Annotated in this window: 58 protein-coding genes (2 of these 58 running past the window's edge); 24 read left to right on the forward strand and 34 right to left on the reverse strand. The window is 64.0% G+C overall.

The window, feature by feature from the left end:
• The 6 genes from AC6CIG_RS17880 to AC6CIG_RS17905 form a co-directional block, all read right to left on the reverse strand.
• Positions 1–874, reverse strand: partial view of an NAD(P)/FAD-dependent oxidoreductase gene (locus AC6CIG_RS17880; protein WP_498323191.1) — the 5' portion only. Its footprint begins 368 nt before the window's first position; 874 of the gene's 1,242 nt are visible here — the first part of the coding sequence; it begins with the start codon at positions 872–874; the stop codon falls past the left edge of the window.
• Positions 875–1,597 carry an amino acid ABC transporter ATP-binding protein gene (locus AC6CIG_RS17885; protein ID WP_498323192.1) on the reverse strand — a complete coding sequence of 241 codons (723 nt, stop codon included), beginning with the start codon at positions 1,595–1,597 and terminating at the stop codon, positions 875–877.
• Positions 1,590–2,243 (reverse strand): amino acid ABC transporter permease, encoded by a 654-nt coding sequence (locus AC6CIG_RS17890; RefSeq protein WP_018097995.1) that lies wholly within the window; start codon positions 2,241–2,243, stop codon positions 1,590–1,592. Before AC6CIG_RS17890 ends, AC6CIG_RS17885 begins: the two co-directional genes overlap by 8 nt.
• Positions 2,244–2,255: 12 nt before the next feature.
• Entirely contained in the window at positions 2,256–2,921 is a 666-nt protein-coding gene (locus tag AC6CIG_RS17895; RefSeq protein WP_010975155.1) for an amino acid ABC transporter permease, read from the reverse strand.
• A gap of 66 nt (positions 2,922–2,987) precedes the next feature.
• A complete protein-coding gene (locus AC6CIG_RS17900) occupies positions 2,988–3,794 on the reverse strand; it encodes an ABC transporter substrate-binding protein (protein WP_018097996.1) in 807 nt (268 codons plus the stop codon).
• A gap of 186 nt (positions 3,795–3,980) precedes the next feature.
• Positions 3,981–5,498: an aldehyde dehydrogenase (NADP(+)) gene (locus AC6CIG_RS17905; protein ID WP_498323195.1), complete on the reverse strand. Its 1,518-nt coding sequence runs from the start codon at positions 5,496–5,498 to the stop codon at positions 3,981–3,983.
• 243 nt (positions 5,499–5,741) lie between these two features.
• On the opposite strand from AC6CIG_RS17905, the gene AC6CIG_RS17910 reads away from it, so the two are divergent.
• Together AC6CIG_RS17910 and AC6CIG_RS17915 are read left to right on the forward strand one after the other, a co-directional pair.
• Positions 5,742–6,779 (forward strand): Ldh family oxidoreductase, encoded by a 1,038-nt coding sequence (locus AC6CIG_RS17910; RefSeq protein ID WP_498323196.1) that lies wholly within the window; start codon positions 5,742–5,744, stop codon positions 6,777–6,779.
• An 80-nt stretch (positions 6,780–6,859) separates the two neighbouring features.
• On the forward strand, positions 6,860–7,252 hold the full coding sequence (locus AC6CIG_RS17915) for a YkvA family protein (protein WP_498323198.1): 393 nt from the start codon (positions 6,860–6,862) through the stop codon (positions 7,250–7,252).
• A gap of 47 nt (positions 7,253–7,299) precedes the next feature.
• Here AC6CIG_RS17915 and AC6CIG_RS17920 read toward each other — a convergent pair whose 3' ends face one another.
• The 3 genes from AC6CIG_RS17920 to AC6CIG_RS17930 form a co-directional block, all read right to left on the reverse strand.
• A complete protein-coding gene (locus tag AC6CIG_RS17920) occupies positions 7,300–8,262 on the reverse strand; it encodes a dihydrodipicolinate synthase family protein (RefSeq protein WP_018098000.1) in 963 nt (320 codons plus the stop codon).
• 116 nt (positions 8,263–8,378) lie between these two features.
• The gene (locus AC6CIG_RS17925) at positions 8,379–9,089 is read right to left on the reverse strand and encodes a GntR family transcriptional regulator (protein WP_498323200.1); all 711 of its coding nucleotides are present in this window, start codon (positions 9,087–9,089) and stop codon (positions 8,379–8,381) included.
• Positions 9,090–9,193: 104 nt separating this feature from the next.
• On the reverse strand, positions 9,194–10,252 hold the full coding sequence (locus AC6CIG_RS17930) for an adenylate/guanylate cyclase domain-containing protein (protein ID WP_498323201.1): 1,059 nt from the start codon (positions 10,250–10,252) through the stop codon (positions 9,194–9,196).
• Positions 10,253–10,439: 187 nt separating this feature from the next.
• On the opposite strand from AC6CIG_RS17930, the gene AC6CIG_RS17935 reads away from it, so the two are divergent.
• From AC6CIG_RS17935 to AC6CIG_RS17955, 5 genes are all read left to right on the forward strand, one after another.
• Positions 10,440–10,889, forward strand: a complete 450-nt coding sequence (locus tag AC6CIG_RS17935) for an SRPBCC family protein (RefSeq protein WP_003528608.1) — start codon at positions 10,440–10,442, stop codon at positions 10,887–10,889.
• Between the two features lie 126 nt (positions 10,890–11,015).
• Positions 11,016–11,567: a DUF1003 domain-containing protein gene (locus AC6CIG_RS17940; protein ID WP_411926363.1), complete on the forward strand. Its 552-nt coding sequence runs from the start codon at positions 11,016–11,018 to the stop codon at positions 11,565–11,567.
• Positions 11,568–11,640: 73 nt separating this feature from the next.
• On the forward strand, positions 11,641–11,916 hold the full coding sequence (locus tag AC6CIG_RS17945; protein WP_102762863.1) for a hypothetical protein: 276 nt from the start codon (positions 11,641–11,643) through the stop codon (positions 11,914–11,916).
• Positions 11,917–11,965: 49 nt separating this feature from the next.
• Positions 11,966–13,030 (forward strand): polysaccharide pyruvyl transferase family protein, encoded by a 1,065-nt coding sequence (locus AC6CIG_RS17950; protein WP_498323203.1) that lies wholly within the window; start codon positions 11,966–11,968, stop codon positions 13,028–13,030.
• Positions 13,017–14,441: a Coenzyme F420 hydrogenase/dehydrogenase, beta subunit C-terminal domain gene (locus AC6CIG_RS17955; protein WP_498323204.1), complete on the forward strand. Its 1,425-nt coding sequence runs from the start codon at positions 13,017–13,019 to the stop codon at positions 14,439–14,441. Before AC6CIG_RS17950 ends, AC6CIG_RS17955 begins: the two co-directional genes overlap by 14 nt.
• Here AC6CIG_RS17955 and AC6CIG_RS17960 read toward each other — a convergent pair.
• The 3 genes from AC6CIG_RS17960 to AC6CIG_RS17970 form a co-directional block, all read right to left on the reverse strand.
• The gene (locus AC6CIG_RS17960) at positions 14,354–15,316 is read right to left on the reverse strand and encodes a glycoside hydrolase 5 family protein (RefSeq protein ID WP_498323205.1); all 963 of its coding nucleotides are present in this window, start codon (positions 15,314–15,316) and stop codon (positions 14,354–14,356) included. The genes AC6CIG_RS17955 and AC6CIG_RS17960 overlap by 88 nt on opposite strands.
• Before the next feature lie 72 nt (positions 15,317–15,388).
• Positions 15,389–15,988 carry a histidine phosphatase family protein gene (locus AC6CIG_RS17965; protein ID WP_498323207.1) on the reverse strand — a complete coding sequence of 200 codons (600 nt, stop codon included), beginning with the start codon at positions 15,986–15,988 and terminating at the stop codon, positions 15,389–15,391.
• Positions 15,985–17,088, reverse strand: coding sequence for an inositol-3-phosphate synthase (locus AC6CIG_RS17970; RefSeq protein WP_498323208.1), 1,104 nt, complete (start codon positions 17,086–17,088; stop codon positions 15,985–15,987). Before AC6CIG_RS17970 ends, AC6CIG_RS17965 begins: the two co-directional genes overlap by 4 nt.
• Positions 17,089–17,239: 151 nt before the next feature.
• On the opposite strand from AC6CIG_RS17970, the gene AC6CIG_RS17975 reads away from it, so the two are divergent.
• A complete protein-coding gene (locus tag AC6CIG_RS17975) occupies positions 17,240–18,985 on the forward strand; it encodes a hypothetical protein (RefSeq protein ID WP_498323210.1) in 1,746 nt (581 codons plus the stop codon).
• Between the two features lie 30 nt (positions 18,986–19,015).
• Here the strand turns inward: AC6CIG_RS17975 and AC6CIG_RS17980 are convergent, their stop codons facing one another.
• Positions 19,016–20,041 carry a Gfo/Idh/MocA family protein gene (locus AC6CIG_RS17980; protein WP_498323211.1) on the reverse strand — a complete coding sequence of 342 codons (1,026 nt, stop codon included), beginning with the start codon at positions 20,039–20,041 and terminating at the stop codon, positions 19,016–19,018.
• A complete protein-coding gene (locus tag AC6CIG_RS17985) occupies positions 20,034–21,026 on the reverse strand; it encodes an MDR/zinc-dependent alcohol dehydrogenase-like family protein (protein WP_498323213.1) in 993 nt (330 codons plus the stop codon). The genes AC6CIG_RS17980 and AC6CIG_RS17985 overlap by 8 nt, the downstream gene beginning before the upstream one ends.
• A gap of 334 nt (positions 21,027–21,360) precedes the next feature.
• Between AC6CIG_RS17985 and AC6CIG_RS17990 the strand changes: the two genes are divergently transcribed.
• From AC6CIG_RS17990 to AC6CIG_RS18025, 8 genes are read left to right on the forward strand one after another with little or no spacing between them, the layout of a single operon-like run.
• Positions 21,361–22,467, forward strand: a complete 1,107-nt coding sequence (locus AC6CIG_RS17990; protein ID WP_013850095.1) for an NAD-dependent epimerase/dehydratase family protein — start codon at positions 21,361–21,363, stop codon at positions 22,465–22,467.
• Complete coding sequence (locus AC6CIG_RS17995; protein ID WP_498323215.1) at positions 22,464–23,585, forward strand: NAD-dependent epimerase/dehydratase family protein; 1,122 nt, start codon at positions 22,464–22,466, stop codon at positions 23,583–23,585. The genes AC6CIG_RS17990 and AC6CIG_RS17995 overlap by 4 nt, the downstream gene beginning before the upstream one ends.
• Positions 23,582–24,733, forward strand: coding sequence for a glycosyltransferase family 4 protein (locus AC6CIG_RS18000; protein ID WP_498323216.1), 1,152 nt, complete (start codon positions 23,582–23,584; stop codon positions 24,731–24,733). The genes AC6CIG_RS17995 and AC6CIG_RS18000 overlap by 4 nt, the downstream gene beginning before the upstream one ends.
• Before the next feature lie 4 nt (positions 24,734–24,737).
• A complete protein-coding gene (locus tag AC6CIG_RS18005) occupies positions 24,738–25,868 on the forward strand; it encodes a CgeB family protein (protein WP_498323217.1) in 1,131 nt (376 codons plus the stop codon).
• Entirely contained in the window at positions 25,865–26,950 is a 1,086-nt protein-coding gene (locus AC6CIG_RS18010; protein ID WP_498323219.1) for a CgeB family protein, read from the forward strand. The genes AC6CIG_RS18005 and AC6CIG_RS18010 overlap by 4 nt, the downstream gene beginning before the upstream one ends.
• The gene (locus tag AC6CIG_RS18015; RefSeq protein WP_498323221.1) at positions 26,947–28,065 is read left to right on the forward strand and encodes a CgeB family protein; all 1,119 of its coding nucleotides are present in this window, start codon (positions 26,947–26,949) and stop codon (positions 28,063–28,065) included. Before AC6CIG_RS18010 ends, AC6CIG_RS18015 begins: the two co-directional genes overlap by 4 nt.
• 19 nt (positions 28,066–28,084) lie before the next feature.
• Entirely contained in the window at positions 28,085–29,125 is a 1,041-nt protein-coding gene (locus AC6CIG_RS18020) for a UDP-glucuronic acid decarboxylase family protein (RefSeq protein WP_498323222.1), read from the forward strand.
• A 2-nt stretch (positions 29,126–29,127) separates the two neighbouring features.
• Positions 29,128–29,907, forward strand: coding sequence for a TIGR04290 family methyltransferase (locus tag AC6CIG_RS18025; RefSeq protein ID WP_026168915.1), 780 nt, complete (start codon positions 29,128–29,130; stop codon positions 29,905–29,907).
• An 82-nt stretch (positions 29,908–29,989) separates the two neighbouring features.
• Here AC6CIG_RS18025 and AC6CIG_RS18030 read toward each other — a convergent pair whose 3' ends face one another.
• From AC6CIG_RS18030 to AC6CIG_RS18085, 12 genes are all read right to left on the reverse strand, one after another.
• Positions 29,990–30,181 (reverse strand): hypothetical protein, encoded by a 192-nt coding sequence (locus AC6CIG_RS18030; protein ID WP_033046178.1) that lies wholly within the window; start codon positions 30,179–30,181, stop codon positions 29,990–29,992.
• A gap of 39 nt (positions 30,182–30,220) precedes the next feature.
• Entirely contained in the window at positions 30,221–30,565 is a 345-nt protein-coding gene (locus tag AC6CIG_RS18035) for a hypothetical protein (protein ID WP_498323223.1), read from the reverse strand.
• 119 nt (positions 30,566–30,684) lie between these two features.
• Positions 30,685–31,776 (reverse strand): ABC transporter ATP-binding protein, encoded by a 1,092-nt coding sequence (locus tag AC6CIG_RS18040; RefSeq protein ID WP_498323225.1) that lies wholly within the window; start codon positions 31,774–31,776, stop codon positions 30,685–30,687.
• Between the two features lies 1 nt (position 31,777).
• Entirely contained in the window at positions 31,778–32,974 is a 1,197-nt protein-coding gene (locus AC6CIG_RS18045; RefSeq protein ID WP_498323227.1) for a glycoside hydrolase family 172 protein, read from the reverse strand.
• Between the two features lie 30 nt (positions 32,975–33,004).
• Complete coding sequence (locus AC6CIG_RS18050) at positions 33,005–33,853, reverse strand: carbohydrate ABC transporter permease (RefSeq protein ID WP_275599673.1); 849 nt, start codon at positions 33,851–33,853, stop codon at positions 33,005–33,007.
• Positions 33,843–34,787: a carbohydrate ABC transporter permease gene (locus AC6CIG_RS18055; RefSeq protein WP_498323229.1), complete on the reverse strand. Its 945-nt coding sequence runs from the start codon at positions 34,785–34,787 to the stop codon at positions 33,843–33,845. Before AC6CIG_RS18055 ends, AC6CIG_RS18050 begins: the two co-directional genes overlap by 11 nt.
• A gap of 60 nt (positions 34,788–34,847) precedes the next feature.
• The gene (locus AC6CIG_RS18060; protein WP_498323230.1) at positions 34,848–36,203 is read right to left on the reverse strand and encodes an ABC transporter substrate-binding protein; all 1,356 of its coding nucleotides are present in this window, start codon (positions 36,201–36,203) and stop codon (positions 34,848–34,850) included.
• Between the two features lie 59 nt (positions 36,204–36,262).
• Entirely contained in the window at positions 36,263–37,267 is a 1,005-nt protein-coding gene (locus AC6CIG_RS18065; RefSeq protein WP_440853930.1) for a LacI family DNA-binding transcriptional regulator, read from the reverse strand.
• A gap of 217 nt (positions 37,268–37,484) precedes the next feature.
• Positions 37,485–38,459, reverse strand: a complete 975-nt coding sequence (locus tag AC6CIG_RS18070) for a DUF3618 domain-containing protein (protein WP_498323232.1) — start codon at positions 38,457–38,459, stop codon at positions 37,485–37,487.
• Entirely contained in the window at positions 38,456–38,875 is a 420-nt protein-coding gene (locus tag AC6CIG_RS18075; RefSeq protein WP_018098028.1) for a phage holin family protein, read from the reverse strand. Before AC6CIG_RS18075 ends, AC6CIG_RS18070 begins: the two co-directional genes overlap by 4 nt.
• A complete protein-coding gene (locus AC6CIG_RS18080) occupies positions 38,868–39,446 on the reverse strand; it encodes a nutrient deprivation-induced protein (RefSeq protein WP_498323233.1) in 579 nt (192 codons plus the stop codon). Before AC6CIG_RS18080 ends, AC6CIG_RS18075 begins: the two co-directional genes overlap by 8 nt.
• A 156-nt stretch (positions 39,447–39,602) precedes the next feature.
• On the reverse strand, positions 39,603–39,776 hold the full coding sequence (locus AC6CIG_RS18085; RefSeq protein ID WP_080662009.1) for a hypothetical protein: 174 nt from the start codon (positions 39,774–39,776) through the stop codon (positions 39,603–39,605).
• A gap of 166 nt (positions 39,777–39,942) precedes the next feature.
• Here AC6CIG_RS18085 and AC6CIG_RS18090 point away from each other — a divergent pair, with 166 nt between their 5' ends.
• From AC6CIG_RS18090 to AC6CIG_RS18110, 5 genes are all read left to right on the forward strand, one after another.
• Positions 39,943–40,629 carry a BON domain-containing protein gene (locus AC6CIG_RS18090; protein WP_498323235.1) on the forward strand — a complete coding sequence of 229 codons (687 nt, stop codon included), beginning with the start codon at positions 39,943–39,945 and terminating at the stop codon, positions 40,627–40,629.
• Between the two features lie 369 nt (positions 40,630–40,998).
• Positions 40,999–41,178 carry a hypothetical protein gene (locus tag AC6CIG_RS18095; RefSeq protein WP_324764304.1) on the forward strand — a complete coding sequence of 60 codons (180 nt, stop codon included), beginning with the start codon at positions 40,999–41,001 and terminating at the stop codon, positions 41,176–41,178.
• Between the two features lie 186 nt (positions 41,179–41,364).
• Positions 41,365–41,769, forward strand: a complete 405-nt coding sequence (locus tag AC6CIG_RS18100; protein WP_498323236.1) for a cupin domain-containing protein — start codon at positions 41,365–41,367, stop codon at positions 41,767–41,769.
• Between the two features lie 256 nt (positions 41,770–42,025).
• Complete coding sequence (locus tag AC6CIG_RS18105; protein WP_498323238.1) at positions 42,026–42,763, forward strand: response regulator; 738 nt, start codon at positions 42,026–42,028, stop codon at positions 42,761–42,763.
• Positions 42,763–44,109: an ATP-binding protein gene (locus AC6CIG_RS18110; RefSeq protein ID WP_498323240.1), complete on the forward strand. Its 1,347-nt coding sequence runs from the start codon at positions 42,763–42,765 to the stop codon at positions 44,107–44,109. Before AC6CIG_RS18105 ends, AC6CIG_RS18110 begins: the two co-directional genes overlap by 1 nt.
• A gap of 156 nt (positions 44,110–44,265) precedes the next feature.
• Here the strand turns inward: AC6CIG_RS18110 and AC6CIG_RS18115 are convergent, their stop codons facing one another.
• The 4 genes from AC6CIG_RS18115 to AC6CIG_RS18130 all read right to left on the reverse strand — a co-directional run bounded on the left by AC6CIG_RS18115 (position 44,266) and on the right by AC6CIG_RS18130 (position 48,976).
• Positions 44,266–45,006, reverse strand: a complete 741-nt coding sequence (locus tag AC6CIG_RS18115) for a VOC family protein (protein ID WP_494297648.1) — start codon at positions 45,004–45,006, stop codon at positions 44,266–44,268.
• Positions 45,007–45,149: 143 nt separating this feature from the next.
• Positions 45,150–46,196 carry an alpha/beta fold hydrolase gene (locus AC6CIG_RS18120; protein WP_498323241.1) on the reverse strand — a complete coding sequence of 349 codons (1,047 nt, stop codon included), beginning with the start codon at positions 46,194–46,196 and terminating at the stop codon, positions 45,150–45,152.
• A 178-nt stretch (positions 46,197–46,374) separates the two neighbouring features.
• Positions 46,375–48,129: a cytochrome c biogenesis protein DipZ gene (locus AC6CIG_RS18125; protein ID WP_498323243.1), complete on the reverse strand. Its 1,755-nt coding sequence runs from the start codon at positions 48,127–48,129 to the stop codon at positions 46,375–46,377.
• 172 nt (positions 48,130–48,301) lie between these two features.
• Complete coding sequence (locus AC6CIG_RS18130; protein ID WP_498323244.1) at positions 48,302–48,976, reverse strand: type 1 glutamine amidotransferase domain-containing protein; 675 nt, start codon at positions 48,974–48,976, stop codon at positions 48,302–48,304.
• A 197-nt stretch (positions 48,977–49,173) separates the two neighbouring features.
• Here AC6CIG_RS18130 and AC6CIG_RS18135 point away from each other — a divergent pair, with 197 nt between their 5' ends.
• From AC6CIG_RS18135 to AC6CIG_RS18145, 3 genes are all read left to right on the forward strand, one after another.
• Positions 49,174–50,106, forward strand: a complete 933-nt coding sequence (locus tag AC6CIG_RS18135) for a LysR family transcriptional regulator (RefSeq protein WP_437416745.1) — start codon at positions 49,174–49,176, stop codon at positions 50,104–50,106.
• 142 nt (positions 50,107–50,248) lie between these two features.
• Complete coding sequence (locus AC6CIG_RS18140) at positions 50,249–50,962, forward strand: SDR family NAD(P)-dependent oxidoreductase (RefSeq protein ID WP_127708528.1); 714 nt, start codon at positions 50,249–50,251, stop codon at positions 50,960–50,962.
• A 53-nt stretch (positions 50,963–51,015) separates the two neighbouring features.
• Positions 51,016–51,255, forward strand: a complete 240-nt coding sequence (locus AC6CIG_RS18145) for a tautomerase family protein (protein ID WP_018098042.1) — start codon at positions 51,016–51,018, stop codon at positions 51,253–51,255.
• Positions 51,256–51,322: 67 nt separating this feature from the next.
• Here AC6CIG_RS18145 and pqqE read toward each other — a convergent pair whose 3' ends face one another.
• The 4 genes in view from pqqE to pqqB are tightly spaced (each overlapping or abutting the next) and all read right to left on the reverse strand, a layout consistent with a single transcriptional unit that may run on beyond the window.
• Positions 51,323–52,450 (reverse strand): pyrroloquinoline quinone biosynthesis protein PqqE, encoded by a 1,128-nt coding sequence (gene pqqE / locus AC6CIG_RS18150; RefSeq protein WP_498323245.1) that lies wholly within the window; start codon positions 52,448–52,450, stop codon positions 51,323–51,325.
• Positions 52,447–52,743 carry a pyrroloquinoline quinone biosynthesis peptide chaperone PqqD gene (gene pqqD, locus AC6CIG_RS18155; protein ID WP_018098044.1) on the reverse strand — a complete coding sequence of 99 codons (297 nt, stop codon included), beginning with the start codon at positions 52,741–52,743 and terminating at the stop codon, positions 52,447–52,449. The genes pqqE and pqqD overlap by 4 nt, the downstream gene beginning before the upstream one ends.
• Positions 52,740–53,510 carry a pyrroloquinoline-quinone synthase PqqC gene (pqqC, locus tag AC6CIG_RS18160; protein WP_498323247.1) on the reverse strand — a complete coding sequence of 257 codons (771 nt, stop codon included), beginning with the start codon at positions 53,508–53,510 and terminating at the stop codon, positions 52,740–52,742. The genes pqqD and pqqC overlap by 4 nt, the downstream gene beginning before the upstream one ends.
• On the reverse strand, positions 53,507–54,242 hold the 3' portion of the coding sequence (pqqB, locus tag AC6CIG_RS18165) for a pyrroloquinoline quinone biosynthesis protein PqqB (RefSeq protein WP_498323249.1). It continues 176 nt past the right edge of the window; the window shows 736 of its 912 coding nt (coding positions 177–912); its start codon lies beyond the right edge, outside the window; the stop codon is at positions 53,507–53,509. The genes pqqC and pqqB overlap by 4 nt, the downstream gene beginning before the upstream one ends.

Here is a 54,242-nt window from a genome sequence, read left to right on the forward strand (position 1 = left end):
AGGTGATCTGCGTGCGCAGGTCGAACGCGTCGGCGGGAAGCGTCGTATTGTAGCCGCGCTCGGTTTCGAGCGGAATGCTTTCGCCGAGCGTGCGCGCAACCCGGTGCGAGAATGCGCCTGCCGAGAGAACCACCTGTGCCGCCCGCCGGGCCCTGCCGTCGGCGCTCAGGACTTCAACCGCCCCGTCGACCGGCTTCAGCGCAATGACCTCCGCGCGCTCGATCACCCCGCCGATCGTGCGGAAATGGTCGGCAAGGGCAAGCGTATAGAGCTTCGGATCGGCGATCGAGTACCAGCCGGGCGTGAAGGTGGCGTGGGTGAAGCGCGCCGCCAGGCCCGGCTGGATCTCGGCAACGCCTGCGGCATCGAGATGGCGGAACTCGATCCCATGATCCGCGCGCGCCTTCCAGCCGGCAAGCGACGCCTTGAATTCCGCCTCTCCCTCATAGACTTGGAGGTTGCCTTCCTTGCGCAGCATGGGCGCCGTGCCGGTTGCTCCGAGGAACGGCTCGAGTTCCGCTTTCGACAGGTCCATCAGCGCGGTCTGGGCCGCGGTCGAATGCGCCACGCGGGCCGGCTGACAAGCACGCCAGAAGCGGAACATCCATGGCGCGATCTTCAGCGCATAGGCGGGCGGCACGGTAAGCGGTCCGAGCGGATCCAGGAGCCATTTCGGCGCCTTTTTCAGGATGCCGGGCGAGGCAAGCGGAAGGATATCGGTGAAGGCGAATGCCCCGGCATTGCCGGCGGAAGCGCCGGCCGCCGGCCCCTCGCGGTCCAGAACGGTGACCGATAGGCCGCTGGCCACGGCGGCAATCGCAGCCGATAGGCCGACGACCCCCGAGCCGATCACGATGACGTCCGATTCGGCCATTTATCGTACGCTCGCCAGGAACTTCTGCGTCTCGGGGTTCTGCGGCGAGGCGAAAATCTGATCGGGCGAGCCGATCTCGGCCATGATCCCCTGATGGAAGAAGGCCACGCGATCCGACACGTCGCGGGCAAAGGTCATTTCGTGGGTAACGCAGATCATCGTCATTCCCTCTTCCGCCAGCATCTTCAGCGTGTCGAGCACCTCGCCGACCAGCATCGGATCGAGCGCCGAAGTCACCTCGTCGAACAGCATATATTCCGGCGACATGGCAAGCGCCCGGGCGATCGCCATGCGCTGCTGCTGGCCGCCCGACATGCGGTTCGGATAGACCTTGAGCTTCTCGCCGAGACCGACGTGGGTCAACTGCTTCACCGCAATCTCCTCGGCCTTGTCCTTCGAGAGGCCGAGCACCTTGCGCGGGGCGAGCATGACGTTTTCCAGCACGGTCAGATGCGGGAAGGCGTTCCATTGCTGGAACACGATCCCGACCTTGTGGCGCAGCCTGTTGAGATCGGTGCCCTTGGCATGGACATCGGTCCCGTCGATCACGATCCGGCCGGAGTCGATCGGCTCGAGCCCGTTGATGCAGGTGAGCAGCGTCGACTTGCCGGAGCCGGAGCCGCCGATGATGGTGACCACCTCGCCCTTTTCGACGGTCAGGTCGATGCCCTTGAGAACCTCCAGCGAGCTGAAGGATTTGCGGACGTTTTCGATCTCAATCATTGGGGGACCACCGTTTTTCGAGATACCCGCCAAGCCGGGCGACGGGGAAGCTGAGGAGGAAGTAGATGGCGCCGCAGATCAGCAGAATGAAGAGCGGCTCCTGCAGACGCGTGACCAGTATCTGCGAGGCACGCAAGAGCTCGACCAGGCCGAGCCAGAGCACCAGTGCGGAGTCCTTCATCACGCCGAGCGTCAGGCCTATCCACGACGGAAGCGAGACCCGGGTGGCAAGCGGCGCCACGATGTAGCGCATGTCCTGCCACCAGGTCATGCCGAGGGAGCGCGCCGCACGGCGGGTCGTCACCGGCACCGACGAAATTCCGCCGCGCACGATCTCCGCGCAGAACGCCGCCGTGTAGAGCGAAAGCACCACGCCGGAGGTGGTGAATGGGCCCCAGCCGAGCTTGGCGATCGACTGGAAGGCATTGCCGAGCACGAGCTGGATCAGGAGCGGTACCGAGCGGAACACGTCGAGCAGCAAGGTCATCGGTGCCGACCAATAGGGTCCGATCTGGAACCGGATCACTCCGAAGAGGATGCCGAGAACGGTGCCGGCGGTGACGGCGACGGCGGTGACCGCCAGCGTCATTCCGGCGCCTTGCGCAAGAAAGGCGAGATCGTTCCAGGTGAGGGCAGTATCAAACATCTCTCACCCCTCTCAGTAGCGGAACATGCGCCAGGCGAAAGCCCGGGCTGCAAGCGTGACCGCTTTGGCGATCAGGTAGTAGATCACCGCAGCGAGCGCGAAGAATTCGAATGTGCGGAAGGAGCGGGCATTCAGCTCCTGCGTGATGCCGGCCAGGTCGGTGTTCATGCCGACGGTGACGCCCAGCGACGTCATCAGGATGGCCCAGACCATCTGGTTGGTCGCGGGCAGGAAGGCCACGCGCAGCATCTGCGGCAGAACGATCAGCCGGAACGCCTGCAGCGAGGTCATGCCGAGCGACCGGCCCGCCCGGGCCTGCGTATCCGGAATGGCCTTGAGCGCGCCGCGGAAGTTCTCGGCAAGATAGCCCGCATTGTTGAAGGCGATCCCGACCAGAAGCGCCGTATAGGGGCTCAGGTGGATCCCGAAATTGCCGAGGCCGAAATGGGCCATGTAGATCTGGAACAGCGCCGGCGTGTTTCGCGCGACCTCGACCCAGGTCGTGGCGATGCCGCCAAGGATACGGCTGCCGGACAGGCGGAACACGGTGAGCGCGATCGCGCAGGCGACGCCGATGACCATCGACAGCACCGCGACCTGCAGCGTGACCACCGCGCCATCCAGCATCTGCGGCAGCGCCCTTAGCGCCTGATTCCAGTGGAAGGTGTAGTTGAACATTCCCGTCTCACCCCTCGGAATGCAGCGACGGCGCGGGTTGCCCCGCACCGTCAGACGATCCCCGGATCAGCGGTAAACGCCGTTCACCGACAGGGACGGAGCCTCGCCACCGACCCACTTCTCGTAGAGTTCGGCATAGCGGCCGGTGCGGACCTGCTGATTGACGAACAGGTTGAGGTAGTTGAGGAAGCCGTATTCCTCGCGGTTGGTGAAGAGGGCCACGTAGTCGATGTCGAAGGGCGCCTTGTCGACCACGGAGATGCCGGGGAACTTGCCGCCCTTGACGTTGGACTGCGCGACCGTCGAGGTAGAGACGGTGGCGTCGAGCTGGCCCTGGCTCAGCGCCAGGAAGACGTCGGCCTGCGTCTGGTAGGGGCGGAACTCGCCCTCGCCCCAGGCCTTGACCTGGTTTTCGAGTGCGATTGCCTCATAGGTGCCGGCGGTGGCGCCCACCACCTTGCCCTTCATGTCTTCGAAGGACTTGATGCCGGACTTCTCGTTGGCGGTTACCGCCATTTCGAAGGCAAAGTAGGGCACCGTCATCCCGACGGTCTTGGCGCGCTCGAGCGTATCGGAGGTGGAGGCGACACCCACATCGACACGGCCGGACATCAGCGCCGGGATGCGCTCGGGAAACGGCGTCTCGACGATCTCGGCGGTGACGCCGAGCGCCTTGGCCAGATCGTTGCAGTAATCCACGTCGAAGCCGATCGGTTCGTTGTTCTCGTCGCGCGAGCCCATCGGCGGGAAGTCGAGCACCACGGCGCAGCGCAGCGTTCCCGAAGCGATGATGTCGTCCAGCTTGTCGGCATGGGCGGGGCTCGTCAGAGCGGTGGCGGCAACGAGGCCGAAGGCGAGGACCGAGGTCTTCATTCTTGTTCTCTCCCTTGAGTTGGCCGATCGGTGTGACGGCGCGCGCACTATTCCGCGTCGGAGAGCACAAATCAATTTAAAAATACAATTAGTATACAAAAAGTATATAACAGGACGCGTTTTCGCAATGAAAAGGGGCTTTCCCTTGTGGAAAAGCCCCTTTCATTGCGCGGTCGATGGACTGGATCAGCCGAGGAAGTCCTCGGGCAGCAGGTCTTCCGGCATGTTCTGGTAAGCCACGGGACGCAGGAAACGTCGAATCGACATGGTGCCGACGCTGGTTGCGCCGAAATTGGTCGAGGCCGGATAGGGGCCGCCATGCACCATCGAATCGACGACTTCAACCCCGGTCGGGAAGCCGTTGACCAGCACACGGCCCGCCTTGCGCTCGAGCACCGGACGCAGACGGCGCGCCGTCTCCAAGTCGCCCGCATCCATATGGATGGTTGCGGTCAGCTGGCCCTGGAAGCCGCGCGCGAGCTCTTCCATTTCGGCCGCCGATCCCACTCGAACCACGAGTCCAAGCGGACCGAATACCTCTTCGCCGAGCGCATGGTCGGCCAGGAATTGCGCGCCCGTCGTTTCGAAGAGATTGGGCGATGCGTCACGGCCGGATGACTCGGTCGCAAGCAGCAGTTTCACGGCGTTGCGCGTCGCAAAGCGCGCCTGACCGTCGCGGTAGGCCTTGGCGATACCGTCCGTCAGCATGGTTTGCGGTGCCACCTTGGCAAGCGCCTCGACGGCGGCGGTGGTGAAGCGGTCGGCATCCGCACCTTCGGTGACGACGGCGATGCCGGGATTGGTGCAGAACTGCCCGGCGCCCATGGTGAGCGAACCGGCCCATCCCTGCCCAAGCGTTTCCGCCCGTGCCTTCAACGCTTCCGGCAGCAGGAACATCGGGTTGACCGAGCCGAGCTCGCCGAAGAACGGGATCGGTTCGGGGCGCGCTGCGCAAAGATCGAACAGGGCACGTCCGCCGGCAAGCGACCCGGTGAAGCCGACGGCTTTGATGTTGGGATGCTGCACCAGCGCATGACCAACGTCGCGGCTACCGCCCTGGATCAGCGAGAATACGCCGGGATGAACACCCGTCTTGCGGATCGCTGCGTCGACGGCCTCGGCGACGATCTCGCCGGTGCCGGGATGCGCCGAATGGCCCTTTACCACTACGGGGCAGCCCGCCGCGAGCGCCGCGGCCGTATCGCCGCCGGCGGTCGAAAAGGCGAGCGGGAAATTCGAGGCGCCGAAGACGGCGACCGGACCGACGGGGCGCTGGACCAGCCGTATCTCCTGACGGGGCGCCGGCTGACGCTCGGGCAGCGCCGCATCGACGCGCCGGTCGAGATAATCACCCTTTTCGATATGATCGGCAAAGAGCCTGAGCTGGCCGGTCGTGCGGCCGCGTTCGCCGTTGAGCCGCGCCTCGGGCAGGCCGGTTTCCTGGCTGCCGATCTCGGTAATGGCCTCCGCCCGGGCCTCGATCTCGTCGGCGATGGCGCGCAGGAAGGCGGCGCGCTCCTTGCGCGAGGAATAGCCATAGGTCCAGAAGGCTTCCTCAGCCGCCTCGCAGGCCCGGTTCACCAGCTCTACGGTGCCGACGGCAAAATCATGCGCCGGGCCATGCGCCGGAGCCGAGGCGAAGGTGCCTGCCCCATCGAGCCATTCGCCCGCGACGAGGTGTTTTCCTTTGGGGGTGAAAATCATCTGACTTTCCTTTCTCTGGATCACAATGACCCTGGTCGATTCGGCACAAGATCATAAAACGCGTCAATTCCCGTAACGAAACGGGGATTGCCGGCGGAAATTCGCATACACTCTCCTCGCCCGTTGCGGAACCGTTACCTTCCGGCGAACAGACGAATTGCACTTGCCGGGGGTTTGTATACTCTATGTATGCAGAACATCAACCGCCTGCCCCTGAATCAGGCCTAGCACGAGAGAGACGACATGAGCGAGACAACCACCCTGACGACCACCGCGCTTCAGGAGCGCGTCGAGGCGATCTTCCGCAAGGGCGGCCTTAACGTGGTCCAGGCGGGCGCTCTCGCCCGGGTGATCGTCGCCGGCGAACGCGATGCCTGCAAGTCGCACGGCATCTACAGGATCGAGGGCGCGCTGCGCACGGTCAAGGCCGGCAAGGTCAAGCCCGACGTCGAGCCGGAAATCGTCGCGCAGGAAGCCTCGGCGATCGTCAAGGTGAATGCCAGGGGCGGTTTCGCCAATCCCGCCTTCGAACTCGGGCTGCCGGTGCTTGCCGAGCGTGCCCGCAAGCACGGCATCGCCGCACTCGCCATCAACGACTGCACGCATTTTTCGGCGCTCTGGCCGGAAGCGGAGGCGCTCACGGGAGAAGGGCTTGCCGGGCTCGTCATGTGCCCGAGCTATGCCACGGTAGCACCGACAGGCGGCAACAAGCCGTTGCTCGGCACCAACCCCTTCGCCTTCGGCTGGCCGCGCGCGGGCAAGCCGCCCTACGTCTTCGACTTCGCGACTTCGGTCGCGGCCCGGGGCGAGATCGAGTTGCACCGCAGGGCGGGTAAAGCGCTGCCCGAAGGCTGGGCCATCGATGCGCAAGGCAATCCGACGACCGACCCGGAGGCTGCGCTCGCGGGCGCCATGCTGCCCTTCGGCGGACACAAGGGCTCGGCCATCGGCACGATGATCGAACTGCTGGCGGGCATCATGATCGGCGACCTGACCAGCCCCGAAGTGCTCGACTATCTCGGCACCACGACGCTCGCACCCTTCCATGGCGAACTCATCGTCGCCTTCTCCCCGGAGGCTTTCGCCGCCGGCCGTCCAGGCGACCCCTTCGCCCGGGCCGAGCTGCTGTTCGAAGCGATCGTCGGCCAGGGCGCCCGCCTGCCTTCGCAGCGCCGCTTTGCCGCCCGAGCGAAGTCGGAGGCCGAGGGCATCACGCTGAGCGCGGCCGAGATCGAGCAGCTCGACCGGCTGCTTGCGCTCGGACTCGACGCCGTGGCGTGATCCTCGGCGGGCACTCTTCCACCCTCCTGTGGCAAGCATAGGAGGGATTCGGGCACAGGAGGGATTCGGGGAATTCAGACATGAAGCGGCTGGAACGGGTACGCCGATGGGCAAGGGGCATCAAGCGAGACGTCGTCCTCCTGTGGCTCGCGGCGCGTGACCGCCGCGTGCCCTGGTATGCGAAGCTGGCGGCAGGCGCGGTCGCGGCCTATGCATTGTCGCCGATCGACCTGATACCCGACTTCATCCCGGTCCTCGGCTATCTCGACGACCTCATCATCGTTCCCGTCGGCATCATCGTCGTGCTGAAGCTCATCCCGGTCGATGTCCTTGCGGACCTGCGCGCCACCGCAATGAAATACACCGCGCAGCCGGTGAGCCGGGCCGGGCTGGTGGCCGTCGTTTCGATATGGGTTCTGCTGGCAGTTCTGCTCTTCTGGGCGGTGCTCGGCCCCCCTGCCGCCGCGCGGTAAAAGAAAGAGGCCCTCCTGATGGAGAGCCTCCTCCGTCTCCGGCCCGATCAGGCCTTGTACTTTTCGACGGCGCCCGGGAGCTTGCTCCACTCGGCATACCAGGTGTTGAAGAGCTTGAACTGCGCCTCGACATAGCCGCGCTGGCTTTCGGTCAGCGCGTCGGTCTCGTTGAAGTGGAGCGTGTATTCCTTGTCTCCCTTCAGCACCATCATGTGCTTGAAATAGAGGACGAGGTCCGGCCCTTCATCGAAGGAGGAAAGCACGGCAAGCGCCTGCTCCAGTTCCTGTGCACGCTGGCGTGCATCGACATCGCCGGCAGCAGCGGCCTGGGACAGGTTGCAGAGGTGGATCACTTCCTTCGGCAGCACGTTGCCGATACCGGTGATGGCGCCGGTCGCGCCGCAGTTCACGAAGCCGTGGAAGACGGCCGTATCGACGCCGATCATCAGCGAGACGCCGTCGTCACGGCTGGTGATGTGCTCGGCCGCGTAGCGCATATCGGCATTGCCGCCGAATTCCTTGAAGCCGACGAGGTTCGGATGCTCCGCGCGCAGCGCGAAGAAGAGGTCGGCGCGGGTGGCGAACCCGTAATAGGGGCTGTTGTAGATCACGGACGGCAGGTCCGGGGCGGCAGCCAGGATCGCCTTGAAATGCGCCTTCTGCGCCACGATCGAGGGACCGCGCGACAGCACCCGCGGGATTACCATCAGGCCCTGCGCTCCCACCTTCTGGGCATGCGCCGCATGCGCGACGGCCGAGGCGGTGTTGACGGCACCGGTGCCGACGATCACGGGGACGCCCGCCTTGACCAGGCGCTCCACGCCTTCCATGCGCTGCGCATCGGTCAGAAGCGGCCAGTCGCCCATCGAACCGCAATAGACGACCGCCGACATGCCGTCGGCAATCAATGCCTTTCCCTTGCGGACGAGGGCATCGAAATCGGGCGTGCGGTCTTCCCTGCAAGGGGTCATCAGGGCGGGGATCACGCCCGAAAAAATCTTGGCCTTCATTTCAAACTCCTATTGGCCTGACGGATGGCAGAACAGGACGCCATCGCGGCGATTGCCTGTGCTTCGATATGAAAATACCATTTGTATTTTATTTGTCGACAAAAATCGTGCTCAGCTCACAGGGCAATTTCAAGCCGGTCGTTGCGGGCGAAAAGCTTTTGAATTTGCTGGACGATCTGCTCGGCATGTGTGCGGGCCAGCCGATCGGCCGCCTCGACATCACGTGCGGCGATAACGGCGATCATGTCCTCGTGCTCGTCGACGAAGCGCTGCGGCAGCCGGTCGTCATAGGACTGATAATAGAGCCGGAGGATCCGCCGGCCTTCGTCGAGAAGCCGGTTAAACAGACCGATGAAATAGGGATTGCGGCCTGCCTCGGCGATGGCCGAATGGAAGGCGGCATTGGTGGCGATCATCGCCAGCGCATCCTGCGCCTGGACCGCTGCGGCGAATTCCGCCTGACGGGCGCGGATCACCTCGAGATCCTCCGGACGGTGATGTTCGGCCGCCAGGCGCGTCGTGACGCGATACATCAGCACCAGCGCGTCGAAGAAAGTGTGCAGGTTCAGGAAATCGATATTCGATACCATCGTCGATCTGTTGGGCAGCGTAGCGATCAGCCCCTCTCCCGCCAGCCGCACCAGCGCTTCACGGATCGGCGTGCGCGACATCTTGAACCGTTCGGCAAGCTGCACCTCGTCGATCGGACAGCCCGGCGGCAGAACCAGATCGAGGATTTCGTCCCGCAAGAGGTCATAGACCATCTTCACGCCGGAACCGCGCTTGCGTTCGGGAGCTGAATTGGTGTCCGTATCCTTGTTGGCCATGCGGTCTCCTTCTTGTCGACAAAAGAAATACTTCTCCGCGACGACGGGATCAACGGGCTTGCCCGCATGTTTCGCGGTTTTCAGGCCCTTTTACCGATAATCTTTCAGGTCTCCGGCAGGGTAAAGACGGCGCAGGGCGCCGCGATGCCGCGCAGCGCGTGTTCGCCCAGCGGCACCAGCGGGGTTCGGGTCTCGGCGGCAAGTGCGCCGGAAATCAGCACGGATCGCCCGAGCGGCCGGCACAGGCCCTCCAGCCGGCTCACCAGATTGACGGCCGGACCGATGGCCGTGAAGTCCAGCCGGTCGATCGATCCGACATTGCCCCACAGTATCTCGCCAAGATGCAGCGCCGCGCCGAAGCGCAACGGCGGCAGTTTCTGTTCGTGGCGCAGAGCCTCGAGATGCGCCATTCCCGCGCGGGCGGCAACGACTGCGCGCAGGGCCCGGTCGCAAGCCTCCGCCGGCAAATCGTTGACCGGGAAGATTGCCAGCACACCGTCGCCGATGAACTTGAGCACCTCGCCGCCGAAGGCGTGTATCGCTCCTGCAAGCCGGTCGAACCAGTCGTTGAGCGCCGCGATCACGCGGGCAGGCTCGTGTTCCTCGGAAAGGCCGGTGAAGTTGCGCAAGTCGGCATAAAGCAGCGCCGCCCGGATGCTCTCTCCGGTGCCGCGGCTCAGCGCCCCGGCTTGCACACGGGCAGCACTGCGGCGGCCCAGATAGGCTTCGAGCAGCACCGCGCGGGTCGCCCGCTCCGCCAGGACGGCCAAGGGCGCCGCTGCGAAGCGGGCGGTCTGACGCAACCGCGCGATCTCGGCCGGATCGAACCGCCTCGTCCCGGCCCAGCCCAGCACCACCTTCTCTTCCGTCTGGCCGACCACGTCCTCCTGCACCGGACCGAACCCCGCCAGCCAGTCGCGACCGGCGTGATCGACCGGCCCTTCGGCAAAGCCGAGCGCCTCGATGACCGCGCCGTCCTCCGCCCGCCAAAGCCAGGTGCGCCGCGCGATGATCGGATGCGGCACCGCCAGCGTCAGGGCACCGCCGGCCAGCGGAAGGCCGTCTGCGCGGAGCCGGTTTCCGAGCTCTGCCAGGAACGGGTCGGGGCCGGACGAGGTACCGGCCTCATCCAGAAGCCATGCGAGGGGTGCGGGCAGGTCCATGCGTTGATCATAGAGCAGTTACAGGAAATGTGTGAACCGATCTGGCCTCGCGGCACCGATCCGAAAATCGCCCCGGCTCCGCAGGCAGTGGCGCGGGCGCTCCCCTCGGGATATGATCGTTCCCGTCCGGATCCGGCGCGCGGCCTTCTTTCTCGCCGGCGCTCGACGGCAACCGAAGGGGAGTCCGATGCAAGAAGCTCTCGTCGTCCGCCGCGAAACGCATGTCTCGGCACCGCCAGCGGCAGTGTTCGCCCTACTCACCGACCCGGAGAAGATCCTGCGCTGGATGGGAACGGAGGCCGATGTCGAGCCGAAGCCCGAGGGGCTTTATCTCGTCAATGTTACCGGGGCCCGCTTCGCCCGCGGCTCCTTCCGCGAGGTGGTGCCGGTGCACCGCCTGGCTTACAGCTTCGGCTGGGACGACAGCGATGTCGTGCCGCCGGGCTCGAGTCTGGTCGAGATCGATCTGATCGAGCAGCCGGATGGAACGCTGGTGCGACTGACCCATTCGGGCCTGCCCAATGCCGAGCAATGTGCCGGCCATGCCGAAGGTTGGGCGCACTATCTCGATCGGCTTTCGGAAGTTGCCGCGGGACGCGACCCGGGGCCCGACCCGTGGCACGGCCGTACCGGGTGAGCCTGGGCCCCGGCCGCTGACCTGGGAGCTTCCGCCTCGTCCTTCTTGCGCGGAACTTTGCGGAGCCTGACGTGTTTGCCGTAGCCGCCGGCAACAAGGCGGCCCACAAGGTGTCGCGAGTGTTCGATGGAATCGAGAAGGAACAGTACCGAGGAAAGATCGTCCGCCGCTCGAACCATGCCGAGGCTCGAGCGCAACATAAACGCCATCCTGAAGCGGCGCGAGGAAGACGAACGCGGGCGGAGGGCTCACGACAGGGTCGCCCAGGCGATCACGAACTTCGCAGGCTCCATGACTTTTGTCGGCTTGCACGTCCTGGCGTTCGGCGCCTGGATCGCTCTGAACCTCGGTCTGGTCCCCGGCATACCGGTGTTCGACCCGACCTTTGCCGTCCTCGCCATGGTTGCTTCGGTGGAGGCGATCTTCATTTCCACTTTCGTTCTGATCAGCCAGAACCGGATGGCCGAGAAGGACGACGAGCGCTCCGACCTCAATCTGCAGATTTCGCTCCTTGCCGAGCAGGAGGCGACGCAACTGCTCGCGCTTCTTCGTGAGATAGCCGGCCGGCTGGGCGTGAAGGTGGACGGTGAAGAGGACATCCGTGAACTCACCAAGGAGATCACGCCGGAAGAGGTCCTCAATCGGCTCGAGGACCAGAAGGTCCGGTCGGGCGATTAGAACCACGCCCGTTTGCCGCAGGAACAATCGGCCGGGCCCGTCATTTGACGACTGACAGCAAAAGGAGTCCGAGATGGAGGAGTCACAAGCTATTTCCCGTCCGCAACGCGCTTCCGACTATTCCGGTCGCCAGATGGACTGCATCGCCGCTCTGCGGCCGGCCGTGTCGGACCTGGCGGCGACATCACAGGAAAGCATCGTGGCGGCGATGGGCGGGGAGTTGACCGACGATCTGCTGGCGCTCGCCCATCGGGCCGAGGCGGCCGGTTGGACGTTCGAGGAGGCATCGGCGGCGATCGAGGAGCTTGCGCGCGAATATGAGGGCGCCAAAGGAACCATCTTCGATTGAAACCGGTTGAACCCGGCGATCTGCTTCCACGATAAGGAGATAGAGGCCGTTGGCGAAACTCGGCGTTTTGACCCTCCACCGCTGCATAAACTATGGATCGTTCTGGCAGGCGCGATCTCTTGTCCACGGTCTTCGTTCGCTCGGCACCGACCCCATTGTCCTCGATCATCATTCCGCCCGCGTCACCCGGGCCGAGTGGCGTTGCGCGATGCAGCCGCTTCTGCCGGAGAGGACCCCGCGCGCCGACATTCCGCTCTACGCTTCCAAGATCAGAAAATTTCAGAGCGCCCTGGCTTCGGTGCCGATGAGTGCCCCCTTCGCACTGGACGACCCGGCCGGCGCCGAAGAATGCGACATCGTCGTCGTGGGCAGCGACGAGGTTTGGAACTTGCGGCACCCCTGGTACGGCGGTTGCTCGCTTTTCTACGGGGAAGGTCTCTCTGCCAAGAGAACCGTTTCCTACGCGGCGACGTTCGGAAACCACCCCGCGGCCGATGGCCTCGAACCATACTGGGCTGAAAGGCTGCGCAAATTCGATGGAATTTCCGTCCGCGACGACAATTCGAGGGCGATCATCGAAAAGGATGTGGGACGCGAGGCGACGCTCGTTCTCGACCCGTGCCTGCAGTTCCCAGAGACGATTTCCTTCGGCCCCAATGCTCTGGCTTCACGCCCCTACATAGCCGTCTACGGACATTCGTTCCCGTCATGGTTTCAGCACACGATCCGCCATTGGGCGACGACGCGCTCGCTGCCTCTCGTCAGCATAGGCTATCGCAACGAATGGGCGGACGAGCAGTGGCTCGATGCCGGGCCCTACGAGTTCGCCGCCTGCATGGCGGGTGCCGAGGCCGTCGCGACGAATTTCTTTCACGGCTGCGTCTTCTCCCTCCTCAACGCCAAGCCATTCGTCACGGTCCTTTCCGACTATCGTTCCAACAAGATCGCCGATCTCGCGCGCACCGCCGGCGCGGAACGGCACGTGGTATCGCAGGAGACGCCGCAAGCCGACTACGAGACACTTCTCGCGCAATCCCCGAGCCCGGCTGTCGCGCGAAGGCTCGCCGAACTCCGCCGGCAATCACGGACCTATCTGACAGATGTCCTCGCCTGAGCGACCCGCACCCGCCTCGGCCAGCGCCTTGCTCTCGCCGGGGCAGATGGCGAAATCCGGGCTCTGCATCGGTTGCGGCACGTGCATGGCGCAATCGAGCGGCAGCGCCGCGATGCGTCTCGACCGCTACGGCCAGCTCAAACCGGCCGCTGCACCTCGCCCCGGCGGTTTCGCCGAGCTGTGCCCCTTTTCGCCCCACGCCCGAAGCGAAGACCAGATCGCCGAGGCGCGCTTCGGATCGGCGCGATTTTACGACCCGCGGATCGGCCGCTTCGAAGCAGCCTATGTCGGCCATGTCAGCGAGGGCAGCTTTCGAGCGGACGGCAGTTCCGGCGGCATGGCCAGTTGGACCGCCGCGGAGCTTCTGAAGAGGAACCTGGTCGACGCGGTGGCGCATGTGGTTCCCTGTTCGGGCGCCGGCGACCGTCTGTTCCGGTATCAGGTCTCGCGGTCCGCGGATGACCTGCGCAAGGGCGCCAAGTCGCGCTATTATCCGGTGGAGCTCTCCGGCGTCATCGCCGAAATGAAGCGGCATCCCGGCCGCTACGCAGTCGTCGGGATACCCTGTTTCATCAAGGCGATCCATCTCCTCTGCCTCAACGACCCGGTGCTTGAGGAGCGCCTTGCCTTCACCCTCGGCCTGTTCTGCGGACACATGAAGAGCACCCGCTTCGTGGAAAGTTTCGCCTGGCAGATGGACACGGAAATGAACGCCGTGGCGGGCGTGGACTACCGCCTGAAGGATTCCGCAAGACCGGCAAACTGGTACACGGCCCATCTGCGGCTCAGGGACGGAAGCACGAGAAGCAAGGATTGGTGGCATCTGGTCGACGGCGACTGGGGAGCCGGGTTCTTCCAGAATTCCGCCTGCAATTTCTGCGATGACGTGGTTGCCGAAACGGCCGACATCTCCTTCGGCGACGCCTGGGTCGAACCCTATTCGTCCGACGGCCGCGGAACGAATGTGGTCGTCGTCCGCTCGCCCCTGCTGCAGACGCTCGTGGCCGAGGCGATCGACGCGGGAAGGCTCGACCTGAGCGCGGTCGACAGTGCCTTTGTCGTGGAGACGCAGGCTGCCGGCTTCAGGCAAAGACGGGAGGGGCTGGCCTTCCGGCTGGCCTGGCCGCGTTCCGGCATTCGACCGAGGAAACGCGTTGCGCCGAAGTGGAGGGGCTTGCCTGCACGGCGGATGCTGGTTTACTGGCTGCGCAGCGCGATCAGCGCAAACAGCCACCGTGTCTTCTGGCTTGCCAGAGCCCTGAACATGCCGGCCGCCTATCTCCGCTGGGCGTCGGCGATGCTCGCTCTCTACCAGGGCGTGACCTATTCACGCGGCTGGATCGGCAAGCTCGCCGATGCCATCGCGACGCCTTGGCGCAAGGGCTCGAAGGACGACGGGGCGGGCGCATAGCGCGCCGTCATTTCGGCACAGAATTCGGCAAACTCCTCCGGTACGAGGGGCGCGCTCGTGTGGTGCGGAGCAAGCCCCCGGTGCTCGGGCGTGAAGCAGTAGGTGACGGTGACGTCGAAATCCTCGAGTGCCTCCATCTGGCGATCGAACCAGTCGAGCGCATTCGGCCGGAAGCGGTCGGCCCAGGAGAGTCCGGTGCGCAGATATGTGACGCCGAGACGCTTCATCCAGGCGACGGCATCGTCGAGGCGCGGGTCCTCGAAATGGAACCATTGTACGAGCCCGATCTCCGGCGTGTGGCGGGCAAACTCCTCGAGCGCCAGTTTCGGCGTTCCGTCCTCGCGCAGAAGACCCATGTAGAAATGCCGGTAATAGGAAGAACCTTCGGCCTCCCGATGCCGCGTCGTCGCCGGCCAGGCCCGCGGCAGGTCGTAAAGGCTGTACCATTGGATCCGATCCGCCCGGCCCTTCAGGAGTTCGGCGGTTCGCTTCAGTCCCCAAAGCTGCACTTCCTCGGCGCCGAAGGTGGAGACGCCGACCTCGCTTACCCAGACCGGCAGTTCGGTGACGCTCTTCAGTTCATCGAGCTTCTGCGGCCATTCATGGATCTGCCAGAGGTTCCAGTCGAGCGGGAAACCATGGGCCGCGACGGCGTCGACATGGTCGAGCACGCCCTCCGATTTCATCAGAGCGAGGAAGTTCGAATCGATGGGCGAAATTCCGCCGAGCACGCGTGTGAGCCCGGGATTGACCTCCCGGATCGCAGCCGCGGCCAGCTTCGCCATATGGGCAAAGCGGCTCCAGTCCGGATCGATCTCCGGATCCCAATGCGACTTGTTGTTCGGCTCGTTCCAGATCATGGCGGCTTCGATCATGAGTACCTCCGAATTGCCGGAAACGCCGGCCGGCCCCCCGCATTTGCGGCACCGGCGGACGCGGCCGGCCGGCTACGACACGTTTTCGTTCAACGTCAGGATTTTCGCGCCCCAATCGCCCATCACCAGCACCGAGACGGAGGCAGGGGCGATTTCGAAGCGCGGCCAGGCGTCGGCGGAAAGGCCTAGAATATGACAGACCAGGGTTTTGATGACGTCCGCGTGGCTGACCAGGGCGACCTTCTCCTTGCCGTGGCGCTGCGCAAGCGCCGCCACAAGTCCCACCGCCCGGCATTGCACGTCCAGCATCGTCTCCCCGCCCGGGGCACGCACGAGGCTTCGCATCGCGTTCCATCGCCGCCAGAGCGGGTCGGTATCGAGGACGTCGAAAGTCTTGCCCGACCAGTCGCCGAAATCCACCTCGTCGAGAGCTTCCGTGGTCACGACCTCCGCGACTTCCGACGCCGCGGCGATCGCCGCGGCCGTTTCCTGCGTGCGCTTGCGCGGGCTCGCATAGATCGAGCCTATGCCTTCGCCGGCCAGACGCGCCGCGAGCCGCTGGGCCTGCTCGCGGCCCGCGGTGCCGAGCGGCACGTCGCCGGTCCGCCCGGCAAGAAAGCAGCCGACCCTGTCATGGGCGGCATGCCGCACCAGAAGGAAAGTGGTCGTCACTCGGCGGCCCCCAGGAGTGCGTCGGTATCGCCGGCGATGAATTCCTCGAGGCGTCTGCGCGCTTCGGCATCGGTGAACTGCCGCGGCGGCGACTTCATGAAGTAGCTCGAAGGGGCAATCAGCGGACCGGCGATGCCGCGGTCGATTGCGAGTTTGGCGCAGCGAACCGCATCGATGACGACTCCTGCGGAATTCGGCGAGTCCCAGACTTCGAGCTTCAGTTCCACGTTGAGGGGGACGTTGCCGAATGTCGTGCCCTCGACGCGAATATAGGCGAACTTGCGGTCGGCAAGCCAAGGGACGTGATCGCTCGGGCCCACGTGGATGTCGCCGGCCGCGAGCGGAATATCCATCTGGCTGACGACCGATTGGGTCTTGGAAATCTTCTTCGATTCGAGCCGTTCCCGCTCGAGCATGTTGAGAAAGTCGGTATTGCCGCCGAAATTGAGCTGGTAGGTCCGATCTATGCGCACCCCCCGGTCGCGAAAGAGGTTGGCAAGCAACCGATGCACGATGGTCGCGCCGACCTGGCTCTTTATGTCGTCGCCGATGAGCGGCAGGCCGCGCTCGGCGAATTTGCGCTGCCACGCCTTGTCCGAGGCGATGAAAACGGGAATGCAGTTGACGAAACCGCAGCCGGCGGCAAGCGCCTGCTCCGCATACCAGCGCGTGGCGACTTCGGAACCGACCGGAAGATAGGAGACGAGCACGTCCGTCTCGGTCCGCCGCAGGACCTCCGCGACGTCGGCGGCGGGCGCATCGGATTCCTCGATCTCCTCGCGCAGATAGCGGCCGATGCCGTCGAGCGTTCTGCCGCGCTCGACGAGCACGCCGGTGGCGGGAACTTCCGCAAAGCGGAACGTGTTGTTGGGAGCGGCGAAGATGGCCTCCGCGACATCGCGCCCGACCTTCGAAGCGGCGACGTCGAAGGCCGCGGAGACCTCGATATCACCGACGTGGTATCCGCCGAGACTGGTATGCATCAGCCCCGGAACCGGCTCGTCCTCCTTCGCGTCGCGATAGAATGTCAGCCCTTGGACGAGGGAGGACGCGCAATTGCCGACACCGACCAGCCCGACCCGAATGGAGTTCGATCGCATCTCACCACTACTCCTGCGCAGTATCTACAATGCTTGCCAAACCCGCGCGCAACCGATTGGTTCCTTCTTCTTTCTCCCGTTTCTCGCGCATCGCGGATCGAATTCAGCCGCAGCGCGTTGACTGGGCGGACAGGAAAGTGAGCGAGACTTCATGCTCGTATACGGTGACGCAAAGCGCCTGGAGCGCGCCGACACGCTATGCGCAGAGATCGCCTCGCGCCTGCATACGGCCCAACACCAGCCGCCAGGCATCGCCCGCCACACCGAGCTCGTCGCCATCCTGCTCAGGGCCGGGGAACTGGTGCAGGGGCTTGCCGACCTGGAACTGGCGCGGATGGGAGCCGACGACATCTCCGCATCGCGCCAGACCGGCGAGTGCCTCCTCCTCGACCTTGCCGGGCTCGTCGCCCGGTCCTGGCGCCAGGGCTTCGCCGGCCCGGTGGTCGTGCCGGCCCGTGTCGCAAGGTCGCTGGCGGACAGCCAGGCACCGCTTTCCCTCAGCATTCGCGAGCCGGAAGGCTATGCCTTCTATGCTCTTTACCCGGAGAGCTATCTCGAGGCCGCGGCAGGTTCCGGGCTTGCTGCCGACACGGTGGTGATCGGCCTGCGCAGCATCGGGACCACGCTCTCGGCGATTGTCGCGGCTTCCATCGGTGCGGCGCCTCCCATCACACTGCGGCCGGTCGGCGATCCTTTCCGAAGGCGCCTTGCAGTCGCGCCGCAACTTGCGGAACGGCTGCTGCGCGACCGGGCGGCGGATTTCGCGATCGTGGACGAAGGACCCGGCCTTTCCGGCAGCTCGTTCGGATGCGTCGCGGATTGGCTGGAGGATCACGACGTCAGCGCCAACCGCATTCACTTCTTCCCCGGCCACAAGGGCGGACTTGGGCCGCAATCCTGCGGCCGTCATCGCAAGCGCTGGGCGGAAAGGCTGCGCCATGTCATCGACGTCGACGATCTCCTGATCAAGCCGTCGCACTCTGCCCGCCACCTCGCCGATTGGGTCGCCCATCTCGTCGGCCCGCTCGAGAAGCCGCTCGAAGACGTCTCAGCCGGCCTATGGCGCAAGAAGCTTCCCGGCGATCGCTGGCCTCCCGCAGACGGCAGGTTCGAACGCCGGAAATTCCTGGCGCACACCGCCGACGGCCCGTGGCTCGTCAAGTTTGCGGGACTCGGCGAAGCCGGGCAGCGCAAGCTCGTCAGGGCGCGTCTTCTTGCCGAGGCAGGCTTCACGCCACCGGTCGCCGGATTATGCCATGGCTTTCTGGTTCAGAAATGGGTTTCGGCGAAGCCGATGGCGCCGCCGGAATTCCGCCGGCCGGCCTTCATCGCCCATCTCGGCCGCTACCTGTCCTTCCGGGCGCACAGCCTGCCGCCGCCCGCGGCGCAAGGGGCATCCATGGCCAAACTTTGCGAGATGGCAGTGATCAACACCGAAGAGGCATTGGGCAGAGCGGCAGCGTCGCGGCTGAAGAGCCGCCTCGGCGATGCGGAACGATACGATTCGACGATCGTGCCGGTCGATACGGACAACCGGCTTCACCGGTGGGAATGGCTGGTCGCAGGAGAGCGACACATTCTCAAGACCGATGCGTTCGACCACAGCAGCGCCCATGACCTCGTCGGCTGTCAGGACATCGGCTGGGACATTGCGGGCGCGAGCATAGAATTCGACCTCACGGGCGAGGAGCGGGCGGCGCTGCGCGCGGCCGTATCCGAAGGCTGCTCGCGCATTCCGGATGCCGGGCTGCTGGAGCTCTTCGAACTCTCCTATCTCGCCTTCCAGCTGGGCATGTGGATGTCGGCAAAGGCCGTGGCCACCCCCGATGAAGTCCCCCGGCTGGAGGCCGCAGCCGCCCGCTATGCGAGGCTCCTTCGGCGCCGGATCGTGAATTAGGATAGGAGCCGCAGCGGACGGCACGCCGCCCTACCGCCCATAAATCCTGTCCAGCACATCCGCCACTGTGACCAGATATTCGTTGTCGGGATCGAAGCGCGCGCCTGCGGCCAGCCTCTCGGCCCAGCCCGCCGCCGCGCGTCCGCCCCAGGCATCGGGGGGAACCGCAAGCACCTCGCGCTGCGTGCCGCGATACCGTTCGGCCGTGAAGTCCAGATAAGACCCGCTGACGTTTCTCAGGCTGGCGCCGCCTTCGGTGCCATAGAAGTCGGCGCTGATCACCGCATCGCATCCGGCCTGCAAATGCCATGAGCATGCGATCCTGGCGAGAGCGCCGTTCGCCAGTTCGACCGTGGCGACGGCGTAATCCTCGACCTCGTCGCCGTCGCGGCGGATGGGCAGACCTTTGGCGAAGAGCCTGCTTTCCACGCGGGCGACGTCCGGGAACCCGAGGGCCCAGAGAAGGAGGTCGACCAGGTGCACGCCGAGATCTATGACGCAGCCGCCGCCGGAAAGCGCCTTGTCGTAGAACCACGGTTTGCTCGGCCCGTAGGCATTGTGGAAGGTGAGGTCCACGGCGAACACGGTGCCGAGTTCGCCCGACGCGATCAGGTCGCGAATCTGCCGCATGCCGTTGGTGTAGCGATAGGAGAGATCGACGCTCAAAAGCCTGTCGACGTGCCGGGCGGTTTCGACCACCGCCGCGGTCTCGTCGCGCGTGCGGCCGAGCGGCTTCTGGCAGAAAACCGCCACGCCCTGCTCCAATGCCACGATCGATTGGGCGGCGTGGAGCGCGCTCGGCGAGGCGATCACGATGCCGTCGAGCTCCTGGTCGAGCAGTGCCTCGAGCGAGTTCACGACGGAGGCCTCGGGGGTCAGCTCGCGGGCCGCCGCCGCCATTTCCGGCGAAGGATCGAAAATCGCGACGGTTTCGACGGATCCGGTTTCGACCACCGCCTTCATCCGGTGGAAGCCGATTCTTCCGACGCCGAGAAAGCCGACGCGGGGGCGAATGACGGCCTTCGGGCTCGTTGAAAGCTGCATTGCGTCACTCATGGCAGATCACCAGCGCTTTGATGAAACCTTCCGGCCGGTCGCGCGTCATGTCGAGCGCGGCGCCGAGTTCTTCGAGCGGAAACCGATGGGTGTAGAGCCGCGAGGGAGAAAAACCACCCGCTGCCGTCGCTTCGATCGCCTCGTTCATGCCGCGCATATAAACGGCGGGATCGCGTTCATGCGCATTGATCACGTCCAGGCCGCGCCAGTTCCAGAGCTGCATGTTCACCTGTCGGGGGCCGTCCTGGTGGTAGCCTGCGACGACGAGCCTGCCGCGCTCCTTCGTCAGTTCGCCGGCAAGATCGAGCGGCCATTGCTTGCCGACCGCCTCGATGACGCAATCGCAGAAACGCCCGTCGGTCAGTTGCTTCACCTCTTCGATGATCCGCCAGTGATCGTCCATGGGAATCACTTCTCTCGCACCGGCCTGCTTGGCCGCGGCGAGCGAAGACGGCCTGCGCGATATCGCTATCACCCGCGCGCCGGCAGCGCTTGCGAGCTCGGTCAGAAGAATCCCGAGAAAGCCGATACCGACGATCGCCACAGTCTCTCCCGGACTGATCGCGCTGCGCCGGAAGATGTTGAAGGCACAGCCGAGCGGTTCGCCGGGAAAGGGCTGATCTGCAAGAGACGCCGGCAAGGGCGCGATCGCGCTCTGATCGGCGATGTCGTGCGTGGCATAGGCATGGTAGGAAAGTGCCGCCACGCGATCGCCCGGCGCGAAACCCTGCACGCCCTCGCCGACCGCGTCGACAATGCCCCAGCCCTCGTGTCCGAGCGCGCCGGGTTCCGTCGGAAACTGCATCCATTCCGGACCCGCCCAGGGAACGAGATTTGAGGCGCAGACGCCGCAGCCTTCGAGCCTGATCCGCACCTGGCCGCGACCCGGTTGCGGCAACGGCAACGTCTCTATGCGCACCGCGCCCGGCCCGGTGACGATAGCGGCGGACATCGTGTCCGTCCGCTGAGATATGCTGATGTTCATGTCAGCTCCTTCCCTCGGTGGCGACCTGTCCGGCAGCCCGAAAAGGGTGTCGCGAGGTCCGCCGGACCCGCCCCTGCCCCCGGCTCAAGAAAGCTCTGAGCAATGTTCAAGAGCCTCCCGCCCTTAACTTGATGTTGCAGCTTTTGTTCCTGATGCCCGCAGTTCGCGTGGAACACTCCCGCGAAAGAGAGGTTTGTACCTTGGCACGGGGCGACGCCCCCGGGGGATCAAAGAAGAACATCAAAGAAGAAGAAGTCAAAGAAGAAGGAACATTTGCGACGCACGTTTGTTGGAGGTTTGTCTCTATCTCTGATTGGTCATCATCAGGTGCATTATGACAAAAGTACTTGTTACCGGCGGCTGCGGCTTCATAGGGCGGCATGTTGTCGAAGAGCTTCTTTCAAGGAACTACGACCTGCGCGTCCTCGATGCGTTGAACGATCAGGTCCATGCGGATGCGCAGGTCACGCTGCCACCGGAAGTAGACATGCGGCGCGCCGACATATGCGACGCAGACGCGGTGAAAAGCGCGCTGAAGGACGTCGATCACGTCATTCATCTCGCCGCGGAAGTCGGCGTCGGCCAATCGATGTACGAGATTTCCCGCTATGTCGGCGTCAACGACCTGGGCACCGCCGTCCTGCTCGAGGCGATGATCGGCATGCCGATCCGGCGGATCGTCGTCGCCTCTTCCATGAGCGTTTACGGCGAAGGCTTGTACGAGACGACGGCCGGCGAGCGTCGTGCGCATATCCGGCGATCCCCCGCCGAGATCAAAGCCGGCGCCTGGAACCCGTCCGGTCCTGACGGCGAACGCCTGAGGCCAATCGCCACCGACGAGAACAAGCCGGTCGACCTCGCTTCCATCTACGCGCTCACCAAATATGCACAGGAGCGTCAGGTCCTTATATTCGGGGAAGCCTATGGGACGGACGCGGTGGCGCTGCGGCTCTTCAACGTCTACGGCGCCGGCCAGGCGCTTTCCAACCCTTATACGGGCGTGCTTGCCAACTTCGCCTCCCGCCTTGCCAACGGGCAATCGCCGATGGTCTTCGAGGACGGCCGGCAGAAACGCGACTTCGTGCATGTTCGCGACGTGGCGCGTGCCTTCCGGCTGGCGCTCGAACAGCCGCACGCCGCCGGCCACGTCATCAATATAGGCAGCGGCAACGCCTACGCCATTGCGGACATCGCCTCGCTGCTTGCCGAAGCGATGGGTGTACCGGAGATCGAGCCGGAGATCATGAACAAGGCCCGCTCAGGCGATATCCGCAATTGCTTCGCCGATATCGCCAAGGCACGCGACCTTCTCGGCTTCGAACCGGCCCACCGGCTCGAGGATTCTCTTGCGGACTTCGCCCAATGGGTCCGCAGCGCCGGCGCGATCGACCGCGGCGCCGAGATGAAACGCCATCTGGAAGCACGGGGGCTGGTCCTATGAGCGGCCGGACGGTCGGTACGGACCGGCATCTGGCGGCGCCCGCTCTTTCCGGCAAGACGGCGCCGATCCTGGTCGTTGGCGGCAGCGGCTTTCTCGGCAGCAATCTGGCCGACAGCTTTCTGCGCGACGGCGAGCACGTGATCGTTCTCGACAATCTCAGCCGTCCCGGCGTCGAGCGAAACCTCGAATGGCTGGTGGACGGCCACGGCCGTGCCGTCGAGGCATTGATCGCGGATATCCGCGACCTCGGCGCGATCGAACCCGCCTTCAGAGAAGCCAAGGCAGTGTTTCACTTTGCGGCCCAGACGGCGGTTACCACCAGCCTCGAGCAGCCGACGGACGATTTCGAGACGAATGCCCGCGGCACGCTCAACGTGCTCGAAGCCGCACGCCTGGCCGGGCGCCGTGCGCCCGTCATCTTCGCCAGCACAAACAAGGTCTATGGCGCCCTCGGGCACATGGCGATGCAGGAGATGCGGGGCCGTTACATGCCGGCCGACGAGGCGACACGCGAGCATGGCGTCGGCGAGGCCCAACCGCTGGATTTCTGTACGCCCTACGGCTGCTCGAAGGGCGTCGCCGACCAGTATGTGCTGGATTATGCCCGCTCCTTTGGCTTGCCGACGGCCGTGCTCAGGATGAGCTGCGTCTATGGGCCGAGGCAGTTCGGCACCGAGGACCAGGGCTGGGTCGCCCATTTCCTCATTCGCGCCCTCGCCGGCGAGCCTGTTTCGATCTATGGCGACGGCAAGCAGGTCCGCGACATTCTCCATGTCACCGATGCGGTCGCGGCCTATAGGGCGCTCCTGAAATCGATCGACCGCCTGAAGGGGCGCGCTTTCAATCTGGGAGGCGGACCCGCCAATGCCGTCAGCATTATGGACGTGCTGAGCGAGATCGAGCTTTTGACCGGCCGCGCGCTATCGAAGGCAAAAAGCGATTGGCGCGCAGGCGACCAATTGTACTTCGTCGCCGATACGCGCGCGATCGCCGATGCGCTTGGCTGGAAGGCCGCAATGCCCTGGCGCGAGGGTTTGCGCGACCTCTACGCCTGGCTTCACGAGGATCGGGGTGCGGTCAGCAGGATCCGGCGCCAACCGCGGAGGGTCACCGCATGAGCCTTCCCGCCGTTTCCGCTGCTCGATTCGACGGCCGCCGCAGGGCCCCGGGCCCACTGCCGCGGCGGGTGTTGATGACCGTGGATGCCGTCGGCGGCGTCTGGCGCTATGCGATGGATCTCGCCGCGGCCTTGCGCGATTGCGGCGTGGAGCCGCTGATCGTCGGCCTCGGCCCGCAACCTTCCCCGGAGCAACGGCGCGAGGCAAACAGCATCGGCCGGCTCGAATGGACGGCTCAGCCGCTCGACTGGATGGTCGAAGACGAGAGCGAGCTCGACCGCGTCCCGCACCTCCTGTCCGACCTTGCGCTCCGGCATTCCGTCGATCTCCTCCATCTCAACCTGCCGTCCCAGGCGGCGCGAATAACGGCGGAACTACCGCTCGTCACCATGTCGCATTCCTGCGTCGCCTCCTGGTTCGCTGCGGTGCGCGGGTCCGGTTTGCCGGAAGGCTGGGCCTGGCAGAAGCGATTGAACCGGTTGGGATTCGACCGCGCCGACCTGGTGCTCGCGCCGAGCCGAAGCCATGCCGCGACCCTGACGCGCACTTACGGCGCAATCACCGATCTCGCAGTCGTCTACAATGCGAGCCGGAATGCATGCTCCGTCGGCACCAAGGAAAACTTCGTCTTTGCCGCCGGTCGCTGGTGGGACGAAGGCAAGAACGGCGCCGTGCTCGACAGGGCCGCCGCCTACATAGGCTGGCCGGTCGTGATGGCCGGCGCCTGCGAAGGCCCGAACGGGCAGCGCGTGGCGATCATGCATGCCGTTCACGAAGGCGAACTCAGCCACGACCGGACGATGAGGCTGATGTCGAAGGCGGCGATCGTCGTCTCTCCATCGGTCTATGAGCCCTTCGGGCTGGTGGCGCTGGAAGCCGCGCGTGCAGGCGCCGCACTGGTTCTCGCCGACATCGAGACCTATCGCGAGCTCTGGGAGGGCGTTGCCCTTTTCGCCGACCCCGGTGATCCCGCCGCCTTTGCCGAAGCCGTCAACCGGCTGACGGAGGATGCAAAGCTCAGGGCCGACCTTGGCCGGCGGGCGCAGCTGCGCTCAGCCGATTTCACCGTCGAGGCTCAGCGCGACGCGGTGCTCGCCGCCTACCGGCGGGTGATGAGCGGGTCCGATCGATTGACGGCAGCGGAGTGAGCGGATGCGATTTCTCTTCTACACCCACTCATTGGTGTCCGACTGGAACCACGGCAATGCGCATTTTCTGCGCGGTGTCATGCGCGAACTCATCCGGCGAGGCCACGAGGCCGTAGCGCTCGAGCCCGGCGATTCCTGGAGCCGGCGCAATCTCGTCGCAGATCAGGGTAACGGAGCGATCGCTGCCTTCCGCAAGACCTTCCCCGATTTGAGGGTCGGGATCTACGGGACCGATTTCGAGCATGAAGCGGCGGCCGGCGAGGCCGACATGGTCATCGTGCATGAGTGGACCGATCCCGCCCTCGTCGCCGAGCTCGGCCGTATTCGCCTGAAGGGCGGCCGCTTCACGCTCGCTTTCCACGATACCCATCACCGCGCCGTCAGCGCCGAGCGGGACATCGCCCGGCTCGACCTTTCCGGATACGACTTCGTTCTGGCCTTCGGTGAGGCGCTGCGGGAGCGTTATCTGCAGGCGGGCTGGGGAAGGCATGTCCATACCTGGCACGAGGCTGCGGATACCTCGCTGTTCCACCCGATGCCGGACGTGGAAAAGCGGGGCGAGCTCATCTGGATCGGCAATTGGGGCGACGACGAGCGCAGCAGCGAGATCATGTCCTTCCTGGTCGAACCGGCGAAAAAGCTGAAGCTCAGGACCACCGTCCGCGGCGTGCGATATCCCGAGACCGCGCTCAGGGCTTTACGGTCCGCGAAAATCGACTATGGCGGCTGGCTCGCCAATGCCGCTGTTCCGCGGGCTTTCGCCGAGCATCGGGTCACCGTGCACATTCCGCGCCGGCCTTATGTCGAGGCCCTGCCGGGCATACCGACGATCCGCGTCTTCGAGGCGCTTGCCTGCGGCATTCCGCTGATTTCGGCGCCTTGGACCGATGCCGAAGGACTTTTCCGGCCGGGCAGGGATTTTTGCCTGGCCAAGGACGGCAAGGAGATGACGCGCCTTCTGCGCCAGTTGCTCGCCGAACCGGACTTCGCCGCGGAGATGACCGCCTCCGGGTTGGAGACGATCCGGGCGCGCCACACATGCAGCCATCGCGTCGACGAGCTTCTCGCCATCGTGGCCTCCTACAGGCCGCGCTCCGGCGCGCGACAGATCATTTCGGAGGAGGTCGAGGTATGAGGCTGGCATTTTACGGATCGAGTCTCGTTTCGGCCTACTGGAACGGCGCGGCCACCTACTATCGCGGCCTGCTCCGGGCACTTGCCGAACGGGGATATCAAATCACCTTCTACGAGCCCGATGTCTACGATCGGCAAAAGCACCGCGATATCGATCCGCCCTCCTGGTGCAGGGTCGTCGTCTATGACGGGACCGTCGAGGCGTTGAAGCGAGTGGCGCAGGAAGCAGCCAAAGCGGACATCGTCGTCAAGGCAAGCGGCGTCGGCTTCGAGGACGACCTGCTGCTCGCCGAGGTGATGGCCGCGGCGGACCCGGCGGCACTGAAAATCTTCTGGGATGTCGACGCACCCGCCACTCTGGCCGATCTCAGGGCCGCGCCCGACCACCCGCTTCGCCGCGCGCTTTCCTCCCTGGATCTCGTGCTGACCTATGGCGGCGGCGATCCCGTGGTCGAAGCCTATCGCGCGCTGGGCGCCCGCGATTGCGTTCCGATCTACAATGCCGTCGATCCCGAGACACACCACCCGGTGCCGCCGGATCCGCGCTTTGCCGCCGATCTCGCCTTCCTCGGCAACCGCCTGCCGGATCGGGAGGAACGCGTGGAGGCCTTTTTCCTCGAGCCGGCGCAAAAGCTCTGGCAACGGCGTTTTCTGCTCGGCGGATCCGGATGGCACGATAAGTCTCTGTCCCCGAATGTCGCCTATATCGGGCACGTACCGACCGCCGACCACAATGCCTTCAACACGACGCCGAATGCCGTCCTGAATATTTCACGCGCCAGCATGGCCGAAAACGGCTTCTCGCCGGCAACCCGCGTCTTCGAGGCCGCGGGCGCCGGCGCCTGCCTGATCACCGACTACTGGGAGGGCATCGAGCTCTTCCTGAAACCCGGAGAAGAAGTGCTGGTCGCCAGAGACGGCCGCGACGTCGCCGAACTGATGCAGCAGCTGACGGCGGCCGGCGCCCGGGAGATCGGCGAACGGGCGCTCCGCCGCGTTCTCGCCGAGCATACCTATGCGCGCCGTGCCGAGGAGGTGGACCGCGTCCTGCGGCAGGCGCGCCGCATGGAGGCTGCCGAATGAAGCGACCGCTCGACATCGTCATTCTCGGTCTCTCGCTGTCCTCCTCGTGGGGCAACGGTCATGCGACCACCTATCGCGCTTTGCTTCGCGCGCTCGACGCTGCCGGGCACAAGGTGACGTTCCTGGAACGGGACGTGCCCTGGTATGCGAGCAACCGCGATCTGGCCGCGCCGGATTTCTGCGACCTCGTGTTCTACTCGAACCTGGACGAACTCGTCTCCAGGCATGCGCACCGACTGGCCGGCGCGGATGCCGTCGTCATCGGCTCCTACGTGCCTGATGGCGTGCAGGTCATCGACGCGGTCGCGGATCTCGCACCGAAACGTCTGTGTTTCTACGACATCGACACGCCTGTGACGCTCGCCAAGCTCGAGCGCGGCGACGAGGAGTTTCTCGCGCGAAGACAGGTTGCGGCCTTCGACATTTATTTTTCCTTCTCCGGCGGCAGAACGCTCGACCGGCTGCGGGACGAGTTCTCGGCGCGGCGGCCGGTGCCCCTCTATTGCGCCGTGGACCTCGACGCCTATCGCGATACCGGTGCGGCCACCGAGTGGGACCTCGGCTATCTCGGCACCTTCAGCCCCGACAGGCAACCCGCGCTCGAACGCCTGTTGATCGAGCCGGCGCGGCGCTTGCCGCACATGCGCTTCGTCGTGGCCGGGCCGAGCTATCCTGAGGACATCGACTGGCCGGAAAACGTCGCGCGCATCGAACATCTGCCGCCCGGCCAACATGCCGAATTCTACAGCCGCCAGCGATTCACCCTGAACGTAACGCGGGCCGACATGGTGGCCGCCGGCTGGTCCCCGAGCGTTCGCCTCTTCGAGGCCGCCGCGTGCCGCACGCCGCTCATCAGCGACTGGTGGGAGGGGATCGAAAGCTTCTTCCCGACCGGTGAGGCCGTGATCATCGCGCGAAACAGCAGCGATGTCGTCACGGCATTGACGCGGCTCGACGAAGAAAAACGCAAAGCACTTGCCGATTGCGCCTATCGACGCGTCGCCGCCGCGCACAGTTCCGCGGCGCGCGCACGGACCTTTGTCGAGGCAATCGAAAGCGTCGCCGCCAGGGCCGGTCTCGCCACAAGGCGTTCCGAGCGGCGGCTTCCGGTTTAACCCGAAAGGAGAACGGCCGATGGCCAAAAGAAACAAAGCAAGCCGAGGAAAGATCATCCTGGTTGCCGGCGGCGCCGGCTTTGTCGGGTCGCACCTTTGTACAGCACTTCTAGGCTCCGGCAACCGGGTGATCTGCCTCGACAGCTATCTCACCGGCTCCCCTGCCAATCTCGTCGGCCTTCAGGACGACCCCTATTTCGCAATGGTGGAACAGGACGTCTGCGACGAAATCGACATCGATGAACCGATCGACCAGATCTACAATCTGGCCTGCCCCGCCTCGCCGCCCTCCTACCAGGCCGATCCCATCCACACGATGATGACAAGCGTGACCGGTACGGGAAACCTCCTTCGGCTTGCCGAAAGGCACGGGGCCACGCTGCTGCAGGCCTCCACGAGCGAGATCTACGGCGATCCCGAGGAGCATCCGCAGCAGGAGAACTACTGGGGCCACGTCAATTGCACCGGGCCGCGGGCCTGCTACGACGAAGGCAAACGCGCGGCCGAAGCCCTGTGCTTCGACAGTCTGAGGGCGGGAAGCGTCGACACGCGGGTCGCCCGCATCTTCAATACCTACGGTCCGCATATGCGCCCCAATGACGGCCGGATCGTATCGAACTTCATCGTCCAGGCGCTGAGGAACGAGCCGCTCACCGTTTACGGCAGTGGCGAGCAGACGCGCTCCTTCTGCTACGTGTCCGATCTCGTGGACGGACTGATCCGGCTGATGAACCGCGAGGAGAATCCTGCCGTGCCGGTGAACCTCGGCAATCCCGGAGAATTCACCGTCATCGAACTGGCGGAACTGGTCCTCTCCAGGATCGAGACGGCCTCGACGATCGTCCATGAGCCGCTGCCGGCGGACGATCCGCAGCGTCGCCGTCCCGATATCGCGCGCGCCAGGAAGCTTCTCGGCTGGGAGCCGAAAGTTCCTCTGGAGGACGGGTTGACCCATACGATCGCCTGGTTCCAGAGCGCACTTGCCGAAAGCCGCGCTGAACGCCGGTCCGGCCGCACCCGGCGCCAGCCGCAACTTTCCGTCGTCACTCAGGATCTGTGATCATGGTTCAGCAGACGAAAGACCGAACGGTCATCGCGCAAGAGATTGCGGCGCTCGGTCCCTGGTTCCACAACATGCGGATCGGAGGCATCGAGACGGCACCCGGTCACTTCCTCGGCGACTATCCCGCGGTGAAATGGAAGGCCTTCAGGCATGTGGTGCCGGAGGACCTCGAAGGAAGGAGCGTCCTCGACATCGGCTGCAATGCAGGGTTCTACGCGCAGGAGATGAAACGCCGCAATGCCGGACGCGTACTCGGCATCGACTCGGACCCCCACTATCTGCGGCAGGCGAAGTTTGCCGCGGAGCAAGCGGGGGTCGACATCGAGTACAGGCTGATGTCGGTCTACGACGCAGCACGGCTGCGCGAGAGATTCGATCTGGTCATCTTCATGGGCGTTCTCTATCACCTGCGCCATCCGCTGCTGGCACTCGACCTCCTCTACGAGCATGTCGTCGGCGACCAGATGCTCTTCCAGTGTATGCAGCGCGGGTCGGAATCCGTGGCAACTCTCAAGGGTGATTACGATTTCCGGGAGTGGGAGATCTTCGACCGGCCCGACTATCCGAAGCTGTTCTTCGTGGAACACCGCTTCGCGGATGACCCCACCAACTGGTTCATCCCCAACCGCGCCGGCGTCGAAGCGATGCTGCGAAGCGCCGGCTTCGTCATCGAAGCCAATCCCGAGCGGGAAGTCTATCTCCTGCGGCGCGGCGAGCGTCCGTATCTGGACGAGCCCACCTTGAGGATCCTCGGAAATTCAGCAGATATCGGGAACTAGTGGCTGCGGCGAACCTCCGGCCTGCAGGCCAGAGGGGCAATTCACCGTCGCCTTGGCGTTGACGGTCCGTCGCTCACGGACCTCATCCGAAGCGGCGAAGCTGCGCAGCTTCCTTCTCGAGCAGGTCGGCCACTTCCTGAAGCGTCATGTGCGTCACGCAGAGATGAATCGCACATTCGAGAAAGCGCGTCGACGAGCGCCGCAAATACATGGCTTCTTCGCGAGCGGCGAGTTCCGATAGAGGATCTTTCGATGGGCGTCGGCGGTCAGGCATTTGGAGACTCCTTCGATTCGCTTGTTTGAAGAACCGCTTTCACGGCGAGAGAAGCCCGCCGGCGTAGATCAAGGCGCCTATCACGACGGCCATGGCTATGATGGCCAGGCTCAGCCCCAGCCGTTGCCTGTTCGGTGCGGCGGTCTCCGCCGCAGCAAGCGGCCGCATCGCGTCGTTGTACTCGGTAGAGGTATCGGCCGGCCTCCCCGCGGCCTGCCCGGACCTGGCGTTTCGGACCGCTTCACTGCCGGGCGGCATACCGCCTGCTTCGTCGTCGGTCTCGAGCGGCGCCGCCGCGGGGTCGAAGCCGCGCCTCTTGTCGCCCGTCCTTCCATGCTGGATGTCGCCGCGCACCTGCGCAGAATTGCTTGCCGGCTTGGACATGGTCGCTCCTTTCCGCTTCGCGACTCAACCGGCTTTCAGGATATTTGTTCCCTGCTCCTCCGCGGCGTCGGGCCCCGGGGCTGACCGGCGCCACTCGCGGCGAGGTCAAGCGGCCGGCTCTACGCACTAGCGGACGGAAAACCGTTTTCCACTTCTCCTGGATGTGCTCCAAGCCGCAGGGTGGTATGAGCGTCGAAGAAGTGAATATCAGCGGAGGCGAGGTCGAGACCGATCCGGTCACCGGGCGCGAGGCTGGTGCGTTCGCGAAGCAACATCGCCAGTTGCGCTCCGCCAAGCTCCACCAAAAGATGTGTTTCGTCGCCCGTCGGTTCCACGATCAGCACCTTGGCGGAGGGGCCGTTAGCGCCGATGTGCAGCTTGTTCGGCCTTATTCCCGCGACGGCCGGCCCCTTGTGAGACAGATCGGGAGCAGGAATGACGATGTCGCCGGGCGCCCGGAACGTGCCGTCAACGACCTCGCCCTCGATGAAGTTCATCGAGGGACTGCCGATGAAGCTCGCGACGAAGAGATTGCGAGGATAGTCGAAAATCTCAAGCGGCGTCCCGATCTGCTCGACATTGCCGTCGCGCATGACGACGATGCGGTCGGCCATCGTCATGGCTTCGATCTGGTCGTGCGTCACGTAGATGCTGGTGGTGCGCAGGCGCTGGTGCAGACCTTTGATCTCGGCACGCATCTGCACTCGGAGCTTTGCGTCGAGATTGGAGAGAGGTTCGTCGAACAGGAAGACTTCAGGGCGGCGGACGATGGCCCGGCCCATGGCGACGCGCTGGCGCTGGCCGCCGGAGAGCTGTCCCGGATAGCGTTCAAGCAGGCCGTCGAGGCCAAGCATGGTAGCCGCTTCGCCCACCTTTCTCTTCTGCTCGTCCTTGGGGAGGCGGGCCAAGCGAAGCGCGAACGCCATGTTCTCGGCAACGGTCATGTGCGGGTAGAGCGCATAGTTCTGGAAGACCATCGAGATGTTGCGGTCCTTCGGAGCGACCTCGTTGACGATATCTCCTCCGATCACGACCGCTCCGTCGGAGATTTCCTCCAGGCCCGCGATCATCCGCAAAAGGGTGGACTTGCCGCAGCCCGACGGTCCGACCAACGCGACGAATTCGCCGTCGGCGATCTCTGCCGAGACACCATGAACGACTTCCAGCGCACCAAAGCGCTTGACCACATTCCTTATTTCAACGCTGGCCATCTCAGCCTCTCGCCTTTTTCATCGCCGCTTCCATGTTGTGGAACGGGCGGCGATAAGCCGGTATCCGGTCCGCAACATCGGGGAACTTGCCGAAGGGCTTATGCGGCTCTGCCTGGTACCAGAAGGCGACGGAGGAGATATCGTCGCCGCGGCGGTTGGCATGGCCCCGCTCGATGGTCACCCGAATGGCCTTGTGGAAGATGGCGGGATCTTCGATGTGCCAGCGGTAGAGCGTGACAGGTTCGGTCCAATTGGGGCCGCCGGCCGCGATGATGCCGTGGTAGGGCGCGCTATAATCCTGGGTGGGGCACCAGGCGGTGTTGAAATAGTCTTCCGTGCCCGTGCCGTGCAGGGTCGGCGGCCAGGCGTCGTTGGCACCTGGTTCGGACTCCGGCCGCGGTTCGATCAACGCCGCCTTCGGACCGATGCGGGGATCGGGCTTGCGCACCGTATCCGGTACCGACAGTCCCTGCTCGCCATCGATGAAGATCATGTCGTCGCCTTCGCCATACCAATCCCAAACCTCGGAACGGCGCCGCGAATAAACGCTGTAGAGTACGCCGACGTAATGGCCGCGCCCTTCGGCCTCGAGGATCGTGTAGTTCTCCTGACCATCGACGTTCTCGCCGCCGAAAAGAAACTGTTCGTTTGTCAGCCCGGCTTCGCTCATACCCGCCGGCCGTGCCTGGCGGTAATGTGCGTGGAAGCGGCCCATGTCCTCTTCGAGGACATCGTGAAGCTCGAGATCGATGTAGTAGTAGAAGAGGAGGTCGTGTTCCGCCTCGTTGGTGATGGTGAACTTCATTTGCGAGCCGAAGGGCATGGGGAAGTAGCAGTTGAAGGCCTTGCCGTCCTCCGGGCTCGCCTGCATCGGCAGGCTTGCATAATTGGCGGTGCGGGCGTGGCCCATGCCGAAGAAGTCGCCGACAGGCGCTTCGATGCTCGGCTCCGTTTCACCGTCCCAGTAGGCCCTGAGCACGATCTTGCGCAGGAAGTCCTCGCTCTCGCATGCGAGCGTCGCCCAGATATGGGTGATGATGCCGGCGCCTTCATATTCGCCGATCACCACCGTCTTGCCGGGTTCGATGTGCAGCCTGTCGTCGTTGCCGCCGGTGCGGTCATGGCTGGAGAAGCGGCGCGTCTTCGCTTTGCGCAGCTTCGCGAGACCGCGAAGGGGCGAGAGGCCGGCATTGGTCATTCGAATTGCTCCTGTGTAATCGCTCGCAGCTCACTTGAGTCCGCTGGTCTTGAGGGAATCCATGATCTGCCTCTGGAAGATCACGAAAAGGATGAGGGTCGGGATGGCGACGATCGTGGAAGCGGCCATCATGTAGTTCCAGGATGCCGAATACTGGCTCTTGAAATTCGCAATCCCGAGTTGGACGACCCAGAGATCGGGGTCCGATGTGATGGTGAGCGGCCACAGGAAGGAATTCCAGTTGGCCAGGAAAAACAGGATCGCCAGTGCCGACATGATAGGGCGGCTGAGTGGGAGGATGACGCTCCAGTAGATCCGCCAGTAACCCGCGCCGTCGATGCGCGCGGCTTCCTCGATCTCCTTGGGCAGCGACAGATAGTACTGCCTGAGAAGGAAGATGCCGAAGGCGTTGAAAATCGCCGGGATGATCAATCCTGCATAGGAGTTGAGCATGCCCATGGCTTTGACGATGACGAAGAGCGGCACGATGATCACCGGCAGCGAGACCAGGAACGTCGAGAAGATCGAGAGAAACATCACCTCTCGGCCGGGAAATCTCAGCCGCGCCAGCGCATAGCCGGCCATGGTGTGGAAGAACAGCGCCACGATCGTGACCGTGGCGGACACGAGGAAGCTGTTGGCCATGTAGCGGATGAACGGAACGCCGGTCAGCACATAGATGAAATTGTCTAGCGTCGGTGCCTGCGGAATGAGGTTCGAAGAAAACGACTCGGCGGCCGGCTTGAAGGCGATCGACACCATCCAGAGGAGCGGAAAGAGCGTCATGAAGGCGAGTATGGCGGTCACCACCATCCAGAGGCCGCGGACCAGCGTCACCTGCGATCGGGAGAAAAAAGGCTGGGGGCGCTTACTGCTCATGATGGAACCGTCCTGCCCGCGTAAGAGCAAAGAAAACAGCCGTCACGATCATCAGCGCCACAACCAGGATGGAGGCCATGGCAGCCGCGTAGCCGAAGGCGCCGAAACCGAAAGCCTGCTGATAGATATAGACGATCAGTACCGACGTCGCGTTCGCAGGCCCGCCCTTGGTCATGACGTAGATGATGTCGAAGGCCTGCGCGCCAGCGACTGCCGCGACCATGGACACCATGATCACGAAAAAGCTCGTGGGCTTGAGAAGCGGCAGCGTGATGAACCAGAACCGGGCGATGGCGCCTGCCCCGTCGATCATCGCCGCCTCGTAATATTGGCGGGGAATGTCTTGCAGGCCGCCGAGGAAGATCAGCATGTAGAATCCCATCAGGAACCAGACGCTGACAAGGACGATGGTGATCAGCGCGAAGTTGGGATCGCCGAGGAGGGAGATGCCGCCAATGTCGAGAGCGGCGGTCAGTCTGCTGACCACGCCGATCTTGTCGACGACCATGAATTGCCAAACGAGCGCGACCACGACGAGGCTGACCATGTGCGGTGCAAAGAACATCGAACGCATGATCGCGTTGAAGCGATCGGTGCGCTGGACGAGAAGGGCAAGGCCCAGCCCGCATACGTAGAGTAGCGGGACCAGCATGATCGCGTAGAGCGCGGTGACCCTCGCGCCCTTCCAGAACAGCGGGTCGTTCCACATGCGAAGGTAATTCCTGGCGCCGACAAAGGAGTAACCGCCGAAACCGTTGACCTCGAAGACGCTGAGCACGAGGGACAGCGCCATCGGGACGCCGAGAAAAATGAATAGCCCCAGCGCATCGGGCAACACGAAAAGATAGCCCGCGATCCATTCGCGATGCTTGGCGGAAAGGCGGGTTCGCCCGGCGTGCCTGCGCCGCGCGGCCGTTTCGGCAATGATTGTCATGGCATCATGTCCAGCTTGCTGAGGCGGCCGCATCCGTTGCGGCCGCCGGTGTGGCCGTCATCAAAGGATCGGCGCGCCTTGATAGCTCGCGAGAAACGCGTCGAGCTGCTGAGAGGCGGCCGTCGCCGTCGTTTGCGGATCGGCGCCGCCCAGCTGCGTCTGCTGGATCGCGTCGGAGATGATCTTGTACACCTCCGGCGGAACGCGCGGCTCGGCCCGGGTCCCGGGATGGATCTCCTCGGCGAATTTACCGATCATACCCGTCGAGAAGGCTCCGCCGCCACTCTTCAGCGCGCTGTTGCGCGGCGGCATGTCCGATTTGCCCTTGGTGCACCAATTGGCGACCCGGTCGACAGAGCCCTGATCCATGGAGGCGAGGGCCCAGGCGCAGAATTCGCCCGCCGCGTCGGAGTTGCGGCCATTTGCATTGGCGACGAATGCCCATCCACCGCCTACGGTCACATATTTGCCGTTTGGCGGCGTGGGCAACGGGAAGACGCCATACTGGAAGTCCTTGGCATTGCTCTGAAGCTGTGAAATGCCCCAGATGCCGACATTCTGCATGGCGACATAGCCGGATGCGAGGTTCGCGATGGTGTCGTGCCCGCCCGCACCCATGATCTGGCGGGGCGCCGCCCCACTGTTGATCGCGTCCTGCCAGAATTTGAGCGCTTGCACCGTTGCCGGCGAATCGAAGCTGCTCTTGCCGTCGGCCGTCTGGAATTCGCCGCCGCCCTGCCAAAGGAAGGGATACCACGTGAAGTTCTGGTAGTATCCCGGCTGGGTCTCGAACATCACTCCGAAGCGCTCCGGAGTCGTGAGCTTCTTGGCCACCTCCAGCAACGCCTCCCATGTCTTGGGGACATCGTTCTCGTTGAGGCCGGCCTCCTCGAAAGCCTTGACCGAATAGTACATCGCCATCGGCTCGACTTCCATCGGGATGCCGAAGATCTTGCCGTCCACCATGCGGTTGGCGATGACGCTTTCGGGGAAGTCCGCCTTCGCCTCGTCATCGATGAAGGGGGTCAGATCCTTGAGGACGCCGCCATTATAGTAGCGCAGGAAGTCACCCGGCGAGATGATGAAGATGTCAGGTCCCTCGCCGGAGGCAAACGCAGTCGCCAGTTTCGGGCCACTGATGTATTCGGAGTTCGGAATGAATTCGAGTTCGATCTTCTGCGGGTGGCTGTCGTTCCAATCGGCAACCGTCTTCTCGAACCATGCGACCTGGCTCGCTACCGGACCGCCGGGTGCGTAAAACTGCCAGAATTTCAGCGGTGCTTCCTGGGCCCGTACGGCCAGGCGGTTGATGTAGGGAAATCCGCCGAGGCCGACGACACCGCCGGCAACAGCCGCACCGCCCTTCAGCAGGCCGCGGCGGGTCAGTGTCGGAAAAACCTTCTCTCTGTCACTCATTAATTCCTCCCGTTTTGCTGGTAAACGCCCCCGGCTCCTCTCCGGAGGACGGCTTCGCCTTACGCCGTATCGAAGGCGTGAAGGATGCAGGGGATCACCTCCGAGCGGGGCGACCCTGAATACTCGCCCGACAACCGTTCGAGCAGCATGGCGGTTGCTCGATGCGCGAGCAGCGAAGGGGTGTTGCCGACACGCGCGATCCGAGGCCGCACATATTCGAGCTGGGGCTGGTCGCCGAAAACGGCAATCGCAACGTCGTCGGGAATGCGGACGCCGCGGTCATGGAATTCGGCGATAGCCCCCGCCGCCATGAGATAATTGCCGAAAAAGACGACTGAAGGCAGGTGGTCCCCAGTGCTCGCCAGCAGCCATTCTACGGCTTCCTGGCCCGACGGGCTAAGATAGGTGCCCTCGCGCCGCAGTTCGGCGAGCGGTTCCACGCCGTGATCGCGCAGACCCTGTTCGAAGCCCGCCGCTCGTGCCATGGCCTCGGCAAAGAAAGACGGACCGGTGACATGGGCGATGCGCTTGTGGCCTTTCTTCGCAAGGTAGGCGCCCATCTGATAACCGCCGCCGAAATCGTCGATCTTGACGCTGTCGACGGCTGCATTCGGCAGGTCACCGATAAAGACGGTGGGGACGTCTATGCCGATCAATGCGTCGTGCATGTCATGCAGGGCAAAGTCGCCCACGATCAACCCGTCAATCCGGCGGTTTCGTATATGCCTCAGATACTGCTGACTATGCTCCTGCGAGTGACCGCCGGGAACGTCGGTGTTGAAGATCAGAAGATCCAGCCCCGTCGCCTGGAGATCCGATTGGGCCGCCTTTACGAGTTCCGGATAGAAGGGGTTGCGAATATCCGGGATCAGCATTGCGACGAGATTGGTCCGCCCAGTGCGCAGGCTCTGCGCCTGGGGGTTCGGCACGTAACCGAGCTCCGCTATCGCGACTTCCACCCTTCGACGCATTTCCGCCGAAACACGGTCCGCATGATTCAGCACGTGCGAGACCGTTGTCAGAGATACGCCCGCTCGTTTCGCTACCTTGGCAATCGTTGTCATGCCTCAATGAATAATAGAGGATAAATCGTTTTGCAAATCGTTTTTCAAATCGATTTGCAAAACGATTTGCGGCACATCGACGCGAAGCGGCTGGCTGCCAAAAGCGCGCAGATCTGTAGGTATGGGAGGCTGCTGTCCGGGAAGATTCAACAACGGAGCGTTTCAGTGTTCCTGAAACGCTCCGGCAATTTAGAACGACTAATCGCTGCGAGAGAGATTACTCCCGGACCGACTGCTGCAGGCGATCCTTGGCCGCGTCATGCACTTCCAGCGCCGCATCGCCGGCCTTGTCGAGGATTTCCTGCCCGGCCTCCATGGCTTGCGCCACGCCGGCATTCGCCCTGGCCGCGAGATTGGACCGCACATCCTCCGCCATTTCGCCCAGTGCCTCGTCCTCGGCCTCGCTGTGGGGCAGCGCCGCCCCGATTGCCGCACCGACGGCAAAGGCGAGCGCTCCGCCGACAAGCGGCTGGTCGCGGAAATGCCTCAAGATGGCGGCGTTGAGCTGCGCGCCCTGTTCTTCGAGCGACCGGCCGGCACCCTGCATGCTGCCGGCGAGAGATCTGCCGGCTCCCGTCACCGAATCGGACATACGGCCCGCCGCGGCGCTCACCTGTCTCCACGTCCGGGACGCCCAGCCGGACGCCTCGTCGAACAGGGCGCCGGTCTCGTCCCTGATATCTTCGATCTGCTTGCCTGCCGCGTCGGTAAAGCCGCGATAGATCTTCCCGGCCGGGTCGACGAAGTGCCCGGCCCGCCGGCCGGCATCGTCCGTCAGGGCGCGGAAGCGGCTGCCGCTTTCATCCGTGAAGTGACTGTAGCGCTCGCCGAAGCTCGCCTCCACCGGACCCACTCTCCGGACGGAGCCCGTTACGGGTGCAAGCGGGTAATCATCCGCATCGTCATTCCCCTCCCCGTGCCGCGGCGCGCGCGAGGCGGGGTTGGCGATCAGCCAGGCGAGGCTTACCCCCATCAGGGCAACCGGGATCGGGTTTGACTTGAACGCCACGCCGAGATTGCTCAGATATTCGGATCCGCCGCTCGTTTTTGCATATTCGAGCAGTTCGTCCATTAGTTCTCCCGGCGACATGCGCTCCTGAATTTCGTGGAGCTTTTCCTCGATTCGCTGGCGATCGGCCTCTATTTCGCGCTGCAGTTCGGCAGCGGAGTGGGTGTGTGCGGAATCGTTCATTGCAGTCTCTCCTTCACCACGTTCGCGTCGCGCTGCAGGGAGGCGGCCGTCCGATCGAACTGGATGCTGCTGCCCTTGAGCGCTGAGAGGCCGCGCGAAATCATCACCCAGGCAAGCAAGGCGACAACCACGCCGACGATGGCCGCCGACAACGCATCGGCATTCGCTTCGGTCATGCCCTGAGCCACGAGGAAGGCGCCCAGACCCTGGACGACGGCACTCAGCAGCACGCCGACTGCGCCTATGGCAAAGATCAGCCCGACGAGCAGCGTCTCGAGGCTGCCGACCGCCCGATTGAGATTCTCGGATGCCTCGGCTTTCGCGAGGTCAATTTCCTTCCGGAAAAGACCGGATATATCCGCCACCAGACCGGTCATCAGTTCCGTCAGGGGGCGCTCGTCCCGATGATTAGCCATTATAGCGTTCCTTCTCGCTTGATTGACGGGTCCGTCCCGAAGCATCCCGTCCGTCGCGGCGTGGAGGCGAAGCGGTGAGGAACCGACTTGCGGCCAATCCTGCGATCGCGGCCATGCCGAGGAAGGCGAGTGGCTGCTTTCGGCCGAAATCTTCAACCATTCCGGCGATCTCGCCAAGATTGCGGCCCTCTGCCTTGCGTGCGAAGCCCTGGAGCGACGTGCCGATCTGCTTTGCATAGCGGCCGATGGCCCGTTGATCCGATTGTTCGAGTTCGTTTCCGACCTTCTCGAGTGCGTCAGCAACACCGCTCAACTGGCGTGCTGCCACGTTTTTCTCATCTTCCACGGCGCGGCCGACCGCCGCCTTTGCCTGATCCGTCTGTTCACTGGCGAACTCTTTGAACTCGTTCACGTCTTCACGCACGGCGTTCTCGAGGCTGCGGTCACCCGCCTCCCCCTGTCCGCCGGTGTCACCAGCTTGCACGCCGCTCACGCGCTCGATGCCTTGCGCGGACGTCAAAGGCCTGCCCAAGGGATCGCCGGACCCGCGGCCGCTTGTGTCATTGGTCATTGTCGGTTCCTCCCATGCATAACGGGGATCGTTATCGTCTACGCAATCAAACGAGCCATTTGGAGCCTTGTTCCCTGCAAAGCACCGCAGGCCTTCCCCTTGCGTGCTTCGCTCGTTCAGGAAGCCTCCCGTTGCAGCCATCTCGCCGCCCGGCGATCAGCGGGGTCGGTTCTCCGGCGACTGTTCGTAAAGTTCCTCGACCTTGCGCTTCTGCGCCTGCTTTTCGGCACGCGAGAGCGGCCTCTGCTTCAGAATGGCATAGGCGACCGCAGCGCCGAGTATGAAGGCGCCACCGCCGGTGACAAAAAGCCAGAAATAGTTCGTCAACATCGTCGTATCTCCTCAAATGCAGCCAACTGTGTCGGCCGCCGAAGGTTCCGGGCGGTCCTGTTTCCGCGACATGCCCGGGCCTGTGCCGGAGCGCTCACTGCGCCGGAACCGAGCGTCTGCTCGCGGGTTTGACCGACGTTCGACGAACCAAGCCAAGGAGGAGATCATGGCCAGGAACAGGAGCTGGAGCCGCGACGTCTACGAGAGCTATCCCGAATCGGACCGGCGCCGGCGCGGCCAATCCTACGAGGACGAGAGGCGCCGCGCCTTGACTGCCGGTCCGCGGCTTACGGACTACGAGAGCTCGGAGTATTTTGCCGGTAACGAGCCGGGCCGCTCCGGCACATATCGCGGCCGCGATGACAGCTGGGAACGGGAACGCGCATACGGTCCAGGTCACTTCGGCGGTGGAGGCTTCTACCGCGACGGCGACTATGGCGAGGACTATCCCCGTCTTGGCAGGGGCTACGGGGAGCGCGGCTTTCTCGAACGCGCCAGCGACGAAGTCGCGTCCTGGTTGGACGACGAGGGCGCCGAGCGCAGACGCGAGATGGACCAGCATCGCGGCAAAGGTCCCAAGGGCTACATCCGTTCGGACACCCGCATCCAGGAAGATGTGAGCGATCGCCTGAGCGACGACGGAATGCTCGACGCCTCCGATATCGCGGTCTCGGTCACCAATGGCGAAGTCCAACTGAGCGGTTTGGTCGATTCCAAATGGGCCAAACGCCGCGCCGAGGACTGCGCCGAGGCCGTCTCCGGCGTGAAGCATGTCCAGAACAGCCTTCGCATCCGCCCATCTGGAGGATCACCCGGCTGGAATGCCGGCAACACCGACCGCAACATCGCTTGAGGCAGGGATCCGGAGCAACGGCTCTTCCGGGAAAAGTGTGTATCGGTCTTCCGTCCGGGAGTGTGCTTAATCAATGGCTAAAGCGGCAGCGACCCGAGATGGTCGTCGATGGCTCTCATCGGCGACACCTCCGGAGGCCACCTTACCTTCGGCCTGAATGAATCGTTCCGCACAACCGGATCAACGAACAAGGCGCCCGACAGTTCATGGCGTAAAAACTTCCCCCATCTGCTCGCATCGAAGACTTTGCAGCCGCCCCGGCGAGCATGTGCACTGCAAGGAACTTTCTTAGGACCATCCGGTTGTAAGAATCGAGAGGCCGCACAACGGCCGATAGGAGCGGTCACCCCCGCGTGACCGACAAAGCTTATGCAAACGGCATTGTTCATCGCGATCCCCGCCCTCCCGCTGGGAGCGGCGCTCGTGCTTCTGTGGTTCGGTCCTCTGTGGCGCCAGCAAGCGAGCCCATGGAACCGCTCGTCGACCTGGTGCCCCGGATCCACCATCCTCGACCGCCAGGCGCCCTGGCGGAGCCTCGACAGGATTTGATGCAGGCGGGCTGGCGAATAGGCGTGGCCCTCGTCGGCGTCGTGCGGCGAAGGCCGACGCCTCGCCGCAGACACATGCCGTTACAAAAGTCCCGCCCGGCCGACACATCGTCAATACACGCGGTCGTTCAAATAACCGCACTGGCATCGAGGACGAGCCTCTGCCAAAGCGGAAAGGATGACCTCTATGAAGAAGACGTCTCGGATACTGGCGGCCGCGCTGCTGGTCGTTGGAAGCGGATTGGCATTGCAAGCGGCCAAAGCACAACAGGCGGGACTTCACCGCACCGATCTCTTGCAGCACGATCTCGGCCAGCCGGGCCGCGAAACGATCCAGGTGCGCGTCGACTTCGATCCCGGTGCCGTCTCCATCAAGCACTCCCATCCGGGCGAAGAGGTGGCCTATGTGCTCGAAGGCTCGCTGGAATATCAGATCGAGGGGAGAGCGCCGGTCACGCTTCATGCCGGCGATGCCCTGTTCATTCCGGCCGGGGTGGCTCATCTCGCGAAGAATGTCGGCAGCGGCAAGGCATCGGAACTCGCGACATACATCGTCGAAAAAGGCTCCCCGCTCGTCGTTCCGGCCAAGTGAGCGTCCGTCATGGATGCCGAGAACCGCGGCGCGACAACAACCGGCGGCTCCGTGCTCTCCCCCCGGTCTCAAACACGTGGACAGAGGCGGACATTTCGCCGCGTGGGGAGGGCCGGATCTCTTCGGCGCCGAGCTGCGTGCCGCTTTCCGGTCCTTGCGTCGACCCCCGCATTACGGCACAGGCATGAGCCGGTGAATACTGCTGTCACGGTATTCTCGTTCTGATAAGAAATGGCGGTCAAAGGGGTGTCTTGCCATGGAGCACATCGATCACATCCTGATCGTCGATGACGATCGGGAAATCCGCGAGCTTGTGTCGGCTTACCTGAAGAAGAACGGTTTGCGCGTGACCGCCGTCGCCGACGGGCGGCAGATGCGGACCTTCCTGGAGGCGAATACGGTCGATCTGATCATTCTCGATCTGATGATGCCGGGCGACGACGGCCTCGTCTTGAGCCGCGAACTGCGTGTCGGCAGACACAAGGCGACGCCCATCGTCATGCTGACCGCCCGCTCGGACGAGATGGACCGCATCCTCGGGCTGGAAATGGGCGCCGACGACTATATCGCCAAACCGTTCTCGGCGCGCGAACTGCTCGCCCGCATCAAGGCGGTCCTGCGGCGCGCGCGAATGCTGCCAGCGAACCTGCAGGTCTCGGAGGCAGGTCAGCTGTTGCGTTTCGGCCAATGGAGGCTCGACACGACGGCAAGGCATCTCATCGATGCGGACGGTACTGCGATCGCGCTCAGCGGCGCCGAATACCGGCTGCTGCGCGTCTTCGTCGATCACCCCCAGCGCGTCCTCAACCGCGATCAGCTCCTCAACCTCACACAGGGGCGCGAGGCCGAACTCTTCGACCGATCGATTGATCTCCTGGTCAGCCGGGTTCGCCAGCGGCTCGGCGACGATGCCCGGGAGCCGACCTATATCAAGACCGTCCGCAGCGAAGGCTATGTTTTTTCGGTGCCGGTCGAGATCGTGGAGCCCCGCTGATGGCGGCGCGGTCGATTCTCCATGGTATTCACTTGTGGCCGCGCACACTCAGGGCGCGGCTTTTCGTTATCCTTCTCGCCGGCTTGGCGGTCGCCCACGCCATGTCCTTTGCGGTTCTGTTCTCGGAACGCTACATCGCCGCCAGGTCGGTGATGTTCAATACGCTCGAAACCGACGTCGCGACGTCTATCGCCATTCTCGACCGGCTCCCCGCGAGCGAACGCGCCGCCTGGCTGGGCCGGCTCGCTCGCGGATCCTACCGCTTCGTCCTGGGGCCGGGCATGCCCGGCAGTCCCGTGCTCAATGAGGCCGACGCCGAGGTCGCCGACAAGGTCCGGGCTGCAATCGGTGCGAAATATCCGATCGAGGTCGAATCCATCCCCGGCGGCGTCCGCCGTCTTCAGGCGCATCTTCGCTTGAGCGATGGCGAGCCGCTGACGATAGACGTCACGCCAAGGGGCGTCATGCCGGTTGCCGACTGGCTGCCTTACGTTCTCGTCGCTCAGCTTTCCCTTCTGGTCCTGTGCAGCTGGTTGGCAGTGCGGCAGGCCACCCGCCCGCTCGCGGATCTGGCGAAGGCCGCCGACACGCTCGATCCGAACAGCAAGACGCCGCGCCTCAGCGAGACCGGACCGAGGGAAGTCGCCTATGCGGCGACGGCATTCAATGCGATGCGGGATCGCATCGCGCAGTATCTGGAGGAGCGCGTGCAGATACTGGCCGCGATCTCGCATGACCTGCAAACACCGATCACACGGATGAAACTCCGAGCGGAAATGGCCGAAGCGTCCATCGAGAGAGACAAGCTGATGAGGGATCTGGACGAGGTCGAACGTCTCGTCAGGGAAGGTGTCGCCTATGCACGCAGCGCCCACGGCAAGGACGAAAAGGCTACCCGCATCGATCTCGCCTCGTTCATCGAGAGTTTGGCCTATGATTATCAGGATACCGGCAAGGCCGTCACTTTCGGCAAATTGGCGGACGGCGCAATCTTGACCCGGCCGCACGCCTTGAGACGGATTCTCACCAACCTGATCGACAATGCGCTGAAGTTCGGGGGCAGCGCCGAGATCGAGGTTCAGCGCCGTCCCGAGGGCACAGTGACCATAAACGTCCTCGATCGCGGTCCCGGCATTCCGGAAGACCAGCTCGAAGCGGTTCTGCAGCCCTTCTTCCGCCTGGAGCAATCACGCAGCCGGGATACGGGCGGGACCGGGCTCGGCCTCGCAATCGCCCAACAGCTCGCGACGGTCATCGGCGGCTCCCTGACCTTGCGCAACCGCGACGGCGGCGGCCTTGCCGCGGAGCTTTCCCTGGAGCGTTTCACTGTTTCATCAAAACAGTGAAACGCTCACCTTTGAAACGACGCACTTCCCGGAAGTGCTCCAAGGGCTGCCTGAGGAGCTATCGACCCCGTCTGATCCGCGAGACGGGCAGCTTACCAAACGAACGGGGCGGTCTGGACCGCCCCGTTATGCATGATCATTTCAGGCTGCAGTGTCTCAGGCCGGCTGCGGCTCGCCGGACTGCTCCCGGACAATGTAATCGGCGTACCAGATGGGCCAGTCTTCGTCCCGGTGTCCGAGCTGCTTTTCGTACTCGCCGTGGGCTGCTTCGGCGCGGCGGAACGCGGCTGCGAGATCGGCGGCCGAACCGAACGCCGTCGCGTCCGCGTCGACGCGGCCGGGCAATCGCGTGGTGACCTCCTGGAAAAGCCAGCCATTGCCGTCCGGATCGCGGAACGAAGCGTAGGAGCGATAGCTGCGGCGCTCGGGATCAGGGCCGTCGACACGATGCGTTCCGAACAGATACGGTTCGTCGCTCCCGGCATTCACGTCGCCCGCATGGAACACCTCGCTGATATCGACGCCGCGGCCGCGCAACTCCTCGCGGGCGGCCTCGATGTCGGAAACGATGAGGTACAATCCCTGCGCAGACCCCGGTTCCGCATCGGTCACATGCCTTCCGAAGATGACCGAGGCACCCGATCCGGGCGGGGTAAACTGTATCACGCGGTAGTCGTCGGCACCGGCAAAGTCGGCGTCGAGCCTCCAGCCGAGGCTCGCGTAGAATTCCTTTGCGCGATCGACATCCGACACGGGTACGACGATAACTTCGAGCTTCATATCGACCGGCCGGGCTCTTTCGCTATTGATTGCGGTGGTCATGTCATTTTCCTCTTGTCTGGGAGGCGCAAGGCGCCATGTGCCTTCTTGGTTGACGATGCGGGACGGAAGCTGCATGCCTCGTCCGACTGTCGAGACACATATGCCGCCCCGCACGTGTATGGGATGTTTCGCAAGGGGCGGAATTTGTAAGCCAATCCGCACGGGACCGCCGGCGGATACAGTTCGATACGAGGACATTGCTCCGCAGGCGAAAGCGATCAGAAACGATCGACGTCGACGACCGCCTGGGCAAAAGCCTGTGGGGCTTCCTGCGGCAGGTTGTGACCGATACCGCCCGAGATCAGCCGGTGCTCGTACTTGCCGGAGAACTTCTTGGCATAGGCCGCGGGCTCCGGATGCGGAGCGCCATTGGCATCGCCTTCCAGGGTGATCGTCGGAACACCGATCACCGGCAGTTCGGCAAGCCGGGCTTCCAGCCCATCATATTTGCGCTCGCCGTCGGCAAGGCCGATCCGCCAGCGGTAATTATTGATGGTGATGTCGACATGATCCGGGTTGTCCAAGGCCTCAGCGCTTCGATTGAAGGTGGCGTCGTCGAAACCCCATTTCGGCGATGCGAGCTGCCAGATGAGCTTCGCGAACTCCTTCCGGTACTGTTCGTAGCCCGCGCGCCCGCGCTCCGTGGCGAAGTAGAACTGGTACCACCAGGCAAGCTCCGCCTTCGGCGGCAAAGGCTTTTTATTGGTTTCACGGCTGCCGATCAGATAGCCGCTCACCGAAACCAATGCCTTGCAGCGCTCCGGCCAGAGTGCGGCGACGATATTGGCGGTGCGTGCGCCCCAATCGCAGCCGGCGATGACGGCCTTCTCGATGCCGAGCGCATCCATCAGGGCGACGATGTCGGCGGCGATCGCCGCCTGCTGGCCGTTGCGCGGTGTGTCGGGGGATAAAAATCGCGTCGTGCCGTAGCCACGCAGATAAGGAACGACCACCCGGTAGCCCGCCGTCGCGAGCAGGGGCGCCACATCGACATAGGTGTGGATGTCATAGGGCCAGCCATGCAGCAGGATGACCACGGGCGCATCGCTCGCGCCCGCCTCGGCATACCCGATGTTGAGGACACCCGCGTCGATCTGCCTGATCTTAGCGAAAGATGTATTGGTCCCCGGCGCTGTCGCCGGAATGCGAGCCTCGCTCGTTGATTTTGCGAGGGCGCCGCGTCCAACGCCGAAATGCGCCGCAGCGACGGTCAATGCCGCCACTCCCATGAACCGCCGCCGCCGCAGATTGAATTCCCCTGTCATCGAACTTCTCCGGATAGTGTGAACCACAGCCGTGAAATGCGATGGTGATGTATCTCGAATGTGAGCCCGCCCGACCGCAATTGAAAGCCCGTGTACCGTTTCACGGCCGTCGATACAGTAGGCTACAATTCACGCGCGCCAGACCTCACGGCACCGACGCGCGCGCTCCTCTCTTCTTTCATCCGAATGTAAAAACGAAGGCTTCGACGCCGGGATCGAGAAAGCGTATCTCGAACGTCCGTTCGCGCACTTCTCCCGACTGCCTTACGAGCTGATAGAGGCGCGTCTCGCCCACCGTTCCATTGCCGTCGGAATTGATGTCCGAACCGTGATCCGGGCCCGGTGCTGCACCGTCGACTTTCACCTGAAAGCGCACCCTGCCGCCGTTTTTCCCAGGGCCGAGGACAAGGTGCAGATCGCGCGCGCTGAACCTGTAGGTGATTGCGCCCCCGGCCCGATTGAGTGTCGCCTGCTCTGCACCAACCGTCCAGTTGCCGGCGAGACTCCATTGATTGAGCCGAGGCTTGCCGGCGGTATAATCGCGCGCCGCATCGGCTGCGACACGCTCCGGCGACACGAAGTTCGAAGCGCGCATGTAGCCGACATAATCCTCGCCCGACTGGAGGTGGGCGAGATCGGGCGCGGCTTCGGCGCCCGTCGCATCCGGCCGCACGAAACCACTGTCGCTCCGGCTACTCTCTGCCGCTTCCGCGAGCAGCTCCTGTATGACGCGCTCCGACCGCGCATAATCGCCCTCACCGAAGTGATGGTGTCTGATCCGCCCTTCTGCATCGATGAAATAGTGCGCCGGCCAGTAGCTGTTGCCGAAGGCGCGCCAGATCGCGAAATCGTTGTCGATCGCAACGGGATAGCGGATATCGAAGTCCGTCACTGCGCGCTTGACGTTGTCGATGCGCTTTTCGAAGGCGAATTCGGGCGCATGCACGCCGATCACCACCAGCCCCTGGTCCCGGTACTTCTCGGCCCAGGCGCGGACATAGGGGATCGTACGGATGCAATTGATGCAGGAGTAGGTCCAGAAATCGACGAGCACGACCTTGCCGCGCAGCTGTTCCACGCTCAAAGGCTTCGAGTTGACCCACTCGACGGCACCGTCCAGCGGCGGGAACATGCCTTCCACCGGCAAGTCGCTTCGGTAGGCCGGTCGCTCGCCGTCGGCGGCCGTTGACGCGCTCGCCCTCTCCTCGACGGGATCGTCCCGCACACGGTCGAGGAGCGACTGCTCCAGGGCTGCGGTGCTTGCATAGGAGAGGCGCGCAAGCTGCCCCGTATCGAGCCCCAGCGCGATTGCGGCAACGCCGGCAAGTACGGCAATGCCGAGGCCCTGCCGGAGCCGCTCGCCAAGGCCGAGTGAGCGCTTCATCGCCGCAAAAACTCTCCCCCCGGCAAGAACGGCCAAGGCGAGCGAAGTCGCCGCGCCGGTAGCATAGGCCGCCAGCAGAAGCGTGGTCTCGACATTCGCACCATGGAGGGCGGCGCCGGTCAGCACCAGGCCCAGAATTGGGCCCGCGCAGGGCGCCCAAAGAAGCCCGGTTGCAACACCGAGAAGGAGAGACGCTCCGACGCTCGGCTGCTGACCGGCCACCCTTTGTGAGAGCCGGCTGCCGAGTGCGACGGCCGGACGAGTGAACAGGGCCGCGGCCCGCGCCGAAAGCAGGGTCACGCCGAAACCGGCGAGCACTGCGATCGCCGCATACCGCCCCGCCACATTCGCGTTCACCGCCCAGTCCCCGCCGAGCGCGGCGAGTGTTGCCACGCCCGAGAATGTGAGAACCATGCCGACGAGCATCGGTAGAACGCTCCTGGCGAAGGGCTGGCCGGCCCGCGAAAACACGAAGGGCAAGACCGGGAGGATGCAGGGGCTGAGGATGGTCAGCACACCTGCAAGATAAGCTATCGTGAAAAGGATCATTTTCGTCCCTCTGCATTGGACCTGCGCCTCTCGCGGCGGCGGTCGCGCTTGACACGCGGAGCATGGGACCAGAGCGAGGTATCCCGATTGTGTCTCGTAACGAGGGGATCTGTATCGAAGTGCAGAAAGCCTCACGGGCCTTCTGCAGCATCATGCCAGCCGGCAAGGATGACTACTGTAGAAGCTTCAGCAGTTCTCTGGCGGCGGATGTGGACGACGACGGGTTCTGGCCGGTGACCAGCCTGCCGTCCACAACCGTGAAGTCGGCCCAATCCTCAGCCTTCTCGTAGCGCCCGCCGAGGCGCTTCAATTCGTCTTCGACCAGGAAGGGCACGACATCGGTCAGTTGAACGGCCTCCTCTTCGGAATTGGTGAAGCCCGTGACGCGCCTTCCCTTGACGATGGGCTCGCCGCGATGCGTGACCTGCGTCAGGACGGCCGGGCCGTGGCAGACGGCGGCGACCGGCTTGCCCGCGTCGTAGAAGCCTTCGATAAGGGCCATGGAATTCCTGTCGTTGACGAGGTCCCACATCGGACCGTGTCCGCCCGGATAGAACACCGCGTCGTAGTCCTCCTGGTTGACTTCACCGAGCTTCAGAGTATTTGCCAATGCTTCCCTGGCTGCGGGGTCGTCCTTGAAGCGCTCCATCGCTGCAGTCCGGCTGGCTGGCTCATCGCTCTTGGGGTCGATCGGCGGCTGGCCGCCCTTGGGCGACGCGATCGTGACCTCCGCCCCGGCGTCCTTGAACACGTAATAGGGCGCAGCAAACTCCTCAAGCCAGAAGCCGGTCGGCTTGCCTGTATTGCCGAGCCGGTCATGCGAAGTCAGAACCATCAGGATCTTCATGGTCATTCTCCTTCGTTGAAGCGCTTCCAAGCGCAGGATCGCGCGGATACGCAGCCTATTCTCGAGCCGTGACCGTATGTTGGCGAGGCTCTCGCGGACCGCCGGCCAGTACAGCCCTGCCACCATCATTTGCGTATTGCCGTCTTCGGGTGAATACTCGCTTTGTGGCAGTCACTGTACCGAGGAACGGCAGAATAATGGACCGCATCGATGCAATGAAAGTTTTCGTCGCCGCGATCGACGAAGGCAGCCTCGCCGGGGCGGCCCGCCGGCTGAAGCGCTCGCCCACAGCGGTGAGTCGCGCCTTGAGCTTCCTGGAAGCGCATGTCGGCGTTGAGCTTCTGCATCGAACCACCCGCACCCTCAAACTGAGTGAAGCAGGCCAACGCTATGCGGCCGCCTGCCGACGGGTGCTAACCGACCTCGAGGAAGCCGACATGCTCGCAGGAGGCGAGCGCTCCGCACCCCGTGGGATGTTGACGATTTCGTCGCCACCAATCCTCGGGGAGGAAATACTTCGCCCCATCCTGGATGATTTTCTCGATCTCTACCCGACCGTTTCTGTCCGGCTTCTTCTCCTCGATCGCTTCGTCAACCTGGTGGACGAAGGCGTCGACATAGCGCTGCGCATCGGCCAACTGGCAGACTCGTCTCTCATCTCAACCCGGCTCGGCGGCGATGTGCGGCGCGTCGTGGTCGCCTCGCCTCGGTACCTCGCCAATCACCCCCGCATCGAAGAACCGGCCGATCTCGCCAAGCACCAGATACTGGCCTTCACCAATTTCGGTCTGGAATCCTGGAGCTTCACACCGGCGAAAGGCTCATCCCTCCCCAGGACGGTCCAGTTTAAGCCCAGATGCATCGTCAACAGCGTGCGCGCTGCCGCCGCTTCGGCGGCTGCCGGACGAGGCCTGACGCGGCTTTATTCCTATCACGTCGCGGAATATGTGAAGGACGGGCGCCTGGAGATCGTGCTCTCCGATGCCGAGCATCCGCCCCTGCCGGCGCATTTGCTCGCACCGCAGGGCCGAATGTCGGTCCCCAAGGTCCGCGCCTTTGTCGACTTTGCGGCGCCGCGTCTGCGCTCCGAATTTGCGCGCATGGCAGCGGAGGCGGGCACGCTTACATGATTATGCCGGAATCCGGTCGAGTGTCTGTCAAGTACCGGCAATTCTCCCAAAGATCGCACCGATCTAATTTCAATCGCACCAACGCCGAGGGCGGAGGGCGGACGCAGGAAGCGGCCGCTGCGATCGAGAAAGGATCACATCAATGCGTAACGAACAGAAAGTCGTCGTCATCACCGGCGCCTCGCAAGGCATCGGCGCCGGACTGGTTCGCGCCTATCGTGACCGGAACTACCGCGTCGTCGCGACCTCCCGGTCCATCAAGCCGAGCGCCGATCCGGATATCCATACCGTCGGCGGCGACATCAGCGAGCCGGAGACCGCCGACCGGATCGTGCGCGAGGGGATCGAGCGCTTCGGCCGCATCGACTCTCTGGTGAACAATGCCGGCGTTTTCCTCGCCAAGCCGTTCGTCGAAATGACCCAGGAGGATTACGACCACAATCTCGGGGTGAATGTCGCCGGCTTCTTCCACATCACCCAGCGTGCCGCAGCGGAAATGCTGAAGCAGGGTTCGGGCCATATTGTCAGCATCACCACCAGCCTGGTCGATCAGCCGATGGTCGGCATGCCCTCCGCACTCGCGTCGCTCACCAAAGGTGGCCTGAACGCGGTGACCCGGTCGCTGGCGATGGAGTTTTCCAGGAGCGGCGTCCGCGTCAACGCGGTCTCCCCAGGGGTAATCAAGACCTCGATGCATCCGGCTGAGACGCATTCGACGCTCGCCGGCCTGCACCCGGTCGGCCGGATGGGCGAAATTCGCGACGTCGTGGATGCCGTCCTCTATCTCGAAAATGCGGGATTCATCACCGGCGAGATCCTTCATGTCGACGGCGGTCAGAACGCGGGACGCTGGTAAACGGCATATCGCCCTGCGACGACACACGAACCAGATCCGCAAAGGAGACTGCAATGCCTATCGTCACCGTACAGGTTACCCGCGAGGGAAGCGCACCCGGCCGCAACTCGGTCACCGCCGAGGAGAAGGCCGCGATCATCAGGGGCGTCAGCGAAGTGCTGCTCGATGTCCTGAACAAACCGCTTGAATCCACCTATGTGGTTATCGAGGAAGTCGATCTCGACAACTGGGGCTGGGGTGGCCTCCCGACGGTGCAATACCGCCGGCAGCGCGCCGAGGCGGCACAATTCTGAAACCGGCTCATCTGCCCCGCCGCTCGCGGCACGCTTCACTTTAGAAGCGTGCCGACACCGTTAACGGTCATGCCCGGCCGCGATAATTCATGGCGACGACCGACGGCGCCGAAAGCTGTTCCACTTCAAGCGTCAGGCGATCGCGAAGCGGAGACCGGATGCAAACCGGGTCCGTTGCGCTCGCGTCGCCGGCAAGCGCCATCGCCTGGCAGCGGCAGCCACCGAAATCCACCTTCTTGCGCTCGCAGCTCCGACAGAGCTCCGGCATCCAGTCCTCGCCGCGATAGGCATTGAACGCATTGCTCTCGTACCAGATGCTGGAAAGTGATTTTTCGCGCACGTTCTCGAAGGAGAGGCTCGGAATGGTTTCCGCGGCATGGCATGGAAGCACCCGCCCAGACGGCGTGACGTTCAAGCCGACGCGGCCCCAGCCGCCCATGCAGGCCTTCGGATACTTCGAGTAATAATCGGCGGGCACATAGTCGATCACCAATAGGCCTTGATATTTCTCGCGTGCTTCGGCGACGGTTCGCGTAGCGCGCTCGACCTGCTCGCGGGTCGGCATGAGAACCTCTTTGTTGCGCTCGGCCCAGCCGTGGAACTGCACGGTGGCGACTTCGATGCGTCGTGCCTTCAGCCGGATCGCCAGCTCGATCATCTCATCGATCTCGCCCATGTTCTGCCTGTGGCAGACGGCGTTCAGTGTCAGCGGTATAGCCGCATCGGTCGCCCAGCCTGCGACCGCCATTTTCCGTTCATAGCCGCCTTTGTACCCGCCGATCCGATCGGCGCTTTCGGGAGAAACGCCCTGGATGGAAAGCTGGATATGGTCGAGCCCCACCTCGGCGAGACTGTTCATCCTCGCTTCCGTCAGTCCCACGCCCGAGGTGATCAGGTTGGTGTAAAGGCCCAGCGTACTCGCCGCCTGCGTCAATTCGACGAGGTCCCGGCGCGCGGCAGGCTCCCCGCCGGACAGGTGCAGATGCAGGACGCCGAGATCGGCGGCTTGCGCGAAGACGCCTGTCCATTCCTCGGTCGACAGTTCTTCCTTGGCTTGCGTCAGGGCGATCGGGTTGGAGCAATAGGGGCAGGCGAGCGGACAGCGATGCGTCAGTTCCGCCAGCATGGCCATCGGTGGGGGGACACGCGGGATGGCGCGCACAATATCGGCTGGTCGGGCGATGGTGTCGCTCATTGGACGATCTCCAGCATGCGGCGGACCGAGAGCTCCTGGACGAAAGTCCTGACATCCTCCGCGATCTCTTCGACCGGGGCGTCGAACTTCTCGGCAAAATCGGCGGCGATCCGGTCAAGGTTCCGTTCGCCATCGAGCGCCTGAACGATGGCCACGGCGATGTCGTCCACGGCCATGGCACGCTCCGGAGCCAGAAGCACCGTCTGGCCTCGGACCGGATCCTCATGCAGCCGGACCCCTCGTGCCAGCTTGACGACGCTCGACCCAGAAATCTCGGGCGCGTCGGCCGTCATTCCGCCGCCTCCCGTGCTCTCGGCTCGCGGATCACCCCCTCCCGGCCGTCCCAGGCACCCGGCGGAATGCGCCTCGGCGTGACATAGGCCGAATAAAGCGCATCGAGCTGGGCCCAAAGAACATCCGTCTTGAAGGTGAGAGCCTGAGCGGCAGCGTCCTGCTTTTCCCGCGTGTCGGCATGGTCGAGGACATAAGCGAGGCCGAACTCGACATCCCGGGGCGCCTCCGCCAGCCTCTGGCGGAAGTAGGCGAGCGCCGCGTCATCGGCGAAGGCGTAGTGCTCCAGCAGCCCGGTAATGCGCTCCGAGTGGATCTTCGGCGCAAAAAGCTCCGTCAGCGAGGAGGCCACCGCCTCGAGGAGCGGCTTCTCACGCACGAAGGAGACATAGGCGTCCACGGCAAACCGGGTCGACGGCAGAACGCCCCTTGCCGAGCCGACATAGGCTGGATCGAGTCCGACGGCCTCGGCCAGACGCAGCCAGCGCCGGATGCCGCCGCCCTCTTCGACGCCGCCGTCGTGATCTTCGATGCGGGAGCGCCAGGCCCGGCGCATATCAGGATCGTCGCAACGCGACAGAAAGGCCGCATCCTTCATGGGGATGCGGCTCTGGTAATAGAAGCGGTTGATCACCCAGGCGCGGACCTGCGTCGTCGTGCAACCGCCGCCATGGAGCATCGCATGAAACGGATGCTTGTCATGATAGCGCTCCTTGCCGATCTCCAGCAGGCGGGCATGGAAAGCTTGTCTGTCAGTTGCCGTCGTCACAGCCGGACCTCCATGCCGTCATAGCCGATCTCGAAACCGCGGGCCTCGACGCGCTCGCGCTCGGTGCCGGCCCGCCAGATCGGGTTGGTGTTGTTGATATGGACATAGATCTTTCTGCGGATGTTCAAGAGATCGAGCGCCTCGAGACTGCCGCCCTCCCCGTCGATCGGCATGTGGCCCATGCGACGGCCTGTCTTGCGGCCGGTCCCTGTCAGGATCATCTCGTCATCGGAGAAGAGCGTGCCGTCGAAGAAGACGGCATCGGCATCGCGCAGGCGCGCGGCGAGGCTATCCGTCATCACGGCGCAGCCCGGAACATAATAGACCCGCCTGTCGCCGGCCTTCAGTTCGACACCGACCGTGTGCTCGCCCTCGATACCCAGATCGGGCTCGCCGTCCTCCAGAAAGAGCGGCACCTTGCCCGGAACGGCGAAGAGCCGTGCAACGAGGCCCGGCAGCGGAGAGAACGCCTCATCGATTTCGATGGTTTCTCTTGAAACCAGCTCCGGGTCGAGGACCTGGAAGACCGGATTGTCGGCGACGATCCGGCCGACCGCGCCGGTCGAAAACAGGGTGAATGCCTGCTTCTCCCGCAAGACGAGAAGCCCTGCCAGATGGTCGATGTCGCCATTCGTCAGCACCACGCTCTCGACGGGGCTGTGACGAAGGCGGCGCGGCTGAAGCGGCCGATTGTTTTGAACCTGCTGGCGGATGTCGGGGGAGGCGTTGAAG

The organism is Sinorhizobium sp. GQ132 (genome assembly GCF_059758575.1).

What these genes read in the sequence shown, in the direction of transcription:
- AC6CIG_RS17975 (WP_498323210.1), top strand. Translation starts at nt 17,240, where the DNA reads ATGCTCGTATACGGTGACGCAAAGCGCCTGGAGCGCGCCGACACGCTA.
- AC6CIG_RS18010 (WP_498323219.1), top strand. Translation starts at nt 25,865, where the DNA reads ATGAGGCTGGCATTTTACGGATCGAGTCTCGTTTCGGCCTACTGGAAC.
- AC6CIG_RS17910 (WP_498323196.1), top strand. Translation starts at nt 5,742, where the DNA reads ATGAGCGAGACAACCACCCTGACGACCACCGCGCTTCAGGAGCGCGTC.
- AC6CIG_RS17995 (WP_498323215.1), top strand. Translation starts at nt 22,464, where the DNA reads ATGAGCGGCCGGACGGTCGGTACGGACCGGCATCTGGCGGCGCCCGCT.
- AC6CIG_RS17935 (WP_003528608.1), top strand. Translation starts at nt 10,440, where the DNA reads ATGCAAGAAGCTCTCGTCGTCCGCCGCGAAACGCATGTCTCGGCACCG.
- AC6CIG_RS17915 (WP_498323198.1), top strand. Translation starts at nt 6,860, where the DNA reads ATGAAGCGGCTGGAACGGGTACGCCGATGGGCAAGGGGCATCAAGCGA.
- AC6CIG_RS17920 (WP_018098000.1), bottom strand. Translation starts at nt 8,262, where the DNA reads ATGAAGGCCAAGATTTTTTCGGGCGTGATCCCCGCCCTGATGACCCCT.
- AC6CIG_RS17940 (WP_411926363.1), top strand. Translation starts at nt 11,016, where the DNA reads ATGGAATCGAGAAGGAACAGTACCGAGGAAAGATCGTCCGCCGCTCGA.
- AC6CIG_RS18035 (WP_498323223.1), bottom strand. Translation starts at nt 30,565, where the DNA reads ATGTCCAAGCCGGCAAGCAATTCTGCGCAGGTGCGCGGCGACATCCAG.
- AC6CIG_RS18050 (WP_275599673.1), bottom strand. Translation starts at nt 33,853, where the DNA reads ATGAGCAGTAAGCGCCCCCAGCCTTTTTTCTCCCGATCGCAGGTGACG.
- AC6CIG_RS18065 (WP_440853930.1), bottom strand. Translation starts at nt 37,267, where the DNA reads ATGACAACGATTGCCAAGGTAGCGAAACGAGCGGGCGTATCTCTGACA.
- AC6CIG_RS18060 (WP_498323230.1), bottom strand. Translation starts at nt 36,203, where the DNA reads ATGAGTGACAGAGAGAAGGTTTTTCCGACACTGACCCGCCGCGGCCTG.
- AC6CIG_RS17885 (WP_498323192.1), bottom strand. Translation starts at nt 1,597, where the DNA reads ATGATTGAGATCGAAAACGTCCGCAAATCCTTCAGCTCGCTGGAGGTT.
- AC6CIG_RS18130 (WP_498323244.1), bottom strand. Translation starts at nt 48,976, where the DNA reads ATGAAGATCCTGATGGTTCTGACTTCGCATGACCGGCTCGGCAATACA.
- AC6CIG_RS18120 (WP_498323241.1), bottom strand. Translation starts at nt 46,196, where the DNA reads ATGACAGGGGAATTCAATCTGCGGCGGCGGCGGTTCATGGGAGTGGCG.
- AC6CIG_RS18015 (WP_498323221.1), top strand. Translation starts at nt 26,947, where the DNA reads ATGAAGCGACCGCTCGACATCGTCATTCTCGGTCTCTCGCTGTCCTCC.
- AC6CIG_RS17980 (WP_498323211.1), bottom strand. Translation starts at nt 20,041, where the DNA reads ATGAGTGACGCAATGCAGCTTTCAACGAGCCCGAAGGCCGTCATTCGC.
- AC6CIG_RS17890 (WP_018097995.1), bottom strand. Translation starts at nt 2,243, where the DNA reads ATGTTTGATACTGCCCTCACCTGGAACGATCTCGCCTTTCTTGCGCAA.
- AC6CIG_RS17930 (WP_498323201.1), bottom strand. Translation starts at nt 10,252, where the DNA reads ATGGACCTGCCCGCACCCCTCGCATGGCTTCTGGATGAGGCCGGTACC.
- AC6CIG_RS18115 (WP_494297648.1), bottom strand. Translation starts at nt 45,006, where the DNA reads ATGCAGCTTCCGTCCCGCATCGTCAACCAAGAAGGCACATGGCGCCTT.
- AC6CIG_RS18085 (WP_080662009.1), bottom strand. Translation starts at nt 39,776, where the DNA reads ATGTTGACGAACTATTTCTGGCTTTTTGTCACCGGCGGTGGCGCCTTC.
- AC6CIG_RS18070 (WP_498323232.1), bottom strand. Translation starts at nt 38,459, where the DNA reads ATGAACGATTCCGCACACACCCACTCCGCTGCCGAACTGCAGCGCGAA.
- AC6CIG_RS18100 (WP_498323236.1), top strand. Translation starts at nt 41,365, where the DNA reads ATGAAGAAGACGTCTCGGATACTGGCGGCCGCGCTGCTGGTCGTTGGA.
- AC6CIG_RS17960 (WP_498323205.1), bottom strand. Translation starts at nt 15,316, where the DNA reads ATGATCGAAGCCGCCATGATCTGGAACGAGCCGAACAACAAGTCGCAT.
- pqqD (WP_018098044.1), bottom strand. Translation starts at nt 52,743, where the DNA reads ATGACGGCCGACGCGCCCGAGATTTCTGGGTCGAGCGTCGTCAAGCTG.
- AC6CIG_RS17990 (WP_013850095.1), top strand. Translation starts at nt 21,361, where the DNA reads ATGACAAAAGTACTTGTTACCGGCGGCTGCGGCTTCATAGGGCGGCAT.
- AC6CIG_RS18110 (WP_498323240.1), top strand. Translation starts at nt 42,763, where the DNA reads ATGGCGGCGCGGTCGATTCTCCATGGTATTCACTTGTGGCCGCGCACA.
- AC6CIG_RS18095 (WP_324764304.1), top strand. Translation starts at nt 40,999, where the DNA reads ATGCAAACGGCATTGTTCATCGCGATCCCCGCCCTCCCGCTGGGAGCG.
- AC6CIG_RS18020 (WP_498323222.1), top strand. Translation starts at nt 28,085, where the DNA reads ATGGCCAAAAGAAACAAAGCAAGCCGAGGAAAGATCATCCTGGTTGCC.
- AC6CIG_RS17925 (WP_498323200.1), bottom strand. Translation starts at nt 9,089, where the DNA reads ATGGCCAACAAGGATACGGACACCAATTCAGCTCCCGAACGCAAGCGC.
- AC6CIG_RS18105 (WP_498323238.1), top strand. Translation starts at nt 42,026, where the DNA reads ATGGAGCACATCGATCACATCCTGATCGTCGATGACGATCGGGAAATC.
- AC6CIG_RS18025 (WP_026168915.1), top strand. Translation starts at nt 29,128, where the DNA reads ATGGTTCAGCAGACGAAAGACCGAACGGTCATCGCGCAAGAGATTGCG.
- AC6CIG_RS18140 (WP_127708528.1), top strand. Translation starts at nt 50,249, where the DNA reads ATGCGTAACGAACAGAAAGTCGTCGTCATCACCGGCGCCTCGCAAGGC.
- AC6CIG_RS18040 (WP_498323225.1), bottom strand. Translation starts at nt 31,776, where the DNA reads ATGGCCAGCGTTGAAATAAGGAATGTGGTCAAGCGCTTTGGTGCGCTG.
- AC6CIG_RS18090 (WP_498323235.1), top strand. Translation starts at nt 39,943, where the DNA reads ATGGCCAGGAACAGGAGCTGGAGCCGCGACGTCTACGAGAGCTATCCC.
- AC6CIG_RS18075 (WP_018098028.1), bottom strand. Translation starts at nt 38,875, where the DNA reads ATGGCTAATCATCGGGACGAGCGCCCCCTGACGGAACTGATGACCGGT.
- AC6CIG_RS18135 (WP_437416745.1), top strand. Translation starts at nt 49,174, where the DNA reads ATGGACCGCATCGATGCAATGAAAGTTTTCGTCGCCGCGATCGACGAA.
- AC6CIG_RS17985 (WP_498323213.1), bottom strand. Translation starts at nt 21,026, where the DNA reads ATGAACATCAGCATATCTCAGCGGACGGACACGATGTCCGCCGCTATC.
- AC6CIG_RS18030 (WP_033046178.1), bottom strand. Translation starts at nt 30,181, where the DNA reads ATGCCTGACCGCCGACGCCCATCGAAAGATCCTCTATCGGAACTCGCC.
- AC6CIG_RS18055 (WP_498323229.1), bottom strand. Translation starts at nt 34,787, where the DNA reads ATGACAATCATTGCCGAAACGGCCGCGCGGCGCAGGCACGCCGGGCGA.
- pqqE (WP_498323245.1), bottom strand. Translation starts at nt 52,450, where the DNA reads ATGAGCGACACCATCGCCCGACCAGCCGATATTGTGCGCGCCATCCCG.
- AC6CIG_RS17905 (WP_498323195.1), bottom strand. Translation starts at nt 5,498, where the DNA reads ATGATTTTCACCCCCAAAGGAAAACACCTCGTCGCGGGCGAATGGCTC.
- AC6CIG_RS17900 (WP_018097996.1), bottom strand. Translation starts at nt 3,794, where the DNA reads ATGAAGACCTCGGTCCTCGCCTTCGGCCTCGTTGCCGCCACCGCTCTG.
- AC6CIG_RS18045 (WP_498323227.1), bottom strand. Translation starts at nt 32,974, where the DNA reads ATGACCAATGCCGGCCTCTCGCCCCTTCGCGGTCTCGCGAAGCTGCGC.
- AC6CIG_RS18080 (WP_498323233.1), bottom strand. Translation starts at nt 39,446, where the DNA reads ATGACCAATGACACAAGCGGCCGCGGGTCCGGCGATCCCTTGGGCAGG.
- AC6CIG_RS18005 (WP_498323217.1), top strand. Translation starts at nt 24,738, where the DNA reads ATGCGATTTCTCTTCTACACCCACTCATTGGTGTCCGACTGGAACCAC.
- AC6CIG_RS18145 (WP_018098042.1), top strand. Translation starts at nt 51,016, where the DNA reads ATGCCTATCGTCACCGTACAGGTTACCCGCGAGGGAAGCGCACCCGGC.
- AC6CIG_RS18125 (WP_498323243.1), bottom strand. Translation starts at nt 48,129, where the DNA reads ATGATCCTTTTCACGATAGCTTATCTTGCAGGTGTGCTGACCATCCTC.
- AC6CIG_RS17970 (WP_498323208.1), bottom strand. Translation starts at nt 17,088, where the DNA reads ATGCGATCGAACTCCATTCGGGTCGGGCTGGTCGGTGTCGGCAATTGC.
- AC6CIG_RS17895 (WP_010975155.1), bottom strand. Translation starts at nt 2,921, where the DNA reads ATGTTCAACTACACCTTCCACTGGAATCAGGCGCTAAGGGCGCTGCCG.
- AC6CIG_RS18000 (WP_498323216.1), top strand. Translation starts at nt 23,582, where the DNA reads ATGAGCCTTCCCGCCGTTTCCGCTGCTCGATTCGACGGCCGCCGCAGG.
- AC6CIG_RS17955 (WP_498323204.1), top strand. Translation starts at nt 13,017, where the DNA reads ATGTCCTCGCCTGAGCGACCCGCACCCGCCTCGGCCAGCGCCTTGCTC.
- AC6CIG_RS17945 (WP_102762863.1), top strand. Translation starts at nt 11,641, where the DNA reads ATGGAGGAGTCACAAGCTATTTCCCGTCCGCAACGCGCTTCCGACTAT.